We start from the raw sequence: 57,671 nt of genomic DNA, 5'->3' as shown, positions 1-57,671 counted from the left end.
TAATGGTTTATCATTCTTGAAGAATTCTTGCCCCCATTTACCTTTATATTCTTTCCCTGCATCTAACTGAACAACGTTTTTAAAAGTCGATACTTCCGCGAATTTTCTTAGTTTATCCTTACCCATAGCTGATAATTAAGTCGCAAAATTAACCTTATATTTGTATAAATAATACAATCAGGTGGAAAAACAAGCGAAAATTTACGTTGCAGGACATAGAGGCATGGTCGGATCGGCTATTTACCGCAAATTAAAAGAACAGGGATTCGAAAATATTGTGGTGAGAACCTCAAAAGAGTTGGACTTACGTGACCAACAAGCTGTTAAAGAATTTTTTGAAACTGAGAAACCTGAGTATGTTTTTCTGGCGGCAGCTAAAGTCGGAGGAATTATGGCAAATAACGTCTACCGTGCAGATTTTATTTATGAAAACCTCGCCATACAAAATAATGTAATCCACTATGCTCATGAAAATGACGCTAAGAAACTTATGTTCTTGGGATCAAGTTGTATCTACCCCAAAATGGCACCGCAGCCATTGAAGGAAGATTACCTTTTAACAGGTACCCTTGAACCAACAAATGAACCTTATGCAATCGCGAAAATTGCAGGTATAAAAATGGTCGAATCTTATAGGCTACAATATGACGATAATTATATTTCCGTCATGCCAACCAACCTTTATGGAATTAATGATAACTACCATCCCGAAAATTCACATGTGCTACCTGCATTAATTCGAAAATTCCACGAAGCAAAAATTAATAATAGCCCAACAGTGAATATTTGGGGCTCTGGAAATCCCTTGAGAGAATTTATGTATGCAGATGATTTAGCAGATGCCTGTGTCTTCTTAATGGAAAATTACAATGACCTCCAATTTGTAAACATTGGTGTAGGGGAAGATATTAGTATCCGTGATTTGGCTGAATTGATCAAAGAGGTCATAGGTTACCAAGGCGAATTAGAATTTGATAGCAGCAAACCTGATGGCACGCCAAGAAAATTAATGGATGTAAGCAAATTACATAGCTTGGGCTGGAAAGCAAAAACCTCCCTTAAAGATGGGATAAAACTCGCTTATGAAGATTTCTTGAGCAAAAATCAAGAATAATAACCCATAACTTGGAAATGAATCCTAATAGGCTTCGCTGTCTTTTGGAATACCATACATATTATCCTGAACACTTTCCTCTGCCGTGATCATCGGTGGATGATTCGGTGGAATCGGAGTGCCTTCAACAACGGCTTCTACTTCAGCGACCTTTTTCTTTTTCTTCTTTTTGGGCTTAATAAAAGAAGTCAACTTGTCAATTACGGCAGTAACCTTACTTTGATTTACCTGACTCGCAACTGTTTCAGAACCAAAAAGAACTAATCCTTTCTTCAACCAACCCGCATTTTTCAACAAAGTACGATTTAAGACCAGTGGAAGTCCCAATTGAAGGGCTTTTGTCAACCAATCAGCCTTATTATTCTTATTCGTAACCTGACCGATACCCGAAACCAATCCCTTTATAGTGGATACGCCCGGAACACGGTTAAAAATCATATTGGCAATACGCGCAGGGGCTTCAACCTTATGTTTCAGTAAATCATATTGATTCAACAGAAATGCTTCTTGCTCTTTCTTTTGGATTTTAAGGCGAGCAATCTCCGCTGTCAATTCATCAAAATTTGTAACCTTTGTTCTCATATCCTGATTAAACTCGTTCTTTTTCTTCTTTTAACTCTTCCTCAACTCTTTCTTCCGCATCACGGACTTCCTCCTTGATTTCCTCAACCTCAACATCATGATCATCAGCATCCCATTTTGACATAATCCGCTTTATCGTCATGTTCATGAATTTCGCCTCCAAACGTGGCTCAAAAATCCTAATCAAGAGCAATATCACAAAAAAGATCCCCCCAGTAGCCAAAAATCCTAGAGAATAACTCCCTAATAACTCCCCTAAATAAAAGCCTAAGGCTAGAGATATAAAAAACACAATCAGTAAGGCTAATAAAACCTTACTACCATCCACAATCAACGACCCGGCAATCCTTGAAGATCGTGATAACGCCTTCAACTTTGCCAATTCTATTTGTGTCTCTATGTATTCTTTAGATTTATCGAATACTTCAGAAAATGAAAATTTTTGTTCTTCCATGCACGTAATTCCATATCATAGATCCCAAGACTACCTAGCGATAGTCTTGGAACTATTATTTAAAAATTTTTAATAATCTAAGGTTTGGCTAATGCACTATGCATGCTCCTCAATTTCCTCATCGATCGCATCTTCTGCTCTGCCTATTTTAGACTTTACCGCCGCAACGATTTTATCTTTAAAATCACTCAACTGATCGAATTGCTCCTCAGCACGCTCCTTGATCGCATCCGTCAAATCAGCTAATGATTCATTCAACTTCTCTCTCGTCTCGCTCCCCTTCTCAGGTGCGAAAATAATTCCCAAAACTGCACCTGCGGCTAGTCCAGCCAACAGCGCTGTTACAATTTTACCGTTATCCTTCATATTTATTTTGCAATTATGTTGTTAAACCAATTTCTAATATTACTATTATAACAAAAAATAGACCGAATCGTTTTATTTATTAAAAAATTACCCAATACCGTCAACTTCAATCTACAAAGCACTTATTGTAATTCAGTAAAAGTTAAGAATTTCGAAGGATATTCCACAATTTCTTTCATTAATAATCTGCATTATTAACCCAAAAACGAAGTTTTATCCTACAAATTTAAACCCATTATCGCTTAGATGACATTCTCCATTTCCTGATCTGTTCTTCCTAAACTTTTTCAATTTCATAAACCAAGAAAATATTGTCATGTCAAGTATGTCAAGTTTTCTATTTATAGTAGGGTTAATGTTTTTAACCACCACAGATAATAAGCAATCATTACACCCGTTTCTAAATAAATTTATTTATTTTTAAAGAAACAATTTTTAGCATAAATGTTGGTAAAAACATATTGCAGTGCCGTATTTGGTATTAACGCAACTAGCATCACGGTAGAAGTTAATGTAACTGGAGGATTGCATTATTTTATAGTTGGACTTCCCGATAATGCCGTCAAAGAAAGTCTGCAGCGAATAGAAAGCGCCATTTTGTCCAACGGTTATTCCATGCCACGCCAAAAAATAATTATCAACTTAGCCCCCGCTGATATTCGAAAAGAAGGCTCATCTTATGATCTAGCTATCGCAATAGGGATTTTGGCAGCATCTCACCAAATTCCAACGGTATCCTTAAATAAATATATCATATTAGGCGAGCTGTCCCTTGATGGCAAAATTCAACCCATCAAAGGAGTCCTACCCATTGCCCTGCAAGCAAAAAAGGACGGATTTAAAGGCATTATTCTCCCTACGGAAAATGCGGAGGAAGCCGCCATTGTTTCCGGAATCGAGGTAATTGGAATAACAACCATGAGTGATGCTCTCCAATTCATCAATGGCAGCAAGGAAATTCAATCCAGCAAGGTCAATATCAACGAACGTTTTGAACAGCTGCTGAATAGTTACGACTTAGATTTTGCAGATGTAAAAGGTCAGGAAAATATTAAAAGAGCCTTGGAAATAGCTGCTGCAGGAGGACATAATTTAATCCTTATTGGCCCGCCAGGTTCCGGAAAAACAATGCTCGCCAAAAGATTGCCAACCATCCTCCCCCCATTGACCATTGATGAGTCTTTGGAAACCACAAAAATACACTCCGTTTCCGGAAAACTCCCCAACTCAACTTCGCTATTAACCATCCGACCTTTCCGATCTCCACACCATACTATTTCTGATGTAGCCCTCGTAGGCGGGGGAAATTACCCCCAACCAGGAGAAATATCGCTCGCTCATAATGGTGTGCTTTTCCTGGATGAACTCCCAGAGTTTAAAAGGTCAGTATTGGAAGTGATGCGCCAACCCTTAGAATCACGGTCTATTACGATTTCAAGATCGCGATTTACCGTAGATTATCCTGCAAGCTTTATGTTGATTGCCGCAATGAATCCTTGTCCCTGTGGTTTTTACAATCACCCCATGCGAACCTGTTTCTGCGGAACCCATAACGTTCAAAAATATATCAGTAAAATTTCAGGTCCGCTGTTGGATAGAATCGATATCCATATTGAGGTTACCCCTGTTGAGTTTAATGAATTGACCGAAAAGAAATCTTCTGAGAGAAGTGAAGCGGTCAGAAACCGAGTGATCCAAGCCCGAAAAATCCAGGAACAACGTTTCAAAAAATATCCAAACATCCACAATAACGCACAAATGAGGGCTCGAAACATCCAGGAAATCTGCATTATTGATGAAACTGGAAGAAAGTTGCTTAAAAGAGCAATGGAAAGATTAAATCTTTCCGCCCGAGCTTACGACCGTATTCTGAAAGTCGCCCGAACAATCGCCGACTTAGCCGATTGCCTTGAAATCAGCAATGAACACCTCGCGGAAGCCATACAACTCCGAAGTTTAGACCGAGAAAATTGGACCGGTTAAAGCTATTATTAAATTTCTGCTCAGATTAAACAATAACATGGAAAATACATCCAAGAATCCTGAATCTCTTCAAGAAGATAGTTATAATAGACATTCCAATTGGTATACAAATCTATTCCCTGAAAAAGAGCAAAAATTGGCCCTGTTGAATGGAATAAAAGCATACAAAGGATCAATAAACCACTGGTTACAAAATCATTTTTTTGATTGCGTCAAACCCATTACAAAATATAAAGATGCAACCTGGCTTACTATAGGAGATGCCTATGGTCATGATGCAAACTATTTATTGGAGAGAGGCGTTCAAAATGTCATTGCTTCCGATATTAATAATGAATTTCTTGCCGTATCTAAAGAAGTTGGCATTATTGAGAAATATTCAGCCGAAAATGCAGAAGAACTCTCATTCGAGAATAATAGCATAGATTATATTCTATGTAAAGAGTCCTACCATCATTTCCCAAGACCATATGCAGCACTATATGAAATGATCCGAGTAGCTAAAAAAGCTATTGTTATCATTGAACCACAGGACCCAATTTTGAAAATGCCATGCTTATTGTTAATTAATAATGTCCTAGAAAAAATTAAAAATGGTTTAATAAATAAAATTTGGAAGAATAGATTTTCATATGAACCAGTAGGCAATTTTGTTTACAAAGTATCAGAAAGAGAAATGGAAAAATTTGCAGCCGGACTAAACCTGCCAATGGTAGCAATCAAAAGTTTTAATCCAAACTATTGGTTCTCCGGAAGTGAAAAAATCCCCGCAGACAAATCTGAAAAAAGATTTAGAAAGATTCTCCTTAAGAAGGGATTACGGGATTTTCTATCAAAATGGGGAATTGTCCCTAGCCAAACTTTGAGTATTATTATATTCAAGATCGAACCTGAATTCGAATTACAAAATTCTTTAAAAAACGAAGGATATAAGCTTATTTCAATACCAAAAAACCCATATTTACATTAAAAAATTCAACATTTCTTAGTTCAATTATTAAATATAAGACCATGAATAAAATAGGTTTATGTTTTGTATGTCTTATTTGTCTATCTTCTTGTGTTGTCCAGAAGCTCAATCAGGATTTAAATAATCGATTTTATTCAACAGGCCACATGGGGATGCCTGGAGAATAGCCTACGAAATTGAACCGGTTAAATCCCTAAGTTTATCTTGAGCCAACATCTACTATTCTAATAGATATACTGAATCATCGATAATATAAGTTTTTAGGATATAAGATCCCTGATCCGTCATTACTTGACTTGCAGGACCCATGGGGCCGCGTTGATGTCGCTTAAGATTAAGATAATAATCATTTCTCCTAAATAACTGCTCTTTCCCATCTTCAAAGAGAATTTTAACTGAATCCAAACGGAGATGTTTAAAATGAGTATACTCATCCGTTTGTTCATCGAATCGAATAGATTCATTCTTGTTTAATCTATAGCTATATTCAACTACTTCCTTTTCATTAATAGCATAACTAGACAAATATCTTGTCACCTCTAAATTATAACTACTATAATTTTGGTATTCATATTTGTAATCTGGCTTGTCAGGATATGGGCCACAAGAAGCTACAACAAGGGAAACTAGGATATATTTTAAAAATTTTCTCATAAAAATGATCAGATAAACAAATCAAAATAGAATATAACCTCTACCTCGAGGTAAAATTAGTTAATTTTATTTCTTGTTTAGAAATTTTATTTTATTCTATACCTGCCCTTGAAACAAAAAAATATTGTAGTTTTATACTTAAGCCCTGGACTAATTATCCGAACTGACCAGCTAAAAAATAAACTCAAACAGTATCTATTATTATTTTTTCTTCGCTTGAAAACCATTACTACACATAGATGAAATTAAAAACGATTGACGCATCATCCTTAACATCATCGGAAATGCAAAGTTATTTGCACAGTATCATAGCCCCACGACCTATTTGTTTTGCCTCCACTATCGATAAAAATGGAAATGTAAATTTGAGTCCATTTAGTTTTTTTAATGTAGTTAGTATCGATCCTCCAATTTGCATTTTTTCTGTCACCACAAGGGCGTATGATAATAGCAAGAAACATACGCTCGAGAACATTCTTGAAGTACCAGAATGCGTGATAAATATTGTGAATTATAATATGGTTCAACAGACTTACCTCACTAGCAAGGAATATCCAAAGGACATAAACGAGTTCTTAAAATCTGGGTTGACAGAAATACCATCGGAAATTGTAAAACCACCAAGGGTAGCAGAATCATCGGTACAAATGGAATGCCTTGTAAAGGATGTCGTTACTTTAGGAAATAGTGCAGGTTCTGGCAATTTGATTATTGCTGAGGTAAAGAGACTCCATATCAATGAAGATATCATTAACGAAAATGGCAAAATAGAACCTCAAAGATTAGATCTTGTCGCGCGACTGGGTGGAGATTGGTATTGTAGAATTGTTCCAGAGAATTTATTTAAAATTGATAAACCAAAAAACAGTACTGGATTAGGTATTGGGTTTGATGCTATTCCCACAGAGATAAAAAACTCTTCCATTTTAACAGGGAATAATTTAGGATTATTGGCACTTGTAAATAATCTACCTTCAGATAAGGAGCTTAAAGAATTTAGCCAAACCGATGAAATGAGAGAGCTTCTTGACAATTCGATAGATATCCATACACGTACCTTAATAAAACATACAAAAGCAAAATCCTTATTAGAAACTGGCAATGTTGAAGATGCTTGGAAAGTACTCTTAGTTTAGAAAAAATCCTTACCTGCTTAACCCCTGAAATAGATACCAACTACTCTAACCATATTTTACCAACACAACCTAAAATTGATAAATTTATACTATTTTTGCGCCTTATTAAATTATTAGGAAATATTTAGCAATTCCAAAGATCTAAATATTCGAATAATTTTACCAAACACAATTAAAAATAAGGAGCAATACCCTATTGAGTTCTAACAAAATTATTCAGTAAGCAAGCTCTTTTGATGCATCCTGCATCAAATCGTCTTTTAAAAGGTGATTTACATTTTATAGTAGGCATGAAATTATACTTATTGACGCTTTTGACGCCATTAATGGCAAATATTAATCCCCAACCGAAAACTGATAAAAACAGCATTGCAGTTTTTATCGAAATCGGTCTTGAGGAGCAAAGTTCCACAGAAAATCCATTGCTTAATGAAATTGAATATTATTATGGATTGCAGTATGGAAGAAAGCTCACAAAGCATCAGCTATTTCAATCCTACATAGGATATTCGAATATCAAAAGTGCTTATATAGGTGCAGATTACTTATATCAGCTCCCAAGTTTTATGAAGCATTTATCATTCCTAGTGGGGACTGGAATTGTGTTTGAATACACTGCTGAATCTCCAATTAATATTAGGGAAAGATATTTTCTAATTCGTCCTCAAGCATCTCTGGATTATCACATTAATAATTCTCCTGTTGCTGTTTTTGCAGCCTACAAGCCTAAGTTTGACATGCAGAACTTCGGACCCTATGACCTGTCAACACTTCAATTAGGAATAAATTTTCAAATAAAATAATAAAACGAAAACCGCTTTACAGTCTATTTCAGGTTATTTCTACACAGGCTTTAAACTTATTCAATACAGCTTGGCAAAAGTCTTTTTGTAAAGTTAGCTCAGTATGCTCTTCCTGTTCAAATTGCTCGATGACTTCCACAGAATCTCCTTTTTTCTTAAATAGAATTACAGACCTTCTATGATCGTCCTGTAAAATCTCTATCCTTTCAAAAGGAACCACTAAAGTATATTTCCCTTTATAATTAAACCCTTCAGAACCATCTTTCTTTTCCATTCGAAAATCAAAGACACCTGAAGTCTTTACTTCATTAACAACTGTTGGACAATGCCAACCTGGAAAAGGAACATTCCATATTTTAATATATGCTGCCTTGGTCCAAACTTCCCAAACCTGCTCTATACTCGCCTCCACTATTATTCGTGCTTCTAATTGATTTTTCATAACGGTCTATTTACATCAAAAATAAAAGTTGTGGAACGGTTTCGACTTGCCCTAAGACAAGAAAAATAAAAATCTGGAAACGAAATCCTCTACCATTTGTTCCATAACAAATTAAAAATCAGCTTTATGAATCCAAAACTAATATGGGCGAATTACAGCGTTCAATCTGCGCAAAGGACAGATGAATTTTATAGTAAACTAGGTTTCAAATCCAATACCCCTCCACATAGCGACAAACTTCAATTGGCAAGTTTCTTTTTTGGGGAAAATAATTTTGTAATACACTTCTTTGAAAAAGGAACAGGTCAAATTGACAAATACTTACCCATGGGATCTAGAACGGATGGTATTATTTTTACACTATCCGCAGATACAGAAGAAGAAGTTCAGGAATTTGAAAACAGAGTTCGAGCAGCGGGCGGTACAATAACTCAACCCATTGGGAAAGACGAAAACAACTATTATGGCTTTGCTTTCTCAGATCCCGATGGACATCAATTCAATGTCCTGTTAATGAATAATATGTAAAAAGACTTTGTTAAAACTGGTCTATAAAATGCTTTATGACCCAAGGATAGGCAATGATGGTAAAAAGCAATCCTGACAGAGCTCCAAATAAATGGGCATCGTGGTTAATGCCATCATTCGAGTTTTTAGAAGCCCAGATACAGTATCCCAAATAAACAAAAGCAAAAATATAGGCAGGCATAGGAATAATCATAAAGATGCCCAACATCATTTTTGGATTAAAAAGAATATAACTGAAAAGCACGGCGCTGATCGCTCCCGAAGCTCCTAAACTGTGGTAGTGATAATTATTTTTCTGTTGCAATACGGTAGGAATATCGCTCAAAATCAAAGCAACAATGTACAATAATGCAAATAGAAGATGCCCTGATGGGCCGCTGATTTCTACAAAAATCTGCTCTAAACCAAATCCAAAATAATAGAAGGTAATCATATTAAAGATCAGGTGCATCCAATCTTTATGAATCAAACCACTACTCAACATAAGATACCATTTACTTTTATCACGATAAACGGAATATGGATGCAGCATTAGTTTGCCGAACCACTGTGGGTTTGAAAAAACATATATACTTAATCCGATGGTTAGTGCAAAAATAATACTGGCAACAGGGGTAGCAGTAAGATAGTATTGTATCATTAAAAACGGTCTTCTAGTAAAAACAAATAAAGTTCTTTGGGTCCATGTGCTCCCAATACCAATCTTTTTTCAATGTCAGCAGTACGGCTTGGGCCAGTTATGGTCGTAATCATGGTTGGCAGATCATCGCCATAACGTTCTTTGATCTGGGCCATGGCATGCTTTACATCCATCACTAATTGGGAAGCTCGGGCAATAACAATATGAACGGGAGGATACACACTTAATCGACGCCCAGATTCGGAAGCATTAGAAATCATTATACTTCCATTCCTCGCAATCAGGGATTCGCAAGTGGTGATACTTGCTTCAATTTCTTCTAAAGCTTGTTGGGATTGGCGAAAGGGAAAACCATATTGATCCAACATCTGTTGCAATGGTTTCTCCCAAACATATATTTTACTGATGTTGATTTTCTCAACTAGAATAATCAGGTTCTCAATAAGGTTAATTTCCCCATCGCAGTAAATAAACTTACCGGACATTTGGGTAAATTCCCTCGCAAAAGTAACATCCAATGAATCCTCTTCATCCTTATATAAAGCGCTTTCCTCAAACATAGGATGTGGATTCTCCCTCTTTTGAAGGAGTGCCTGCCGAATTTTCTTCAGCATCTTTTCTTTCGCCGTCGTATTCCTGATATTCATATTATAAAAACAAACAGGACCAAAGGTCCTGCCTGCTATTTTTATCTTAAAATTATTCTGAATCTAATTTTTTCTGTGCCTCTGAATTGGATTGCACATCTTCGCGATCAGTTGCAGGAATTGGAAGATCAGTTTGTGGTACTCCACCTCCATCTGCGCCACCATTCACAAACTCATCGTAAGTCGTCTTATTGGTAAATGGTCTTTTCCCTAAGATCTCTTCCAAATCAGTTTGGAATAAGATCTCTTTCTCCAATAATTTCTCAGCGATTTTAATTAAACCATCTTGTTTGTCTAACAACAATTGTTTGGTTCTATCATAAACTTCTGAAATCAATACCCTTACTTCATCATCAATTAATTCAGCTGTTTGATCAGAATAAGGTTTTTGGAATTGACTATCGCCAGAGCTATCTCTAAAGGATACATTACCAACTTTATGGTTCATACCATATACCGCAGTCATGGCATAAGCCAATTTGGTAATACGTTCCAGGTCATTTTGTGCACCTGTACTGATTCTACCAAAAGTGATATCCTCAGCAACACGTCCACCCATGGTCATACACATACTGTCAATAAGTTGCTCAGTAGTGTACAAGAATTGCTCTTTTGGAAGATATTGCGCATAACCTAAGGCTGCTACACCACGAGGTACAATCGATACCTTAACCAATGGATCCGCATGCTCCAAGAACCAACCTGCGATAGCATGTCCGGCTTCGTGGTATGCCACAATTTTCTTCTCTTCTGGAGAGATAATCTTATTCTTTTTCTCAAGTCCTCCAATGACACGGTCAATAGCATCTTGGAAATCTTGCATTTCAATAGCTTTTTTATTCTTCCGCGCTGCGATTAATGCCGCTTCGTTACATACGTTTGCAATCTCAGCACCGGCAAATCCTGGTGTTTGAGCTGATAACTTCTTAGCATCTACCTCTTCAGCTAATTTTAACGGTTTCAAGTGCACATTAAAAATTTGCTCACGACCGATTAAATCTGGCTTATCGATAGAAATCTGTCTATCAAAACGTCCTGGACGCAACAATGCTGAATCCAATACATCGAGACGGTTGGTTGCTGCCAGGATAATAACCCCAACGTTCGTACCGAAACCATCCATTTCAACCAATAATTGGTTTAATGTATTTTCGCGTTCGTCATTTCCACCCATAATAGAGTTTTTACCACGTGCACGTCCGATAGCATCAATCTCATCAATAAAGATGATACATGGCGCCTTTTCTTTTGCTTGTTTAAACAAGTCACGTACACGAGATGCACCTACTCCCACAAACATTTCGACAAAGTCTGAACCTGATAGGGAGAAGAATGGAACTTGCGCTTCCCCTGCCACAGCTTTCGCCAACAAGGTTTTACCAGTTCCCGGAGGGCCTACTAATAAGGCGCCTTTTGGAATCTTACCACCTAGGTCTGTATATTTTTTAGGGTTTTTCAAGAAGTCTACAATCTCCATCACTTCCTCTTTTGCCTCTTCTAATCCGGCAACATCATTAAAAGTGATATTAATTTGGGACTCTTTATCAAACAATTGCGCTTTGGATTTACCAATATTGAAAATGGCACCACCCCCTGCACCTGCTCCGCCGTTCATACGACGCATCAAGAAAATCCAAATCACCACAATAATCAACAATGGCAGCATAAAAGAAATAAACCATCCAGCCCATGGATTCGTTCTATCTTCATATGTTACGCCAATTCTTGGTTGACTTACTGCCAAACTGTCTTGAGATGCCTTTAATTTTTGTTCTAGGATCTCCGCTGATGGCTCCGTAAATCGGAATTGTGGACCAGTCGAATTGGAAAAAGAAAGACTATTCGGACTTGTGGAAATACCTTTGTATTTCTCTTGGTCCAATCGATCACTCTTAATATATACTTCGACGTCGATTAAATCATTGCTTTTGTAGGCAACTAATTTCTCAACATCCCCAGGGATAAGCATTGTTTGTTCAAACTCCTTGTAGGTAATTTTCTTGGATGACTCGCCACTAAATAAGTACTGAAGCCCAAAAAACCCTACGATCATCGCAATCCAAAGCCAGATCATATTAAATTTTGGTGGCATTGGCGTAATCTTCTTACTCGGAACTTTCTTCATTTATAAACTTAATCTACGTTTCACAACAATTATTATGCGCTTTGGTATTTGCTCATATGGGCATCTCCCCAAAGGTCTTCTATTCTATAATGCTCCCGCTTATCGGTCTTAAAAATATGGACTACCACATCAATAAAATCCAATAATATCCATTCGCCATTTCCCTGGCCTTCTTTATGCCATGGGTCCTGACCAAATGCTTTATATACTTCGTCCTCAACGCTCTTTGCTATAGCGTTCACTTGAACCGTAGAATCAGCATGGCAGATCACAAAATAGTCAGACAAGGTTCCATTTACCTCTCGCATATCCATCCTCACAATTTCGTTGCCTTTTTTCTCCTGCATACCTAGTATTACCACATCGGCTAGCTTCTCGGACAACGAACTTTTTTTATTTTTACTCATTCAGATTTATTATACTTTTGACTAATAAATTGTTTCAAAAATTATTTTAACACAATATCTTTTGCAAAATAACACATTTTCGGGAGAATCACTACGTCAAAAGCTAATTGTTTTAGACGAAATAGGCTCTACCAATGATTATTTAAAATCTCAATTGTCAAATTTCAAGCCACTCCCTGAGTGGTCTGCCATTATGGCAAAAAATCAAACCCATGGTCGCGGCCAAAGGGAAAACGTATGGTGCTCTGAACCCAATAGTAATATCACCTTTAGTTTTGTCCTCTATCCCACTCATTTGCCCCTATCGAACCACTTCAGCCTTAATATGTTGATTAGCCTCGGAATAATCGACTGGTTGGAGTCAATCCAAGTGAAAGCAACCATCAAATGGCCCAATGATATCCTTATCGGGAATAAAAAAATTGCTGGTATTTTAATTGAGAATAAAAGCGCCGGACAAAACATAAAACAATCCGTCATCGGCATCGGGATAAATGTCAACCAAAAGCAATTTTTTGAAGACATCGTAAATACGGCAAGTTCGATCCTCAATGAAACCGGAAAATATATTCATGACCTACCTGAAGCTTGCCTAAACCTCCTTACTCATCTCCATCGCAGATTTCAAGACCATAAGTCCAAAAAGCTGACTGACAGTATATTACTAAAGGAATACAATGATAATCTTTTCAGAAAAAGCATAATTTCTAGTTATTCTACAGGAAAAAGAAGCTTTGAAGCCTACTTGTTGAGAGTTGATAAAACCGGAGAATTGGTATTACTTGAAAACAATACCGAGAAAAAATATTATTTCAAAGAAGTTGTTTTTAATTTGCAATAAATTTAGTACTTCTGCATTATATTATTCAAGATAATCCTAACTTTGATTTTAAACTATATGAACAATAAGTAGTCATAAGTTAGAATAAAACGGTTTTTATGAAAAAAATAAATCTATTAATTGCATTTCTAATCTTCGCTGTATCCGGTGTTTTTGCGCAAGTAGAGACTCCTGTGAAATGGTCTGTAGGATTTAAGAAAGTTTCAGACACAGAAGCGGTAATTCTATTAAAAGCAAATGTTGATCAAGGTTGGCATATTTACGGGTTAAATGTACCTTCCGGTGGTCCTATTTCTACATCCTTTGCTTTCACTCCTGCAAACGGAGCTAAAGTTGTTGGAAAACCAGCTGCTAAAGAACCAAAGTCAAAATTTGAAGATGTCTTCAAGATGAATGTTCCTTATTACAATGGTGAAGTAGTTTTTCAACAAAAAGTAAAATTGGCAAACAATAAGCCAACTACTGTAAAAGGAGTAGCTACCTTTATGGCATGCGACAAAGAACGTTGTTTACCACCAGATGAGTACGAATTTGCCGTTACTATCAAGTAACCTCAATAAAATATAGAAAGAACCAAAAGGCAGGAACACCCTGCCTTTTTCTTAATTTTCCATATTCTCTTAAAATATGTTTAGCTTAAAAAACGTTTTGATAGCCTTTACGTGGCTATTTCTTATTACTGTAACTCCTTTAAAAGGATTTTCCCAAGACACTCTTATTAATTTTGATGACGTAGAATTCAGCTCTGGTCAGGAAGAAGCAAAAACCTCCGATACGCTGATTACAGATTTCGGGGATGTTGAATTCTCTGATGGTGCAGATACTGCAACATCAGATAGCACCGCAGCAGTTAGTCCAACAGTAGTTTCATCCGATAACCAAAAAGATAACTCCCTTTGGGGAATATTTATTCAAGGTCTAATAGGCGGATTTGTTGCCTTTTTAATGCCTTGTATTTTCCCAATGGTACCTCTGACCGTTAGCTTTTTTACTAAAAAATCCGCTAGCAAAGTTCAGGCTGTAACACAAGCATTAACTTATGGTTTGTTTATCGTCGTGATTTATGTAGCCTTAGGGATGTTGATTACCATGATATTTGGCCCACAAGCCATGCATGCTCTGTCAACAAATGGTATTTTCAACTTCTTCTTTTTCTTAATGCTCGTATTTTTTGCGGCATCGTTCTTTGGAGCATTTGAAATTACCTTACCAAGTTCCTTCGTAAATAAAATTGATGCAAAATCCGATAAAGGAGGCTTACTTGGTTACTTCTTTATGGCAGCGAGTTTAGCCGTGGTATCATTCTCTTGTACCGGACCTATTATCGGTACGGTATTGGTAAATGCAGCGGTTAAAGGTGACCGTTTGGCTCCTGCTATTGCCATGCTAGGATTTTCCATTGCTTTGGCGATTCCATTTGTCCTATTCGCTATGTTCCCGGCACTTTTAAAATCAATGCCTAAATCTGGTGGATGGTTAAATAGTGTGAAAGTCGTTCTAGGTTTCTTAGAACTTGCTTTAGCTTTGAAATTCTTATCAAATGTGGATTTGGCTTACAACTGGCAATTCCTCGACCGTGAAGTATTTCTTGCCCTATGGATTGCCATCTTCGGATTGATGGGACTTTACCTCATTGGTAAACTCAAGTTCGCCCATGACAGCGACCTGAAGTTTATGTCTGTCCCTCGAACCATCATTGCAGTTCTGGTATTCTCCTTTGTGGTCTATTTGGTCCCAGGAATGTGGGGAGCACCATTGAAAGCAGTTTCTGCTTTTCTTCCTCCAATAGGAACACAAGATTTTGATATCTCCGCAGGGGTGCAAGGCGGACATGCCACTTCTCCTGACGCAAATAACCGTAAGTACTTTAAGCACTTCCATGATCGCACGACCATCAAAGGAATGGACCCGTATTATGATTACGATGAGGCTTTGGCAGCAGCAAGAGCGCAAGACAAACCCCTGTTGGTGGACTTTACTGGTTGGAACTGTGTAAACTGTCGTGAAATGGAATCCAAGGTATGGTCTGACCCTGTGATCAAGCAAATGATAAACGAGCAATTTATCCTTGCAGAACTGTATGTGGATGATTATGATTTGGAATTACCGGAAGCAGAGCAATTTGTATCGAAAACAACAGGTAAAAAAATCAAAAACGTGGGTCGAAAAAATACCGATTTTCAAATTTCAAGATTCAATAGTAATTCACAGCCTTTATACGCGCTTTTGGATAATGATGAACAGCTTCTGGTTCCGACCAGCGGATCAAATACCAATATCGAAAGTTATAAAGCCTACTTGCAATCTGCTATTGATGCTTATAAAGCAAAGAAATAAGCTTTCTTAACATTTTATCCTCAAAAAATAAGTATTTCGGTATATTTGAACTATGAGCAACATTAATAACATCGCAGTATTGACGTCAGGAGGAGACTCTCCTGGCATGAATGCAGGCATTCGGGCAGTTATCAGAACAGGAATCTATCATGGCAAAAATATGTTTGGTATCCGTAGAGGATATGACGGTATGGTTCAAGGGGATATTACCCCGATGGACGCTAAATCGGTAGCCAATATTATCCAACGTGGTGGTACTATTCTTAAAACTGCAAGAAGCGATGAATTCCGCACTGTTGAAGGTCGGAAGCAAGCTTATGAGAATTTAAAAAAACACAATATCGATGCATTGGTCGTAATTGGTGGTGATGGTACATTTACTGGAGCTTCCAAATTTATCGAGGAGTTCGACATGCCAATTATCGGTATGCCAGGAACCATTGATAATGACCTGAACGGAACTGACTTTACGATTGGATATGATACAGCCATCAACACGGTTGTTGAAGCAGTTGATAAAATCAGGGACACCGCAGAATCTCATGACCGTCTATTCGTTGTGGAAGTGATGGGTAGAGACTCTGGGTTAATTGCTTTACGCTCCGGAATCAGTACAGGTGCTGAAGCGGTATTAATTCCCGAACTAGAAGTCGATTATGATGCGATCATGAAAAGACTGGATAAAACCAGAAAAAACAAATCATCTCGTATTATTATCGTTGCTGAAGGGGATAAAGAAGGTGGAATGGTAGTAGCGGAGAAAATTCAAGCGAATTTCCCTGCATACGATGTTCGTCTTTCAATATTAGGCCATATCCAACGTGGTGGATCACCTACCTGTATGGACCGTGTGCTAGCAAGTCGTTTAGGAGTTGCTGCAGTAGAAGGTCTTTTGGAAGGTCGTAAAGCTGAAATGGCAGGTCTAATCTGTGGAAATGTACAGTTTACTCCATTCAACAAAGCAATCAAGCATATCGATAAAGTAAACGAAAACCTGACTAGAATCGTTGAGATTCTGTCTTTATAAGAATTTACAATACCATAAACAGGGGCAATTGCAACAAAGCATTTGCCCCATTTTTATTTTTACCTGACCTAAACTCAATTCTTAAGAGCTAGAACTTCCAGCTCCTTCCTTAAATTTTTATTGGCTTTCCCTTTCCTAGTATTTTTCTACCCATCAAGGAGAAAAGCTTAGGAATATTCAGCTGTTTTACCAGACCTTCGTCGGACTTTCTCCGGACCTCCTTCGGATCTTCTTCGAAAAAATCCGAAGAAGGTCCGGAGGAGATGAGATGGAGATCCGGCAGTGATCCCCAGGAAAATTGAATTAGATTCGAATTGCGCTTGGATTAAAATAGAATGCTTTGCAATAATTTTCGTCAGCTTGCTTACCTTTGTTTAAATTTAAATACGATGCTAATAGATCAACTTTACCAGATTTATAAGGAATTCCCTAAAGTATGTACCGATACCCGTCAAATCAGCAAGGATTGTTTATTTTTTGCTTTAAAGGGTGACAACTTCAACGGTAATAGTTTTGCTGATCAGGCTTTGGAGGCTGGAGCAAAATATGTTGTCCTTGATGACCCGGAATTTTACAAGGAAGATCCAGCATATATTCTGGTGGAGGATGTGTTAAGCAGCTTGCAGGATTTGGCAAGGTTCCACAGGAAACATTTAAAAATGCCTTTCATTGGAATCACAGGAACCAATGGAAAAACCACCAGCAAGGAGTTATTAAACTCTGTGCTATCTCAGAAGTATCATACCTATGCCACCAAGGGCAACCTGAATAACCATATCGGGGTTCCTTTGACCATCTTATCCCTGACGGAAGACATCGAAATTGCTATTGTAGAAATGGGAGCCAATCATGTCCATGAAATTGAATTCTTATGTGGTATTTCCAATCCAACACATGGCTTTATTACCAATGTTGGGAAAGCCCATTTGGAAGGTTTTGGATCCTTTGAGGGTGTCATGCAAGCAAAAGGTGAACTTTATGACTATCTAAATGCCAATCAAGGCCAAATATATATTCAAGGTGATAATGAATATCTGCTACAGATGGCAGCAAATAGAAATTTAAAGGATGTGATCTACTATGGTTTTACAGAGAAAAACCAAATCCAAGGCGGTTTAGTCGTTGCAGATCCATTCCTGACTATTTTCTGGAAAAATAAAGATGATGCAGCGCGACAAGAAGTAAAAACTAATCTGACGGGTGCTTATAACATTGAGAATATGTTAGCGGCAGTTGCATTGGGAAAAACTTTTGGATTAAGTACAGAACAGATCAATGCTGGTTTGGGGAATTATGTTCCTCAGAACAACCGTTCACAGATTAGTAAAACGGATAAGAATACCATCATAGCGGATTACTACAATGCAAATGCCAGCAGTATGGCTGCAGCATTAGGAAACCTGGATGTCATTCAAGCGGATCGCAAGGTAGCAATCCTTGGGGATATGTTTGAAATGGGGGACCAAAGTGAGGTAGAGCATAGAAAAGTCATTGAAAAAGCAAAGAGTCTAAATTTGGATCGCTTGATCTTCGTTGGGAAAGCTTTTTATGCGCAACGTGATGATCAGGCAAGTTATTTTGAGAGTACTGATGCGCTCAAGGAGGATCTCGTAGAAAATCCATTAGATGATTATTTGATTCTATTGAAAGCCTCACGCGGGATGGCATTTGAAAAATTAATGGAAGTCTTGTAATGTTAAACCTCAAGGGCATACATCATATTGCTATAATCTGCAGTGATTATGCAGTTTCAAAGGCATTCTATGTGGAGAAGTTAGGGTTTCAGATCATCAAAGAAACCTATCGTACAGAGCGGGATTCATACAAGCTTGATCTCGGCTTAAACGACCGATATATTATTGAATTATTTTCATTTCCAGATCCGGCAGCTCGACCGAGTTATCCTGAGGCTAGGGGATTAAGACATCTAGCTTTTGAGGTTGAAAATATCCAGGAGCAAGTAGAAGCATTGCATGGGATGGGGATAAAAACAGAGCCCATCCGTATTGATGAAACAAGCAATAAGAGATTTACTTTTTTCAACGATCCAGATGGGCTTCCTTTGGAGCTTTATGAAATTTAATCTTTACCTACTTCGAGGTTCAATTCTTTTTCTTTATTAATTAAGTTGGAGATACTTGTATCATTCAAGATTTGCAACATGGCATTCCTTACTTCAATAAAAGTATCCCGAATGCCACAGGCATGTTCTTCTACACATTCTTCACAAGAACGATAGAAATTCAAGCTGACACAAGGTAACAAGGCAATAGGTCCATCAATTAAGCGCATTACCTGAGATAAATAAATATCTTCAGGTGCTTTATTCAGGCTATAGCCGCCACCAGCTCCTTTTTTAGAATATAGCATCCCAGCATTTCGCATTTCGAGAAGGATTTGTTCCAAGAATTTCTTTGGAATACGTTCTTCCTCGGCAATTTTTCCGATTTGCATAGGTTCTTTACCATAATTTCGGCCCAATACCATAAGGGCTTTTATCGCATATTTCGTTTTCTTCGATAGCATATCAAACCAGTCTGGTCTATTATCAAAAGTATAAAAAATAAAGTTATTTCTGCAAAACCTCAACAATCGGCTGTCCGATAGAACCATTTGGTTCCATTACATGGAGCAGTGACGATATTGTAGGGGCAATATCCGTGATATTTACCACCTTGTTAGTTTTGCCAGATTTAATACCCCAGCCCATAAATACCAATGGAATATGGGAATCATATGGTGTCCAGGTACCATGTGTTGTACCGGTAGAACGAGGTGTACCATCATACCATTGCGGTTCTGTAATGATCTGAATTGCACCGCTACGTTTACGGTTATAACCATTGATAATCTTTTCTCTGATTTCAGCAGGAACCATCATATTCTCGCCACCTTCCATATCAACAACATAAGCCACTCCATCTTCATGTCTTAACATCTTGATGATAGATTTCTTGATTTTTTCTTCATCAAGTTTCGATTTTTCAATTTCAGCATAATTCAAATGAACCTGATAGTTCATTAAACTGATAATCAAATTTTCAGAACCAAACTCTTCCTTTAATTCGTCATTCATGGTTCTTTGGAGTTGTCTAGCGAAGAAGTATCCGCCATTTCCACGCATATCCATAAAATAACGCGAGTTATAAGAAGCAGCATGGTCAGCAGTCAGGAAGAAGGTATAATTACCTTTACCTACAGTTTCATCCAGATACTTGAAGAAGTTTGCCAATTCCTGATCCAAACGAAGGTAGATATCTTCGATTTCCACGGAAGACAACGAATAACGGTGTCCTACATAATCGGTTGCAGAAAGGCTAACACAAAGGAAGTCGGTTGCTTTCGTAGGGTTATGTCCTAATTTTTCATTTTTGATGGCATCTTTGGCAAAATCCAGGGTAATGGAATTCCCATAAGGAGTGGTTTTGATCAACTCGTAACCTGCATCTTTCATCAACAAAGATGTTTTCCTTGGAAATCCAGTTGTTTCTTCGCCGGCCCATTTACCTTCATATACGTTATCATCATCGATGCTATTCGTTTTATAGGTATCGATAGGATAAAGGGTATTCCAGTCTTGCTTTAGGTATTTATCAGCCAGCTTTTGACCATTAAATTTCGTTACCCATTCAGGGAGTTTTTCCATGTAATAGGTGCTACTGATCCAATCGCCGGATTTCGCTTCAAACCAATAAGCTGCATTAGCAAAGTGACCAGCAGGTAGGATTCCGCCCCTATCTTTGATCGCAATACCGATAACTTTTGAGTTAAAATTTGTTGCCAGTTTCAATTGGTCAGTCACTGTGGAAGCCAATAGGTTTCTTGGAGACTGTTTACCTTCTTTTTCAGCGGTTCCAACGCCTTCAACAGCATCATCTTGCGTACAATACATGGAAGTTCCGGATTGTTGTTCAATCCAATCATTTCCAGCAATTCCATGAATTGAAGGAACACTTCCCGTATAGACCGAGCTATGACCGATAGCTGTAAAAGTAGGCACATAGTTGATCATTGCATTTTCGCAGGAGAAACCATCACGCAATAGACGTTTGAATCCATCATTGCCATAACGATCGGCAAAACGGTATAGATAATCCCAACGCATTTGATCGACCATCAATCCTACTACTAATTTAGGCCGCTCTACCTGTGCCGAAAGCAAGGTACAGAAGCATAAGAACAACATAGAAATACTTAACTTTCTATACATTATTAATAAAATTTAGGGTTTAAAATTTAGGTGACGTATTAAGAAATCACCAGTATAAGAGTCTTTACATTTCACTAAATCTTCCGGTGTTCCAGCAAATACCACATTTCCGCCTTTATCACCTCCTTCTGGACCAATATCAATTACCCAGTCAGCAGATTTAATCATATCTAAGTTATGTTCGATCACCAAAACAGTATTTCCTTGAGCAATTAGTGCATTAAAAGCTTTCAATAACTTACTAATATCATGAAAATGAAGGCCTGTTGTCGGTTCATCAAAGATGAACATGGTTTTCTTTTGGTTGTTACCTTTAATCAGGAAGGATGCCAATTTTATCCTTTGAGCTTCCCCTCCAGATAAAGTACTTGACGATTGTCCTAGCTTCACATAGCCCAATCCTACTTCCTGTAATGGCATCAGTTTATTAAGAATCTTAGGTTGATCCGCAAAAAACACAATGGCCTCATCCACACTGAGATCAAGGATATCGGAAACAGATTTCTCTTTGTATTGTACATCGAGAACATGTTGTTTAAAGCGTTTTCCATCACAAGCTTCACATGGAAGGATGATATCTGCCATAAATTGCATTTCAATTTTCACGACACCTTCACCTTGACAAACCTCACAACGTCCACCTTCCACATTAAAGGAGAAAGCTGAAGGTTTTAATCCATTTGCTTTCGCAGCAGGCAGCGAAGAATACAAAGCCCTGATTTCATCCCAGGCCTTTACATAGGTCACAGGATTCGACCTGGTGGAACGACCTATTGGGTTTTGATCGACCATTTCAACTTGTTCGATCTGATCGATTGCTCCTTCCAGACCATCATAGAGCCCGGTTTGTTCACCAGAATAAGAACCAATGGCCTTTTGTAATGCCGGATATAGAATTCTTTTTACCAAAGATGTTTTCCCCGATCCAGACACTCCTGATACCACAGTAAATACATTCAATGGGAAATCGACTGTAATTCCTTTTAAATTATTTTCACGTGCTCCATTAACACGAATGCTTTCATTCCATTTTTTACGTTTCTCCGGAACCTGAATAGATAAATCTCCATTTAAATATTCCCCGGTTAAACTTTTTTTATCCTTTAGGATTTCCTGATAAGTTCCAGCAAAAACTAATTCCCCACCATTTATACCTGCTTCAGGGCCAATATCGATTAGGTAATCAGCGGCTTCCATCATTTCTTGCTCATGCTCGACTACGATAACGGTATTTCCAGCATCACGTAATGATTTCAAAACACCGATCAACCTTTGAGTATCTCTTGGATGCAAACCTATACTTGGTTCATCCAATACATAAATGGAACCCACCAGGGAAGATCCCAATGAAGTTGCCAAATTGATACGTTGCGATTCACCACCCGAGAGGCTATTACTCAAGCGATTCAAGGTTAAATAACTCAAGCCGACATCACATAAAAATTGGAGCCTGTTTACAATTTCTGCCAACAAACGTTTTGCGATGATCGCCTCATTCTCGGTAAGTTCTAGGTTTTGGAATAACTCCAAAGCTTGGCTCAAGGGTAATAAAACTACGTCGGTTATAGAGTGCCCATTTACTTTAACATAAGAAGCATCTTTCCTTAACCTTGTTCCCTTACATTCTGGGCAATCTGTTTTCCCTCTATAACGGGATAGCATCACCCTATATTGAATTTTATAGGTTTGTTCTTCGAGTTCAGCAAAGAAATCGTTCAGTCCACGGAAATATTTATTCCCTGTCCAAAGCAATTCTTGTTGTTGCTTAGTAAGATCACTGTAAGCACGATGAATCGGGAAATCGAATTTGATAGCCGTTCTAACGAGTTTATCCAACCATGCACCCATTTTTTCACCACGCCAAGGTGCGATAGCACCATCGAATACAGATCGGCTTTTATCTGGAATTACTAAATCAGGGTCGATACCTATAATTTTCCCATAGCCTTCACAACGTTTACAAGCGCCATATGGATTATTGAAACTAAAAAAATTAGGGGTTGGTTCTTCAAAACTAATACCATCCAGTTCAAATTTGTCTGAGAAGTGAAATAACTCTTCATCTATTTGCAATTCACATTCTCCTTTCCCTTCAAAAAATGCCGTTTGAACAGAATCGGCAATCCGATTGATGGTATCATCTTCATGATCTAAACGAACCCGGTCAATCACGATAAAGATATCACCTTCTTTAAACGTTGCATTCGAAATGGACTTATCCTCAATAATACTCTCGATTTTTTGAATGGTATCATTAAACTTAACCCGCACAAAACCCTTTTGCAAAAGCAAGGATAGCTCTTCTTTCAGTTTTCTATTATTGCTAGGAATAAGAGGGCTATAAATAGTGATGGTTGTATCATCGGGATAGCTCACTACTTTATCGACGATGGAGCTCACTGAATCTTTGCTAACTACTTGTCCCGAAACCGGTGAAATGGTTTTACCGATACGTGCATAAAGTAATTTTAAGTAGTCGTAAATTTCAGTGGAAGTACCTACGGTTGACCTTGGGTTACTGGAAATAACTTTTTGTTCAATGGCAATTGCAGGAGCAATTCCTTTGATATAGTCAACGTCAGGTTTATTCATACGTCCCATAAACTGTCTGGCATAAGAGGATAAGCTTTCGACATATCTTCTTTGGCCTTCAGCATATAAGGTATCAAATGCCAGGGAGGATTTTCCGGATCCGGACATCCCAGTAATAACAACAAGCTGATTTTTAGGAATATCGACATCGATATTCTTCAGATTGTTGACACGTGCACCTTTAATTTGAATGTGGGTTTTGGGGGTATGAATAGCAGTCTTTTGCATAACCTTCAAAGTTAGGCAAAACTCATGAGAACCTATTCTTTAATCCAAAGAAAAACGTTTAGTTGACAACATAGTTACAAATTATCTGGGCAGGTTTTCTGGCCTCGGCATGCGGTATTTTGTCGCTGTAATTGCATCCAAAAAGGCGGCAACTTGCCTGATTTCTTCTCGGGTCAGGTCCAGTTTTTTCATCAACGGATCAATACGTGGATGCATTGGATCAGCTTCTTGTTCTGCATTCCTTGGATTATTCATCTGCATCCCGGAATTATACATATTGATAACCCCAATAATATTATCAAATAGCCCATTATGCATCCAAGGATTGGTATTCAATACATCCCGTAAGGAAGGAGTTCTAAATTTTCCAACATCTTTAGGATCCTTGGTCACCTTATAGCGACCCAGGTCTTCATATTTTCTTTTATAGTAAGTCAATCCGATATTATGGAAATCCTCATCGGTAAAGTATTGACCATTATGGCAATTCATACAGCGAGCCTTGGTACGAAAAAGGTGCAGACCTGCAATTTCATCATCATTCAAGGCATCATATTTTCCATCGAGGAATTCATCGAATCGACTTCTTCTGCTTGTCAAGGTGCGTTGAAAAGTCGCTAAAGCACTCATAATTTCCGGCATGGAGAAATCATCGTCGCCAAAAGCTTCTTTGAAAAGTTTTGTATAGCCAGGAATAGCTTTAAGCTTAGGTACCAACTTGGTGATATCCATTGCCATTTCATTATGGGCTTCAATAGGACTTAGAGCTTGTTCTTCCAAGGAATGTGCTCTTCCATCCCAGAACATACTTTTACGGGCAGCAACATTCAATAAAGAAATGGTGTTGCGATCCCCGACAAGATGGTCATGACCTACCGGAACTGTGGAATGATCACCAAAGGAAGTTTGAGGGTTATGGCAAGTACTACAAGATATCTGATTGGAGCCAGAAAGGATAGGATCAAAAAAGAGCATTTTTCCTAATTTCACCTTTGGCTGCTCCATCAAGGAAAAATAACTGGTATCAATCTTTGGAAGGGATTTAAATTCTTCATAGACTACTCCAGAGTCGATGTTAGGTTTCGGCCAATCCTGAATAGGTTTACTATAAAGACTACGTAAATCCTGTAAGTCTTTATCGCTTAGAAACGCGGTACTCAATACTGTTATTCCTAAAATAAACCCTATAATTAATACTTTTTTCATTTCATTCGTTAAAACATCAACCCAAGGGTCAATGAATAATACTTTTGTTTTATCTCAGTTGCTGAACTCGCATTGGCGATGACAAATGGTTTAATCTGTTTAGAAACCGTAAAGTCATACCGCAGATTACCTTCAATCAAGAAAGGTTCAGCAGTCAGGTAGTTGTAATTCTGTTGTAGCATTTCCGCAATGCCCGAACCTTGTCTTAAGCCATTAAACTTATAACGGCTATTCAACAGCATTCGCTTCTGCAAATTTAAACTAATTCCAAATAATCCGTCCTTGAAATCCCATAAATACTGTCCTTTAAGTCCAATATCTAGATTATCAGCCAATTGCTCCCGAAAGGGACTGATATATTGCTCCTTAAATTGGGCATAACTGGCATGAGGACTTATGGTCCAGTTCTTTTGTCCGACAAAAGCATCCAGCTTATACCTGAAGTTATAGTACCTATAGGAAGAGATTTCTGCAATTTTGGTGTAACCCAAATTAGAACCATCGTTATTGAACAGGCTTTCTGTTCCTTTTCTGGTTTGAAGGTCTATTTTGGCCAATGCCCCATATCTCCTGTTGAGTTTATTTTTAAAATAGCCTATTTTTCCAGACCATATTTGATCAGTCCATTCATTCGCCGTACTTATAGAGTGAGGCACGGTTCTGAAGCCCATATTTTGGTTAATTCCAACTTCAACAAAAAGGCCGTTTTTATCTATCGGGGCCACACTCAAATGAGCTTGAACTCCAGAGGCTTCATAGAGCATTGCTCCTTTATTCTCTGAGGATCCAGAAATCAGACTATTATAGGCTGCTAGTCCATTGAAAAGATAAATGGAAGGTCTTCCCAGTCCAGAGACAAAAGCCAAATCATTTCTTTGCTTGTAATAGCGGACCCCAAGATCTGCAGCAATCGCATATCGGTTAGAAAGCAAATAAGCAGCAGCAATTTTTGCATCAATATCTGAGGAGTTATTCTTGGGTCTAGGATCCACTTGACGATGAGCTAAATTAGCCTTATATCCTGCCTGTCCAGCAATGGACCATTTACCTATAGTCTTGGCAAGACCACCTGCAAAATAATAGGTTTCAGTATTGAGATCTCCACCAATGGAATCAGCAGTTACGAATGGAAAAACAACATCAAAATCAGAGGTTTCATTGAATCTTAGATTTTTCTGCTTATAATTCTCATAGGTAGCTTTACCCCACAGGGTAATATCGGGGTAAATGTTTTTCTGATAAGATTCTGTATTGAAACGAAATCCCTGGTTACCACTACCTTTCTGATAATTATATAGTTCTTTCGATTCAGAAAAATAAGAGATGTCCACAGGAGTTAGGGATTGTTGATATTGAAAGGGTTTCAAAGAAGGATTTGCATACAAATCATTGATGAAAGCTTGTGAAAGTTCAATACGCTCCCTGATTCCCTTATAATCTACTTTCAAGGAATCCTGTGCCTGCAACGATAAATTCGAGAGGCATAATAGAACTATTATGGACAAATTTCTAAACATTCTATTTCAATAAAGAAGCTTTAGTTGCCGGTTCAAAATCCTCGGTAGAGTTATTAGAATCTTTAAGGAAAGGTTTTCCGTTGTCTAATGCCCCTAGTGTTTTACGAGTTACCGACTTGCCATATCTTTCTTTGTCTGCTTTTACTAATCCTGCATAGGTCCAACCCATATCCAATGCATCTGCAGTTACCAGCCATTCAAATCCAGTTTTTACTGAAATATTTACCGCATCGATGACATATGAATTTGGAATTTTAAAAGAATTAAAGCTCATTATAGTACCATTTGCAGAAGTATAGCTGAACTTATAAGCGGTCTCTGCTTTAAATTTCGCAGCATCTACACCTTCAGGTAATCTTCCCATCACATAGCCCGTATAGCCTTGATTGTGCATCAACATATTTCCATTGATATTAATGGCATTTGGAACATTAGGATTGTCAATATTAATTGTTCCGATAAGTTCGATTTCAAAATCAGCATGGCTCAGGTCAAAGGAATTAGCATTATTTTCAGTGTGATTGATGGCATTGTTGGCAATAATAAAATCATCACCAGGGGCAACTGGGTATTGACGACCTGTGCCAGGGATCATAAAAATCTGATCGGAGGTAAAAGCTTCTTTCATCACATCTGGAGAATAATCTCTTTTCGTAATCGTTAAGAAATCTGATTGTGCAAAGAATAATCCATCCGCGTATAAGGTGTCCGAAGAGTTATTGTGGATTAGGAAATATTTATCTCCATTATATTGTTTTCCTTCAGGCGTCAGGGTACCGGCAAAGAATATTTCTTTAAAAACGAAATTTGCTGTAGGATCGGAAATAAAAGTTTGCAAGGCAAGTTTTGTTGTTTCAGAATTTACAACGATTCCAGATTTCCTTGCATTGATCTGCATGGACTTATCTTGACCATTTATTTTCATCAGAATTTCTCCGGTTAAAGTTGCGGTATAAGTACCATAAGTCAAATTTGTTACGGCGGTATCCGCACCGGTCGCAATGTTAACTGCGGTTTTTACCTGAGAGTTTACTTCTTCTAAAGTAATTAGGACGTTTTTAATCGTGTATTCACCTTGTAAAGAAGATTTATCCACTTCAATTACGACATTGGATCTTGATTCAATAAAATCATCCTTCATGCATGAGGTTAAAGTAAAGACCATTAGGCAATAAAGAAACCAGTTTAGAATTGTTGATCTGTTCATTATGAGTATATATTAATTAAATTTTTATATTTATTTCCATTCCAAAATAAGGGCTATCCTCCGGTTGATTTTTTCGGATGAAAAGGTTTCCATATTCTATATAATTCGGCTTGTAAATCAGTAACCTATTGACAAACATGGCCACACGGATTTTTTCCTTAATCAGTTTTGTTGCTTTCAGGTTGACAGCAAGGTCTATAGGTCTTGTAAACTTATAATATGTATAAGGGTCTCGATCACGATCAAAGTTTCTTAAGACAGGATCATTTCGGTCCGCTTCGGTATAAGGGAAATAATTCTGCTGAATATCGTAATATCCAATTGGTAAATTATCTCTAAATAAGGTTTGAGAAGAGGTAAACCAAAAACTCTGCAAAGTCATAGAAAGGTTCATCCCCAATTTTGGCAAGTAAGAATCTGCAGTCAGGTTCGTATTGAAACTTTCATAATCGCCGCCAGTACTTCCGTTTTGATATGCGGCGATGTATTGCCTAACCTTTCCGTCAGCAACAATGTTGGGGCTAATCACTTCCAATTCAGGTTGTATATTTCTATTTGAGGTTTTGTACCAAGCACCGTTTATAGTGAACCTAGTATTAATGCCAGGCAATCTTTTTGAGCTAAAATTATATTCCAACCCTGATTTTTCAGTTAGACTACCATTTTGAGTTTGAGAATAAGCATGATATTCAGCCTGATCCAGGTATTCAAAATCAGTGATCTGAGGTCTTGCTGTTAAAGTATTAGGATCGACAGAGGATACATTATATTTTCGGAGCGCAATGGTATTGAATAGTCGGACATCCCGAAAACCATTATTCATTTTTTCCTGAAAATAATTCAGGGAGAAGGAATTTCCTTCTAAATCCATCTGCAGTCCTATTTCCCATTTTTTATTTTTTGCTGGCTGAAGGTTAAAATTTACGGGGTCTGTGATATGGGTATTCGCCCATGCCAAACGGTATTGTGGATTATTATGGTAGTAGACTAATTCTGATAGATCATTATAATAAAGTGCTGGGTAAAGTAAGTTTTGCGTAGGCGTTAAGGTTTGGATGCCATAACCAGCAAATACATTGGATTTAAATTTCTTGCCAAATACCGTTCCTTGCGGAAGGTGCAATCTTCCGTTATAACGAGGTTCCACAAAAACTTTCCCATTCAGGTCATATTTTTTATCCAAATTGCTTAGTGTAAAGGCACGTAGTCCAAGGCTGTTTTCAAACAGGAAATTTCCAAGATTAATAAAGAATCGGTCCTCAGCAAATAGAGCAAGATTACTCATTGCGGGGATTTCACGAAAAGATCGTGGTCGAGCACTGATACTAGCAGATATAGGTTGGTCAAGGTCATATTGCTGACCTAGTCCAATATTTTTACTGTAATTATATTCTGCTCCGGCTTTCAACTGATGAGTGAATAAGGCTTTGATATGCCAATTCCCGATTAATTTAATACCTAAATCAACAGGTCTGCTATCGGATTTAAAATGGGCAACATAGCTTGGTTTAAGAAATTGGGCTTCATGGCTTCCTGCAACCAAGGAATTCATTAATATGAATGTAGTTTGAGCCTGGACCAACTTTTCCATATCAATTTGATTGGAGGATAATCTTGCTGCAATAGCTAAACTAGCATTTCTAAAACGAGACTTAGGGTTGGAAGAGAATAGCTTAAGGGTATTATTTACGCCGAAAAATTGGACATTATTTTTGTATCGATCCGTCAATGCATAATCATTGTCAGGATCCAATCTCTCATTGTCAATAGTAGTATTAAAATCAACACTATGGTTCCATGATAATCGATATCTTGAAAGAGCCCAAGCTTTTTCACCTCGGAAAGAAGTATTCACTCGTTTGAAGGTATTATAAATATCGGTGATATTATTTCTAGAATTCAGATAGCCTGCATCGATATTCAAAAGATAGCCATCCAGGTCAAAGCCTTTTCCGAGCCCGATTAATTTACTAAATCCATCTGCTTTTATCCTTGCAGACCAAGGTTCTTCGCCTTTAATCCTGTCAATGAGGACAGCCCCTGAGGTTAAATTCCCGTATTCTACTGAGGGAATCCCCCTAATGATTTCGACTTTTTCAATATTATCAGTTGCAATGGTTCGCATATCGACACCGATGTTCGAACTAATTCTACCATCGTTCATTGTTCCCTGTCCCAGACCGAATCCTGCAGTTGGGTTGATCATGGATTGAGAATTTAGGAGCATGCCATCGACGGAAAACATGGTGCCCAAGGAACCTGTAGAGTAAGCCGACATGGGTGCAGAATTTGCTGTTCTCAGGTTGATCCCATTGACTGTATTCAAATGGGGGTTTGTTGTTTTGCCTCCGGGCAATAATTCCAATATATCTGTGAAACTAGATGGTTGAAGATGTTGCATCGCCTCCCTACTGATGATCGAGCTAGTTCCAATGTTCTTGGACTCCTTAGCTGTTACATATACCTCATCAATATTTACCTCGTCTTGATTGAAGACAATATTAGTTTCACGATTATTATCGAGTTTTATGGTTCTGAATATGGGTTTAAAGCCAATGTGAGAAAATTTCAGCTGATAGGTTCCTTGTGGGAGGCCTTGGATAATGAATAAGCCTTGCTCATCGCTCAATGTATTGAAAACTGGCTTCTCCCTAATTTCAATATTGACATTAGGCAATGACTGTCCTTTGCCATCTTTTATTGAGCCTGAAATAGAGAATTTCTGGGCAATTGAAAGAAAGGGCAACATGACACACAAGAGAATTATGTATATGTTTTTCACTAAAGATGATTAAGACTAATTCTAAACAGTGCAAAATAACGCAAAAATATCTAGTTAAGGAAATCGTCTTAACAAAATTCAGATGTTGGATAAAATATTAATAAAAAGAAAGGTATAGTTATTAGATAAGATCAATTAATCATTTTGATCCGGATTGATGCTATTTTCATTTTCCAGTTTTTGCAAGAGTTTTTCAACCTCCGCTTCAGAGGCCGTCAATTTAGCTTTGCATATTGAGAGTAATTCAGATGCGCGGTTAATCTTTGCAGTAAGTTCATCTACGGCAATATCCCCTGATTCGATATCAGAAACGATAGCTTGAAGTTCTTCAAAAGCGTCCTTATAAGTGTACTTATTTGTCATGATTTGATTCTTTATTGATAACTTGAGAGATGATTTTTCCGTCTTCTAGTTGGATTTCTAATTTGGATCCAATTTCAACCTGATCTAATTTGTGGACCGATTTACCATTTATCCTAACGATTGAGAAACCTCTTTTGATTAAATGTATGGGGTTGACAATACCCAAGAGCCGTTCTAGATGTACGAGATGAGCATAATTTTCTTTAATATTTTGTCGACTAAACCTAATCAGGTGGGCTTGAAGACTATTTATTTCAGCTTTATTTTTAAGCAATAAGGTTTTACTATTCCATGAAACGGAAGATACTAAATGTTTTAACTTCAGATTTTCCTCCTCGAAATTTCTGCGAATTGCACGGACCATTCTTTCCAGAGCGGCATCAACTGGTATGGCGAAATTATGGAACTTCTGAAGCAGGAAGTCTGCCAGCTCACTTGGGGTAATAGCATTTTTATAGGCCACCATTTCACTGACTGTTTCATTGGTTGAGTGTCCAATACCTGTTAACACAGGAATTGGGAAAATAGCGATTGCCTTGGCTAGGAAGAAATTATTGTAGGAACTTAAGCCAACCTCACCACCACCACCACGGATAATAGCAACAGCATCGAATTCCTCCAATTTATTGGCGATTACTTCCAGTTGATTGATGATGGAAGAGATGGATTTATCTCCTTGCAAGAGTGCAGGGAACAAGGTGCATTCCATTTTATAGCCCCAAGGGTTTCCATTGATAATCTTAAAAAAATCAGAAAGTCCTTTACTCGTTTCTACGGAAATGATAGCCAGTCGTTTCGGGATAAGCGGGAAGTCTAACCGTTTGTTAGCATCGAAGATGCCTTCATCGTTAAGCTTTTTGATACTCTCCCGTTTTTCCTTTTCCAGTTCACCGAGAACAAAAGTGGGGTCGATATCGACTATTTTGAGGCTGAATCCATAAAGTGGATCATAGGAAATTCCAGCTTGAAAGAGCATCGTGATTCCTTCACGAAGGGGTTCACCGAGCACTTCCATAAACTGCCTGTTTATGCGTTGGTAATCCATTTTCCATAAGATGGAACGCATTTCTGCGACGACCTTACCTTCTTTTTTCTCGAGTAATTCAGGGTAGCAATGTCCAGAATGGGAATAATGATTAAGCTTATTCATTTCAGCTTTAATCCAATAAAGGCTTTTATACCGCTCAGCAATGGTCTTTTGGATGCTCCGAGAGACCTCCAGCAGAGTAAAAACCGTTTTATTGTCCATCAATTCAGGCATTTTCAAATATACATAATTATTACAGGGACATCATGCGTGTTTGTGCGTTTTATTAGTACATTTACATTAATAAATCCAAAAAACAATTATGATTCGTTTTTTAAACCTAGTCTCTATTTTGCTATTATTGGGAGTAAGTACTGCTCAATCACAATACAAGCAAGTTATCAATAACCAAACCGTTCTTTTGAACAATCAAAAGCATACTATTCCCTTTACCCGATTAGATGAGCGCCGTATTGCTGTCATCAGTTCTGACAGTGTCAAATACGCCCCTTTTATCCAGCAATTACAACGCTATGGGGATGTGAAAAGTTTTGGTTTTGATCAATATGATGAACATACTAAATATTACAACACGATTATCGTTGCGGGAACAGAGGAAGAATTTAGGCCAGATCATCTTGCCATGGTTCTACAATCAGCCGTAAACCGCAAGGATGTTATCTTATGTAAGTTTGGTCAGGATATTAACTATATTAATATTGGTTTAAATTCAACAAACCTAGGTCGATTTGCCAGTATATTAACGGCACCATCTTTAGAGGAAGAATCACAAGCGAATGCTGCGATGTCCATATTTGGCGGACTGGGGATTACCTCAGGTAGTAATAAAACCGTTCAAACCAGATTACAATATTCCAAAGGCAAACAATCAGGATTTGACCTTGCCAAGATGACCAACCAGATTGACGCCATTGCCAAAGATGCGATCGAGCAACATGCAGCACCGGGAATGATGGTGATGGCCATTAAAGATGGGCAAGTCATTTTCGAAAAAGCATATGGCTACCATACTTATGAGAAGAAACAGGCAAATAGGATTGATGATATTTACGATTTAGCTTCCATCAGTAAAATAGCAGGCACTACTCCTGTGGTGATGCACTTACAAGAAACCAACATCATCAACCTGGACAGCACCATGGGCCACTATCTGTGGCAAGCGAAGCAAAGTAATAAAGCAAATATTACTTTAAGGACAGTTCTATTACATGAGGCCGGTTTCACTCCTTTTATTCCATTCTACCGAAATCTAAAACCAGGGGATCTACAAACAACGAAAGATGATGCTCACCAAGTTAAGGTTGCTGATAATGCTTATTTAAAAAACAATTATTACCGCGATGTTATGTGGCCGGAAATGTTGAATTCAGCGGTAAAACCTATAGGGAATTATGTGTATTCAGATATCAGTATGTATGTCATGAAGGAAGTTTCGGAGCATGAGACTTCTACCCCCATGCAAGACTATGTTCAGAAAATTCTCTATAAGCCTATTGGGATGAAGACGGCAGGTTATTTACCAAGAGATAGATTTAAAAAAGAGCAGATTGTTCCAACACAACAGGACACAGCATTCAGAAAGGTCTTGCTTCAGGGTTATGTCCATGATGAAGGCGCAGCCATGGCGGGTGGTGTTGCAGGACATGCAGGCTTATTTGCCTCAGCTAATGACCTCGCAATTTATGGTCAAATGTTATTGAATCGTGGTGAGTATGGTGGTGTTCAATACTACAGACCTCAAACCATCGATTTATTTACTTCCAAACAGTCAAAAACAAGTCGAAGAGGATTAGGATTTGACCGATATGACCCTAAGAAAGGCGCTGATTATCCTTCTAAATTAGCAAACCCTTCTGTATATGGACATACAGGGTATACTGGTACTTGTATATGGATAGACCCCACTAATCAGTTGATTTACATATTTTTATCAAATAGGGTTCACCCGCAGGTATCTACAAAAATCTACGACCTAAATGTTCGTAGCCGGATTCAAGACATTATCTATGAGACCATCTTTAACGCTAAATAATGAAAAAGCACTTATTATTAACCATGTTATTTGGGGGTTCTATCCTAGCCAGCATGGGCCAAGATTATAAAAAAATTCACGAAGACCTCCTTGTTGTGGATGGTCATAATGATGTGATCGTTGAGAGCATCCTACCTGGAAAAGATATCGGGAAGCGGATGAAAACTGGACATACGGATCTACCTAGATTGAAAGAAGGGGGTGTTGATGTACAGGTTTTTGCGGTTTGGTCTGATGATAAAAAATGGAGCAAGAATGCATATAAGCATGCGAATGATCAAATTGATGCTTTAGAGAAACTGATTTCACAAAATAAGGACAAAATTGAATTAGCAAAAAGTTCTGCGGATATTGAGCGCATCAATAAGGAAGGGAAAATCGTTGCATTGATAGGGATTGAGGGTGGAAATATGATCGAACAACGTTTGGATTATTTAGAGAACCTTTATAATCGCGGAGCTAGATATCTTACTCTTACCTGGAATTACAATCTCCCTTGGGTGACAGCTGCAGCCATGGAGGTAAAAACAAAAGATAAAAAGGGCAAGGGCTTAACAGAACATGGCAAGGATATTATCCGTAAAATGAATGAATTGGGGATGATGGTCGACTTATCGCATGCCGGAGAACAAACATTTTATGATGTTTTGGCAACCAGCAGCAAACCAATTCTCGTTTCCCATAGCAATGCTGCTGCTTTGACTCCCCATTACCGGAATCTTAAAGATGCGCAACTTGAAGCCTTAAAGAAAAATGGTGGTGTTGTCGGGGTTAATTTCTATTCTGAATTCTTAGACTCTGACTACCCAAAACGGGTTAGAAAATTATATTATAAAACTCATAAAAAGGACAGTACAACGAAAGAATTGTCAATTGGTAAAATGTATGCTGCCTTATCAGCGAAGCAGAAGCATCTGGCCAATGCTCCTTTTGAGTCTGTCTTAAAACATATTGATTATTTAGTGAGCAAAGTAGGTGTAGACCACGTTGCAATCGGTTCGGATTTTGACGGGATTGAATCACCTCCGCAAGAATTGGAAGATGTATCAAAATTCCCAGTTCTAACCAAAGCGCTTCTTGAAAAGGGATACAGCCAAGAAGATGTTGCCAAAATTATGGGGAGGAACTTTTTGAGGTTGTTGAAGGAGAATGAGGGTTAGATATAAGATTTGAGATGTGAGTATTGAGAGAGTGGAAGTGTTATTGAAAGATAGATTTGGGATGTGAAAATTGAGAGGATTGAAAGGGATGGATGGACATAAAACAGGAGCGGGTGGATTTTGAAGATCCACCCGCTCTTGTTTTTATATTTTTTATCTGGAGTAACGGAATTGTTGTTTATCCATTAGGCCCATTTGCGATTTCATCATTTTGATTTGTTCTTCAAGCAGTTTGTTTTTGTCTGCTTTTTTGGCTTCAGCCAGTAATTTTTCGGCTTCGCGTTTATTACGCTTTGCCATGGCAATTCCTGCAAGGCTCAATTTAGCCAATGCAACATTGTGATCCATATGTAAGCCCATTGATAAGGCTTTTTTGAAATATTTTTCTGATTGTAAAGGTGCGCGTTGTGATTCGATCAATCCCAACAGCATATGATAATAACCGTGTTGTGCAGAGATTAATTCTTTTTCATAGTTTTTGATTTTACTCAACCATACTTCAGCCTTATCCATACGTTCTTTACGTAAGAACCATTGTGCAATAAGCATTTTCTCATTGAAGAAAACGGTTACCCAAGCTAAAATCGTAATTAGGATTGCTAAAATCCCCCAGCCCCATTGACCAATCCAGAACAATGCAACCGTTCCGACTACCAATAAACTACAAATTATAATGCGAACTATATTTGACATAATTATGCTTAATACTGTAAGTTTGCAAATATCCGTTAAATTGCTGTAGTATACAACTTGTTTACGGCAAAATAATGTAAAATTTTATTAAAGCATATGTCAGATCGTTTTGATACCTCATGGGACCCCATCATTAAGCCTTTATTTCAAACTCCTGAAATTCAGAAATTATCAGATTTTGTAATCCAAGAGCGGAGTTTGTATCAGGTATTTCCGGAGAAAGATTTAGTTTTCAATGCATTTCGGTTGACTTCATTTCCGAAACTGAAGGTTGTTATCTTGGGTCAAGACCCTTACCACAATGACGGTCAGGCACATGGACTATCCTTTTCTGTACCACAGGGCATTGCTATTCCACCAAGCCTAAGAAATATATATACGGAATTAGTGACGGATATCCCGGGATTCCGCTATCCTACTCATGGTGATTTAACAAAATGGGCAGAACAAGGGGTATTATTATTAAATGCCACGTTGACTGTTCGTGCTCATGAGGCTGGTTCACATCAGAAAAAGGGTTGGGAATATTTCACGGATGAAGTCATAAAATCCATTTCCGACCAAAGCGAACATGTTGTTTTTATGCTTTGGGGAAGTTATGCCATCAAAAAATCAGGATTGATTGACCACTCCAAACATCTTATCCTCACTGCAGTGCATCCTTCGCCATTATCGGTATATAGAGGTTTTTTTGGGAGTGCGCATTTTTCGCAAGCCAATTCCTATTTATCAGCACATGGAAAATCAGCCATAGATTGGCAGGTTTAGCCGATAAGATTAAGCATATTTTTCAATCAGGTTTTTATATTTATAATCCTCCACAGGGAGCACTTCAATATGACTGATTTTAATTTTCTGGTTATTCTGAATAATATGGGTGAACATCAGGTGACTGTCATAGGTAATTTCCCAATTTTCATGAAAATCCACAGGTTGATCAGCTTCCCCTAATACGACATATTCCAAATTTCCCTGGGAAGAGTATCTACTGATTTCAATATGCGCATCAGGTCTTTCATTTAGGTAGTACCAGGCTCCATCACCTACTCCACCGAGATATTTAGCGAGTTTGGGAACCGAAATAGGTTTGGATCCGAAGTTGACCGCACCGATTATCAAGTCATTGGGCAAGAGATTGGCTTTGTTTTTAAAGACATTGTCGCCCAATTGTTTGACCAGGAAGAAGAAAGATTTCCATCGGTTCATTTTAAAGGATTTGAAACCATCTTCGGGGCTATAGCTATTGACGACTCGGCTATTGCAAACATTGACGATATTGCTAATTGGGCTTGCCTTGATTGTTTCAGGGAGGTTTATTCCATGCCAGAAATGGTATTTCTGGGAGGCTTTCATGAGCATTCTGGTAATAAATCGGGAGCAGTTATTATTATTTTTGGCGACTGCACCGTAGGGGTAAGTCCCTTCTTCCACACATTTATCGCCATAGGCTTTGGCAGTAGCAAAGTTGATATCCCTCGCCACGCTAAAGAAGAGCCTTCCTTCGCCATACATTACCCCTTTTAGGGATTCTATATCGGCAATAATTTCTTGAATATTCAGGATTTCCCCATTCTTGATCTTTGCTTTGACCTTGATTTCCAGAAGGGGGTCAGAGTTTTTGGACCGAGCTCGGCCATAGCCTCTCGGGGTAATATAGCGTCCAAAATCATAGAAAAGCAGTTCCCCGGACTGATGATTGACCAATACGACACCGGTATGTCCGACCTTGAAGTTCAGGTTTTTGACCACACCAATTTTCTTGAAAAACATCATCCATTTTTCATCTCCCCGAATGGTGGCATCTGGCCAAGTCAATATGATTGCAGAATCTTGATAAGCCATCCTAATAGATTAATATTCTAGGGGTACAATTGGTTCCTTTTTACTGGTGGACATGATCATCATGGTCTGGAAAGTTTTCACAAAGGGGATTTTGGAAATCTTCTCCATGATAACAGCTTCATAAGCTTTAATATCTTTGACATAGACTTTCAACATAAAGTCACAATTACCAGTTACGTGGTGGCATTCGGTCACTTCAGGGATTGCACGCACGGCTTCCACAAATTCGGGGATGGCATTATGGGTATGAAAGTCCAGTGAAATTTGGATAAAAGATTTGATGCCCAGTCCTAATTTTTCTTCATCGACGAATGCGTGATAGCTTTTAATAAAACCAGAGTTTTCGAGTTTACGGACTCTTTCCAAGGTTGGAGCGGGAGAAAGACCGATATTGGTTGCTAATTGCAAATTAGTGATCCGACCGTTCTCTTGGAGCAGTTTCAAGATTTTCAAGTCCGTTTTATCTGGTTGGTAAGACATAGGCTTTTCAATAAAATTAAAGAAAGATAAATATACAAAATAAAATTTGGTTTAGCACAAAATGTATTTCCAATTTATTGGCGTGGGGTAATATAGTTATCCTTGATTATTTATCGCTTTTCCTATAAATTTTAATTATATCAATCATTCTATTGTCATAATATAATGATTCTAAATAGCCTATAATGGGTAATAAATGACTTTTGTCATTTTTTTTATGATGCTAGGTGTATGATAAACACAAAACAAGCTATTTTCTGCATTATAAGTCGTAACTTTGCAATTCAAAACCAATGGGCGAGAACCCATAATTAAAGTGAAAGAGACATGAGCACGAAAGACGACGATTTACTTAAAGAGTTAGAGCTCGAAGAATATAAGTACGGTTTTACGACCGACATTGAGATGGAGATTGCTCCGAAAGGTCTTAATGAGGACACTATCCGTATGATTTCCAAGAAGAAGAACGAGCCGGAGTGGTTATTGGAATGGAGATTAAAAGCGTTTCAGCATTTCTTAAAGATGAGCATGCCGACCTGGCAAAATTTCAAGAATCCGGAGGTTGATTTTCAGGATATTTCATACTATGCAGCACCTAAGCCGAAGAAACAATTAGACAGTTTAGACGAGGTTGATCCGGAGTTACTAGCTACGTTTGCGAAGTTAGGGATTCCATTGGATGAGCAGAAGGTATTGGCTGGTGTGGTAGCTGTTGATGCAGTTTTTGATTCGGTATCCGTAAAAACTACTTTCCGTGAGAAATTAAAGGAGCAAGGGGTCATCTTTTGTTCATTTGGTGAGGCGGTTCAAGAGCATCCAGAATTAGTTAAACAATATTTGGGAACGGTTGTTCCACAGACTGACAATATTTATGCGGCCTTAAATTCGGCTGTATTTTCGGACGGTTCATTTGTTTACATTCCGAAGGGCGTACGTTGTCCGATGGAGTTATCCACTTATTTCCGTATCAACGCAGAAAACACGGGTCAATTTGAGCGTACATTGATCGTTGCGGATGATGATTCATATGTATCGTATCTAGAAGGATGTACAGCACCGATGCGTGATGAAAACCAATTGCACGCTGCAGTTGTTGAACTAGTAGCGATGCGCAATGCGGAGATTAAATATTCTACGGTTCAGAACTGGTATCCAGGTGATAAAGACGGAAAAGGTGGTATTTACAATTTCGTAACGAAACGCGGAATCTGTAAAGGCGATCATTCAAAAATATCATGGACTCAGGTTGAGACCGGATCGGCAATTACCTGGAAATATCCGGGGGTGATCTTGAAAGGAGATCATTCAGTTGGTGAGTTCTACTCTGTAGCAATGACTCGTAATATGCAGTTAGCTGATACAGGTACCAAGATGATTCATTTGGGCAAGAATACACGTTCAAAAATCATTTCAAAGGGTATTTCAGCGGGCAAGAGTCATAACAGCTACCGTGGATTGGTAAAGATTGGTCCTAATGCGGACAATTCGAGAAACTTTACCCAATGTGATAGTTTATTGATTGGGGATCGTTGTGGGGCACATACTTTCCCATATATCGAGAGCAAGAATAAGACGGCGACTTTGGAACATGAAGCGACTACGTCGAAGATTGGTGAGGACCAAGTTTTCTACTTAAACCAACGCGGAATTGATTCTGAGAAGGCGGTAGGATTAATTGTGAACGGGTATGCGAAAGAAGTATTGAATCAATTACCAATGGAATTTGCTGTTGAGGCACAGAAATTATTAGCGATCTCGTTAGAAGGATCGGTAGGATAGAAATATAGAATAGAATATGTTAAGCATTAAGAATTTGCATGCGTCGATTGACGACAAACAAATATTAAAGGGACTGAATTTAGAGGTTAAAGCTGGAGAAGTTCATGCGATTATGGGTCCTAACGGAGCAGGAAAGAGCACATTAGGCAATGTATTAGCGGGACGTGATGCATATGAAGTTACTGAGGGTGAAGCTTTCTTGGATGGCGTTGATTTATTGGAGTTATCTCCGGAGGATCGTGCTCGTGAGGGTTTATTCTTGGCTTTTCAATATCCTGTTGAAATCCCGGGAGTATCGAACATTAACTTTTTAAAGACGGCTGTTAACGACATCCGTGAATACAAAGGATTGCCAGCGATGGAGGCGAAAGACTTCTTGAAGATGGTAAAAGAGAAACAACAATTGGTAGAGTTTTCGGCGAATTTGGCGAACCGTTCATTGAACGAAGGTTTTTCGGGTGGTGAGAAAAAACGTAATGAGATTTTCCAATTGGCAATGTTGAACCCTAAGCTTTCCATCTTGGATGAGACGGATTCAGGATTAGACATTGATGCGTTGAGAATTGTTGCAAATGGGGTTAACCAATTGCGTTCCAAAGACAATGCATTTATTGTGATTACACACTACCAACGTTTGTTGGATTATATTGTGCCGGATTTTGTGCATGTATTGCATAATGGTCGTATTGTAAAATCAGGACCAAAAGAATTGGCATTAGAATTAGAAGAAAAAGGTTACGACTGGTTAAAAGAATTAGATACGCAAAATGCCTAATCAGTTGTATTAAGAAACGAGGTAATGAGCGGATTGACAACAAATAACATGAGTACATTAGTAGCAAACTCCTTATTCCAACAGTTGACTTCAACATTTCAGGAATTGGAAACAAGCAATGATACGTCTGCGGTAAAAGCACTTCGCGAGGAGGCTTTCACGCGTTTTCATGATCTTGGTTTTCCTACTGTAAAGAATGAGGACTGGAAATATACAAATATCCATTCTTTGGTAAATAGAAACTATCTATTGAACGAGGATGTGGATGTTTCGAATTTAGATCTGAGCGCTGCGGACATTCCGGGATTGGATGCACATCGTATTGTTTTAATTAACGGGCAATATGTATTGGCATTTTCATCTTTGGAAGATGAGATTGGATTGATTGTAAAGCCAATTGAGGAAGCGCAAAATGAGCCTAAGTTTCAGCAGCATTTTGGAAAACATGCTGACAAAACAGAAAGCACGACGGTTGCGTTGAATACTGCTTTTCACACTTCTGGGATTTTCTTACAAGTAAACCGTAATAAGGTTGTTTCAAAGCCGATTCAGATTGTACATGTGGCGGCAGGAAATCAAGATTTCTTTGCGCAGACCCGTAATTTGTATATTCTTGAGCAAAATGCAGAGGTTGAGATCATTGAGTCCTTTATTACATTGGATGGTTCAGCTTTCAACTTGAACAACAAGGTGACGGAGATTGTGGTTGAGGAGAACGCGAAAATGCAACATTATTATTTGCAACAAGCGTCAAATAACAGCCATTATATCAACCATACAGAGGTTTACCAAACGAAACACAGTTTGTATAACAATTACAACTGTAATTTCCCAGGTGTTGCTTTTGTTCGTAATGATTTAAATGTAAGATTGGATGCAGAAGAAGTTGAATCGCATTTATATGGAATCAACCTATTAGCTGACAATCAATTTGTAGATAACCACACTATCGTAGACCACATGAAACCACATTGTGAGTCCTACGAATGGTATAAAAATATTCCTCAAGACGAATCTACTGCCGTATTCAATGGTAAGATTTTCGTTCGTGAGGATGCTCAAAAGACCAATGCTTTTCAACAGAACAACAATATGTTGATTGGTGATAAAGCGAGTATTTATACTAAACCGCAGCTTGAGATTTTTGCTGATGATGTTAAGTGTTCACATGGATGTACCATGGGACAATTTGACGATGAGGCATTATTCTATTTAAGATCACGTGGTATTGGCGAAGAGAGTGCCCGTATTTTATTAGTACATGCCTTTGCATTTGATGTAACTTCAAGATTTTCAGACGAGAATGTTCGTAATCATGTTGAAGCATTAGTTGCCAAAGGATTAGAAAGATAATAATAGTAGTGTAGTTTTAGTATAAAGGCGTTTTAGCGAAAGTTAGAACGCTTTTTTTATGGAATCATGTTCAGGGAGGTTTAATAGAAAAATAACTTTAGAAACATTTGAAATTCAATGACATTGAATTATATTTGTGTTATGAGCACTTGCCAATTTGCATCTTTTATCAAAAGCCCTTGGATATACTGAGTTAGCGAAAGCTACTCCGACTCAAAGGAATCAGTTGTAGGCACAACTGGCAGTATATTATTCAATTCAATTTTATTTCATGGAAAAGAAACATTGGTTTAAAACCTATATCTATATATGGGTGGGGCAATTTGTCTCCTTGATAAGTAGCTCTGCTGTAAATTTTGCGATTATCATTTGGCTGAGCCTAGAATTCAAATCTGCGGAGGTTTTGGCATTGGCCGCCATCGCGGGTTTATTGCCCCAAGCTTTGGTAGGCCCATTTGCGGGCGTCTATATTGATCGCTGGGACCGGAAAAAAGTTATGATTTTTGCGGATGCCTTCATTGCCTGCTGTACCTTATTGATGACATTTGCATTAAAGGATGATCATGTGAATCTGAATTTAATGTATCTCTTGATGGTTTGTCGATCTGTAGGTTCAGCATTTCATCAACCGGCGATGCAGGCGATTGCTCCTATGATAGTTCCGGAAGACCAGTTATTAAGGGTTTCCGGAGTCAATCAGATATTACATTCCATAAGTTCGATTGCAGGACCAGCATTGGGCGCATTGGCTATTGCGAACCTTCCAATTAACAAGGTGCTATATTTGGATGTGATTGGGGCAGCCTTTGCCATTAGCAGCTTATTATTTATCAGCATCCCCTATCTAAAAGTAGAGAGCAAAGCCTCGTTTAGGCAAGTTTGGCGAGATCTAAAATTAGGCTTCCTAGCCATACATCAAAATAAAGGGCTAAATAGGATGTTTATGTATTCTATTTTAGCTACGATGGGCATTCTACCGGTTGCTATCATGTTTCCCTTATTAACGATCGATCATTTTAAGGGCGACAAATTTGAGATGAGTGTCATCGAGGTGATTTGGGGAGTAGGGATGTTGATTGGCGGATCCGCATTAAGTGCATTCAAGGTTTCTTATCGAAAGGTATTGATGGTTAACTGCATGCATATTCTTTTAGGATTAACCTTTGTATTTTCTGGGATTTTACCGGCCAATATGTTTATCATATTTGTGATATTAACAGGTTTTGGCGGAGCAGCGATGTCTATCTTCAATGCGGCCTTTATGACGATAATTCAGGAAGAAATAGCACCAGATATGTTGGGACGAGTATTCTCCTTATATTTTAGTTTTGCTATCATCCCAAGTTTAATTGGGTTATTGTTTGCAGGGAATATTGCAGATAACATTGGGGTTGCCAACGCATTTATTATCGCTGGTGCGCTATGTATATTATTGGGAATTATTTCATTTTTGACACCTAGTTTAATGCGATTAGGATTAAAAGAGGATTAGGTACTTAGCAAGTAACAGCCATATCTTAAAATAACAAAAGCTTCCAATAATTGGAAGCTTTTTATTTGGAGCGAAAGACGAGATTCGAACTCGCGACCCCAACCTTGGCAAGGTTGTGCTCTACCAACTGAGCTACTTTCGCTTAAAGTGATACAAAAATACAATAATACTTGATTCTTGTCAACCTTAGAGGCCATATTTTTGCAAATAAACTGATTTACAGGGCCAATTTTATAGCATCAACACAATTCATTCCATCAATAGCTGCTGACACAATTCCACCGGCATATCCAGCACCTTCAGCACAAGGGTATAAACCAGCGATTTGCGGGTGTTGCAAGCTATCTTTATCTCTAGGAATACGAATTGGTGAGGAAGTTCTAGATTCCACCCCTACCAAGATTGCTTCATTGCTATAATAGCCTTTCATCTTCTTTCCAAAAATCGGCAATGCCCCTTGTAATGCAGAATAAACGAATTTCGGCAACACTTCGCGTAGATCAACCGAACGAGTTCCGGGTTTATAGGAATTTTCTGGTAAATCTAGGGATACTTTATTTTGAACGAAATCAACCATTCGTTGAGCAGGAGCAACTAAATTGCCGCCACCTAATTGAAAGGCCTTTTGTTCGATCTGTCTCTGAAATTCCAATAGTGCGAATGGATCTTGGTCCGAACCCACTACATCTTCGAGATTAATTTGAATTACTGTTCCAGAGTTCGCGTGGGGATTATTTCTTTTCGAAGGCGACCATCCATTGACCACGATTTCATTTTCGTCGGTTGCACATGGGGCGATAATACCACCGGGGCACATACAGAATGAGAATACCCCACGACCATCGACTTGCTCAACCAGACTATAATAAGCCGGAGGAAGATTTTCAGGACGTATAGAACAGTGATATTGTGCAGAGTCGATTACATTTTGCGGATGCTCAATGCGAACCCCTAATGCGAATGGCTTTGCTTCCAGCAACCAGTTTTTAGATCTAAATAATTCAAATATATCCCTGGCAGAATGTCCGGTTGCAACAATGACATGGTCAGCCAGAATGGTTCCTGCACTTTCTGTTTTGACCCCTTGCACTTTTCCGAATTGTTCCAAGATGTCTATGACCTTACAATCAAAATGCACTTCACCCCCCATTTCAATTATCCGTTCGCGGATGCTTTCAATGATATGAGGCAATTTATTGGTACCGATATGGGGTCTGGCATCCACTAATATATCTTCAGTGGCACCATGTTCCACAAAAATGGAAAGGACCTGCTGTACATCTCCCCTTTTATTCGAGCGCGTATATAATTTTCCATCTGAATAAGTTCCAGCTCCCCCTTCACCGAAGCAGTAATTTGATTCAGGATTCACAAAACCTTCCCTATTGATCTTTGCGAGATCTCTTCTTCGATCCTGAACTTTCTTTCCGCGCTCCAGAACAATAGGTTTTAATCCTAGCTCCAGACATCTATAGGCAGCAAACAATCCTGCAGGCCCAGCCCCTATTATTATGACAGGTTTTGCGTCATGAACAGTTTTTAATTTAGTATGATAGTCAGGAAGTTGAACGGGTTCATCGATAAAAAATACGACACGCATCCGGAAAAGGACCTGTTTACCACGAGCATCGATGGATCGTTTTCGGATATGGAAACCATTAATTTTATGGGTTGGAACGCGTAATTTCTTAGCTCCCTCGTTAAGGATACGGTTTTCGTCCTGTACAAATTCAGGACTGATGGCTATTTCAATTTCTTTTTGCATAATGTTGTTGGGGTTTTATCCCAAAAATCAAGGCAAAGGTACCAAAAACTGACAGAATTTCGTGAATATAAAGGATTGGTATGTCATTTGATATTGCTTTTTTGTGAAAACAAATTATTACTTTTAACTATTACTTGTAAAAACATTACACATGAAAAGATTATTAATCGTATTTGTAGGTTTATTAACTGCTCTATCTTTTAGTTCATGTGGGTACAACACGATGGTATCCAAGGACGAAAATGTAAAAGGGAAATGGGCGCAAGTTGAAAACGCCTACCAACGTAGAGCGGACTTGATCCCTAACTTAGTAAACACTGTAAAAGGAGCTGCACAGCATGAAGAAGGTACATTAACTGCTGTAACTGAAGCACGTGCTAAAGCGACTTCTATACAAGTAGATCCAAACAATTTGAGCGAGGAAGCGATTGCTAATTTCCAACAGAACCAAGATGGACTTTCACAAGCCATTGGTCGTTTATTGGTTAGCGTAGAGTCTTATCCTGACCTAAAGGCAAATGCGAATTTTCAAGAGTTACAGGCACAGTTGGAGGGGACAGAGAACCGCATTTCAGTAGAGCGCAGAGCCTACAACGAGGCAGTTCAGGACTACAACACTACTGTACGTAGCTTCCCGAATAACATTATGGCAGGAATCTTCGGATTCAAAGCAAAAGGTACATTTAAAGCTACTGAAGGTTCTGATAAAGCGCCTACAGTTCAGTTTTAATGAATTTTTATTGTTGTTGACATAACGTAAAGATGAATGTTGGGGGCTTTCACTTCTGCATTCATCTTTTCTATTTTGATACCTCATGGAAATATTCAATCAAGAAGAACAAGAAAAAGTAGAACATGCGATCAGTCTCGCGGAGAATTTAACTTCCGGTGAGATCCGATTGGTGGTGGAGCGTAGGGTTCATGACATGGCGGCATTGGAGCAGGCAAAATATTATTTTGAAAAGCTTAACATGCATAAGACAGCTTTGCGGAATGGGGTATTAATTTATCTAGCTACGGATGACCATCAATTCGCGATTATCGGCGATGCGGGGATTGACAAAAAGGTTCCTGAGGATTTTTGGGAATCTACGAAGGAATTGATGCTCAGCTATTTTAAGAAGGAAGATTATGTAGGCGGGTTGATTGCTGGCATTGAGAAAGCTGGCGAGCAATTAGGCACCTATTTTCCACGGAGAGCTGACGATGTGAATGAACTTCCGAATGATATTTATTTCGGTAAATCTTAATTTTATGCAGAAAACATCACAAATTGTGAAATTTTCAACCCGAATATTATTAAGCGTATTTATAGGCTTAATTTTTCATTTACAATCATTTGGACAGGATTTTCCGCCTGTTTCAAATACGTTGGTCACAGATTATACCAACACCTTAAGTGCAAGCCAAAAGCAGGAGTTGGAACGGAAGCTATTATCCTATGAAGATACGACCAGTATTCAAATTGCGGTCGTGATCATGAATAGCACTGGCGACTATGATATTGCAGATTATGGGGACCGATTAGCTCAGAAATGGGGAGTCGGGAACAAGAAATACAATAATGGTATTTTATTTTTGGTAGCCCTTGGAGACCGTGCTATGACGATTCGTACAGGATATGGTCTAGAGGGAGCTGTTCCAGATGTCATCGCCTACAGGATCATTGAGAATGAGGTAAAGCCTGCATTTCGCCAAGGGAATTATTATAAGGGAATCGATGATGGCACGAGTGCCATTATTTCTTATAACAAGGGCGAATACACAGCAGATCCTAAGGAAGGTTATTCCACTCAAGGTGGCGGCGGTATTCCGATTATTTTTATTGTCATTGTCATTATCGTTATTATCTCAATAATTTCAAAATCTGGTGGTGGCGGCAAAAATGGCGGTGGAAAAGTGATGGGCGGACGTGGTTCTTCAGATTTATTCTGGTGGACATTGCTGAATTCCTTGGGTCGCGGTGGGGGTGATAATGATGGCGGTGGATTTGGTGGCGGCTTCGGTGGCGGCGGAGGCGGTGGCTTCGGCGGATTTGGCGGAGGAAGCTTCGGTGGTGGTGGAGCCAGCGGAAGATGGTAATTGGAACGATATATGTATTAGTTAGTAAATAATAAAAAACGAGATATGAAAAAAACAATGTTAGCTGTACTGGCAGCAGTCCCAACGTTGCTATTTGCACAAGAAGATTTCTCTATTAAGGGAAATTTAAAGAATGTGAATGCGCCAGCGAAAGTGTATTTGATGTATGTAGAGGGCGGTCAGCGTCATATTGATTCTGCTAATGTTGATAAAGGACAATTCAGTTATAATGGTATTGTTGCAGAACCGACTCAAGCTCAATTGATATTATCCGCTGAAGGAAAACCATTAAATGAATTGAGAAATGTAGACATGACTACCTTATATCTTGCAAAAGGTGTAATCAACGTCAATGGAGAGACTTTAGAAGCTGCGGAGATTTCAGGAAATGAAATCAACAAAGATTATTCAAAGTATAAAGATGCCATCAAAGAAAGTTCACTTCAATTTGCGGCATTAAACAAGGAGTTTGAAGCTGCTACACCAGAGCAACAACAAGATGAAGAGTTTCTAAATGGTCTAAGATCAAAGGCTGAGGCTATTTTTTCTGAGCAAGCGAAGATCAATGAGGACTATGTAAAATCGAATTCAAACTATGTTACTTTAGGTCTTTTAGAAGAGATGCTAAGTGCGCAGACTGTAAATGGCACTGTTGCTCCTGCTTATGAAAAACTACCTGCAGCCCTAAAAAACACGAGCAAAGGAAAAGCATTAGCGGCGAAAATCGATAAATTAAAGAAAGTAGCCATAGGTTCAGTAGCTCCTGAGATTGCATTACCTGATACATCTGGTAATGTGGTAAAATTATCTTCATTACGTGGTAAATACGTATTGATTGATTTCTGGGCAAGCTGGTGTGGACCATGTCGTCATGAGAACCCGAATGTAGTTGCTGCCTTTAATAAATTCAAGGACAAGAACTTTACCGTATTTGGGGTTTCTTTAGACCGTGAAAATGGAAAAGAGGATTGGATGAAAGCAATCAAAGATGATAACCTATCTGCTTGGCCACAGGTATCAGACCTTAAATTCTGGCATTCACCAGTGGTAGAACTTTACGGAATCGAAGGTATTCCTCAGAACTTCCTATTGGATCCAGAAGGCAAAATCATTGCTGTAAATTTACGCGGTGAGGCTTTAGAAGCTAAATTGGCCGAGGTAATCAAGTAAAGAAAATTCATACAGTAAAAAGCTCCATGAGGTAATCATGGAGCTTTTTTATTATCCGAATAGGATTCGAAAGACATCTTCCAGGGTTGCAACTGGTCTTACCAATATCTGGTATCTTTTAACATCGAGTCCTTTGGTATTATATTTAGAGATAAAGATCTGTTCAAAGCCTAGTTTCTCGGCTTCTTGAATTCGTTGTTCAATTCGATTTACAGCACGTATCTCACCTGAAAGGCCTACTTCGCCTGCAAAAGTAATATTAGAAGGGAGGGCGATATCTTGTTGGGAGGAGATTAGGGCTGCAATGACCGCGAGGTCAATGGCAGGATCTTCCACTCTCAATCCACCGGCTATATTTAAGAATACATCCTGAGCACTTAAGCGGAATCCAAAGCGTTTCTCTAATACGGCAAGGAGCATATTTAATCTTTTGGTATCAAAACCTGTAGAGCTCCGCTGAGGGGTTCCGTAAGCAGAATTGGACACCAATGCCTGAACCTCAATCATCAGCGGCCTCAAGCCTTCCAACATAGCTGCAACGGCAATTCCACTCACCTGTTCTTCCCTTTGGGAGAGCATGATTTCTGAAGGGTTGGAAACCTCCCGTAAACCTGAGCCTTGCATTTCATATATTCCCAATTCAGAAGAAGAGCCGAATCTGTTTTTTACAGAACGCAAGATTCTGTAAACATGGTTTCGATCGCCTTCAAATTGCAGGACAGTATCCACCATATGTTCCAATACTTTTGGCCCCGCAATAGAACCATCTTTTGTGATATGGCCTACAATAAATACCGGAGTGTTGGTTTCCTTAGCAAATCGTAATAATTCAGCGGTACACTCTCTAACTTGAGATACAGATCCGGGTGCAGATTCGATTTGAGCAGAATGAAGGGTTTGAATGGAGTCAATCACCACCACATTTGGTTCCACCTGATCAATCTGTTTGAAGATATTCTGCATGGAAGTTTCAGTCAGGATATAGCAGTTTGCATTGGAGTTCTGTTGCAAACGTTCTGCACGCATTTTAATCTGCTGTTCACTTTCCTCTCCTGAAATATAGAGTGTTTTAACTTTTGGAATCGACAGGGCTAATTGCAGCATCAAGGTTGATTTCCCGATACCAGGTTCACCACCTATAAGTACCAAAGATCCCGGAACTATACCTCCTCCAAGCACTCTATTGAATTCCTTATCCGGGGATAACATGCGTTGTTCTTCGGAATAGACAATTTCGTGGATGACGGCTGCTTTATTGGTTCTTTTTTGTACTCCAGGGCTCGTATTTGTGCTACGCCATTCAGGTACTCTGCTGGAAGCTTTTTCCACCACTTCTTCTACAAAGGTATTCCATTGTTTACATGAAGGACATTGTCCTAACCATTTAGGAGATTCATATCCACAGGATTGACAGAAATATGCTGATTTTGATTTTGCCATTGAGCGAATTTAAAAAAATGTATCAAGATGTTGTAACAATACCTTACTATTGTCGACAAATACCAATAAATGACCCAGAATCTTGAGCTTGAGTTTGTAACCCTTTTGGAGGATAATCAGAATATCCTGCACAAGATCTGTAAGCTCTATTCTTCGGATCTGGCCTCTCATCAGGATTTATTTCAGGAGATGGTCATTCAATTGTGGAAATCCTATCCCAAATTCAAGGGAGATTCTAAGTTTTCCACTTGGGCTTATAGAGTTTCCTTAAACACAGCAATATCACTATACAGAGGTAAGAAGACGAAAATCACGACAGTCGACTGGGATCAATCCTTATCCAATATACGGTATGAGGAATATAATTCAGACACTGAGGATCAGCTCAAATACTTATATGATGCTGTTCGACAATTGAATGATATTGATAAGGCCCTGGTCTACATGTATCTTGAGGAAAAGGACTATGCGGAGATTGCAGAAACCTTGGGGATAAGTGAAGTAAATGCACGGGTAAAAATGAACAGAATTAAAGGTAGGTTAAAAGAAATGTTAACAAAGAAAGGAGTGGTTTAATGGATGAATTAGATTTCCTGAAACAACATTGGCAGAAGGACCAGGATTTCCCCAAGGTAAATCAGGAGGAAATCAGGAGCATGTTGCATAAAAGTTCATCCTCACTTGTGAAATGGATTTTTATCATCAGTCTCATTGAATTATTCTTAGGAATATTGGTCAATGTTGCTGTATTTATTTACGATAAGAATGCGGAGGCGCTTCCATTAGGTATGGATATCTTGACCGGAATTATCGATGTAGGTTCTTACATTGTAATCCTCTATTTTATTTATGCCTTTTTCAACTCTTATCGGAAGATTAAGAACACGAACAATACCAAAGAGCTGTTATCAAATATTTTAGTGACCCGGAAAACTGTAGGCTACTATATCAAATTCAATATTTACTTGATCATTGTAGGTATAGGATTATCTGCGATGAGCCTAATTTGGGAAGAGGATGTACTCCATAAGACAGTTGGCCATAATATCATGTTTATTACCATGTTGGTCATTGTTTTATTTCTATTTGGCTGGTTATCCATTGCCATTGTCAAAATGGTCTATAAATTTATTTACATCCGATTAGTCAAGAAACTAGAAAAGAATTATGAGGAATTGGAGCGGTTAGAAAATGAAATGAATTAAATCAATAACGAAAAAGAGGAGCTTTAAAGCTCCTCTTTTTCGTTAAGATCTATAAATGCTTCCAGGAACTGACCTTCGTCATCCAGGGCATTGAAAACAATTTTGACCATTTTAGCATTTTTGACCTCCTCCGTCATAGGAGACAATTTCAATTTGATATTAACTGGTTTATCCTGATGAAGTAAATAGTTCAGGTAATTCTCCCGGTCGGAAAGCTGTACTATTACTCTATCAATCTGCACGGATGTCAACATATGAGATTGTTCTTCTGCATCAATTAATGCTGTTGCAAAAACATTTAACCTAAATTCTCTAGGTTTAATATCATATGAAATAGCAAAAAGGTCTACGACCAGCGTGTCACCTGAAGCTGTAATTGATTTTAAGTCAAATTGAATATCGTCTACGACATTTAAGGTTGTATCTTCTTGGGCTTGGCTATACTTTGGAAAAGCCAAAGCACAGATGAATCCAAGAAGGATTAATAGTTGTTTCATATTATTAAATTAACGAAGCCTATCGGCAGATTTAATTAATTTATTATCATTTCTTATACCACGGATGGCGAATGATAAACATAGAATGGATACTGGTAGCAGGAAGAATCCTATTCCAATATTATTTGCACCAATATGTTGATTGATCAAATCCAAGATATTATTTGCGGTAATAAACATCCAAACGGCGAACAAACAGATTAAGATGACCTGAACCAAGATCATATTTAATTGGAGTTTTCGGTTCTTATACAGGAATATGATAAAGATTGGGATCAATGCAAGAATGACCGTTGCAATGGTCATCAATAAAAATCCTGTTTCTTTTGTTGCTACATTGTTTGCTGAGGAATAAACGCCAGTAACATAAATATTTTTTCCCAAGCCAACCAAATCGATGTATCCTACAAAGGGGAACATAAATAGTGCGAACAAAACTAGGCTGGAAAGCAGTAACCAAACGGTTTGAATACGTTGTATCATATTTATAGATATTTATATCGCAAATATAATACAAACAACTTAAATAGGATTTGGTTTCTGACTGGTATAATTGACCAAAAGTGGAATAATTCAATGAATTTTATACATAAAGTTCAATTTCCACGCTGGTCCCTTTTCCTACTTCCGAATTGATATCCAATTTACCATGCAGGTAATTTACGCGGAGATTGACATTTTTCAATCCAACGCCTGCCTTTGAATTCGCCTTTAAAAGATTAGTTTGAAATCCAACCCCATCGTCTTCCACAGTAATAAAAACAACTTTATCCTCCATGCTGCATTGTACCAAGATATGTTTGGCCTCTGAATGTTTTATGGAATTATATAATAGTTCCTGGATAATCCTATAGATATGGGTTTGATTTTCAAGCGAAAGGGATTCAAATGTACCGTAAAGCTGAAGTTCTATTTTGGTATGGAGGTTTTGAAGGCTTTTACAAAGGTCACTCAACGATACTTCAAGGCCAAATCGGCGTAAGGATTCAGGCATCAGGTTATGAGAAATCCTACGCATTTCTGTGATTGCGTAATCCATATCATGAAGCACAGAATCAACTTTATGGTTGGGGTTTGAAAGTTGTAAGTCCAATACTTTGTATTTAATAGATGCCAGGATACTTCCTAGGCCATCATGGAGGTCACGCGAAAGCCGATTTCTTTCCTTCTCTTCACCTTGCAACATGGCATCCAAGGACATTAATTTCTGTTTATGTTTTTCCTCCAGTAGTTTTTGATTGTTGTTAATCTCCTGTTGTTGTAACAATCGTTTATTCTTTTGATGGTTTTTAAACAGGAAATACCCTAATAAAATCAATAACAACGCGATTAAGGCTGATATTATTCGAGCATTTTTGATGTCACTTTCTGCTTTTTCACGTTCGGCTTTAAGATGATGGATTTCAGATTCCTTTTCTAAACTTTGATATTTGACCTCATAATCCATAATTGACTCTCGAATTCTTCGGCTATACATGGTATCCTGGAGAGTTTCCTTTTTCCGAACCCATTCCATCGCTTTTTTATAATCTTTCAGACCTTCATAAATCTTTACATAGGCTATCGCCACATTTAAACTGTCTTGAAAAAAAGCATTTTTTAAACTCAGTTGTTTTTCAACTTTACTCTGCAAATCCACAATAGCGGATTTGTAATCACCTTTAGCAATATTAATGAGAACTTTTTGATAAAGAATGGAACTAATAACACGTAAATTGGTGACATTTTCAATTTTTAAAAACTCAAGGGCCTTATCTAAATGGATTAATGCGATATCGTATTTCTTTAAAAAGCGAAAGTTTATGGCATGAACCAAATGGTAATCACTCATAGGGAGCATTCCATTATGCTTCTTAAAGAATCTTTCGAAATCCGCAATCAGTTCCTTTGCTTTTTCATGCTCATCCATGGCATGAAGTGAAAGAATCAGGAGTTTATAATCCTCCAAAAGCATAAAAGGATCATATTTTCCTTTTTTCAGAAGACTAATGGATTCAATTAAATATCGATTTGCCTCCACATACTGCACGTTATTCCAAAAATTCAGACCTATTTTATAGAGGATATTCCCGGTAACCACATTATCATCAGTTTGGCGGGCCGTAGGTAGAGCGCGATTAATCAGGATATCCAACATTTTGACATGTTTATCCTCCCATTGGTAGGCTGAGGCTAGATTATTTAGGGTTCGTGCTTGTAAAATCTTTGCTTGAGGGGTATCAAATTTCTCAAATTCTGAATCGGCCTCTTCAAATAATTTGATTGCTTTGGGAATATCATAATCCATAAAGAACATTCCAGCATACATTTTTCCCATTCCTAGGAAAATTGGGTTATCAGTTTTTATGGAGAGAGCTTGGTTAAGGTATTGATGGGCCTTGGTAGAATCTGAAAATGAACAATAAAAGGACAGTTCATAAATGGAAATAATCTTTTGTTCTAGCCCTATCTTAGTTTTTATTAATGATTCAAGGCTGTCAATATCATGTTGATAGGGAATTTTAGGAATTACCTTGGCCGAGGCAGTGGCATAGCCAACACACAAAAGCATAAGCAATTGAAATACTTTTCCCCAAGCATTCATAGGTAAAACAATCTACAGGTTTCATTAAATAGAAATAGGCAGTGAAAATCACTGCCTATGCATGATACGTATAAAGATAAACTATTTTTCTATTTTAATTGCTATTCCATCATCTTCAATTGCTTGAACAGTTTCATCTGTAATTTTGGGGGTAGTTTTCTTTAATGCTTCGAAAAGGTCTTCTGAGTCACCATTGAACATGACTGTTAAAGAAGATCCTGCAGCATTGTACTTCATTTTCACCTCACTAACTTTTTTGTTCGTCTCTAAACCAGTTGAAATCTTCTTCAAATCTGCCAGATTCACGCCTTCAATCAATACCGTGAATACAGCGGCATCTCCGGCTTTTTCGCCTTTCTTGCCTAGGAGATTTCCTAATTTTCCTCCAATTCTACCTGCTTTTTCAGAGGTATTATCCACCTTATTGGAGGTGTTCTCTACTTTATTTAATGCTCTATCAATTTTATCCAAAAATCCTTGAGCAGAAACGGCATAGTTACCGCCTAGAAATAGTGCTAGTATGATTAATATCTTTTTCATAACCAATGAATTAAGTGTATATCAAAGTTAGAGGATCAGGGCTTCGGAAAATATACCTAGATCGGTGGTTTCTTTTGTACAAATTTTCAAGTACAGAGGAATCATTTAAAACAGGTAATTCTGTAGCAGTGATATTTTTTACCTGTTCCTTACTAAATACAATAGGAGCTAAAATGATATTATTTACCTTTGCAAAGTGGAAGAACAAATACCGAAATACTTTTTGGAAATAGCCTATAATGGAACTGCCTACCATGGTTGGCAGATTCAGGACAATGCCGTTTCTGTTCAGGAGAAATTAAATGATGCATTAGCAATTTTGCTTCGTGAGCCTGTGGAAACGGTTGGGGCCGGACGTACCGATACTGGGGTGCATGCGAAAAAGTTATTTGTGCATTTTTCAAGTTCTGCCAAGGTTTTGGAGAATTCGGATCGCTTTGTTCATTCCTTGAATGCCCTGATGCCTTTTGATATTTCGGCGAATAGGTTAATTCCGGTTGGTCCGGAGGCACACGCGCGATTTGATGCTACGGATCGGAGCTATGAGTATCATGTCCACTTCCATAAAGATCCATTCATACATAATTTTTCATGGCTATTGCGTGATAAACCGGATGTGGAAAAAATGAACATTGCGGCTTTAGAATTGTTAGGTAGGCAAGATTTTTCTTGTTTCAGCAAATCTAACACGCAAGTATTCAGCAATTTTTGCGATATTAAACGGGCAGAATGGATTTGGGAAGGTGATAAGTTGGTTTTCCATATTTCAGCGGATCGTTTTCTTCGGAATATGGTTCGCGCAATTGTTGGGACCTTGATGGAAATTGGCCTAGGCAAGAAACCTATAGAACATATAAAAGGGGTAATTCAAAGTATGGACCGCTCAAAAGCTGGAACCTCAGTTCCTGCCTGTGGGCTTTACCTAACGGAAGTTATTTATCCATATATTGATTAATAATTAGATTTTGGAAAAAGATAAGATTTCAGGGAATGCATATGACAGTAAATTATTAGGGCGATTAGCAAAATATATCCGGCCTTATAAAACTGTTTTTTGGATTTCTGTCATACTCACTATTTTATTAGCTGCCGTTGCGCCAGCACTTCCCTTATTGGTTGAATATACCTTGGACCATTATATCCTTTCTGGAAATGGCGAAGGACTTACAGGGATGCTGTTTTTGATGTTTGCCCTCCTGATTGGACAAACCATTATCCGTTATTTTCATACCCTGATGACCAATACTCTGGGACAATCAGTAATTCGCGATATCCGAATTCAGGTTTTCAACCATATTACCAATCTTCGGTTGAAATACTTTGATAATACCCCAATCGGGCGATTGATTACCCGGACTATCTCCGACTTGGAAACTATTGCCAACATCTTTTCGGAAGGTTTAATTCAGATTATTGGAGACCTATTGCAACTGGTGGTGATTTTAGGGGTTATGTTCTATACCGATTGGAAATTGACTCTGGTGGTCTTGGTGCCCATGCCATTGATGATTGCAGCGACCTATATTTTTAAGGAAGCCATGAAATCAGCCTTTCAAAGCGTACGGCTTTGGGTTTCCAATTTAAACACCTTTTTACAGGAGCATATTTCAGGAATGAATGTGATCCAATATTTTGCCCGAGAGGACCAAGAGATGCGGAAGTTTAAAGCTATCAATGCGGAACACCGAAATGCGCATATCCGTGCGAACTGGTATTTCTCCATATTCTTCCCTGTCTTAGAAATTATCGTGGCCATAGCGACTGGTTTGCTGGTTTGGTATGGGTCAAAACAAATCCTAGCGGATGTGATATCTCCCGGTGTGGTCGTGGCATTTATCATGTATATCAACATGATTTTTAGACCTATCCGAGAATTGATTGATAAGTTCAATACCCTTCAAATGGGAATGGTATCGGCAGAGCGTATTTTTGATGTTTTGGATACTGATGAATTCACGCCAAATGAAGGAAAGTATAAACCAGAAAATGTTAAAGGGGAAATTACCTTTAAGAATGTATGGTTTGCCTATAATGATGAAAAGTGGGTTTTAAAAGATGTGAGCTTCCATGTTAAACAAGGCGAAACATTAGCTCTTGTAGGTGCAACGGGAGCCGGAAAATCATCCATCATCAATATATTGAGCCGTTTTTACGAGATTCAGAAGGGAGAAATCCTACTTGATGGGGTAAATATCAAAGAATATGATCTAACCTTTCTGCGTCAGACGATTGCTACTGTATTACAAGATGTATTCTTGTTTTCGGATAGTGTATTGCACAATATCAATCTTCATAATCCGAATATTAGTTTTGAATCAATTGAAGATGCTGCTAAAAAGGTTGGAGCTTATGACTTTATCATGCGTCTTCCAGGTAATTTCAATTATCAGGTTCAGGAGCGTGGCTCTACTTTATCCGCAGGACAAGCCCAATTGATTTCCTTTATTCGCGCCTTGGTACATGATCCTAAGATTTTAATTCTGGATGAAGCAACATCATCGATTGATACTGAAACAGAGGAGTTGATTCAAAATGCCATCGAAAACCTGATGGATGGAAGAACATCCATTGTG

General features: G+C 38.3%; 55 protein-coding genes and 1 tRNA gene (2 of these 56 only partly in view). 27 read left to right on the top strand and 29 right to left on the bottom strand.

The features are described from left to right. A protein-coding gene (gene trmB, locus PZ892_RS01010) for a tRNA (guanosine(46)-N7)-methyltransferase TrmB (RefSeq protein ID WP_094257624.1) crosses the window boundary here: on the bottom strand, positions 1-126 show its 5' end (the start). It extends 528 nt beyond the left edge of the window; 126 of the gene's 654 nt are visible here — the first part of the coding sequence; its start codon is at positions 124-126; its stop codon lies beyond the left edge, outside the window. Between the two features lie 55 nt (positions 127-181). On the opposite strand from trmB, the gene PZ892_RS01005 reads away from it, so the two are divergent. Continuing rightward, complete coding sequence (locus PZ892_RS01005; protein ID WP_182497873.1) at positions 182-1,114, top strand: GDP-L-fucose synthase; 933 nt, start codon at positions 182-184, stop codon at positions 1,112-1,114. A gap of 24 nt (positions 1,115-1,138) precedes the next feature. Here the strand turns inward: PZ892_RS01005 and PZ892_RS01000 are convergent, their stop codons facing one another. From PZ892_RS01000 to PZ892_RS00990, 3 genes are all read right to left on the bottom strand, one after another. Then, positions 1,139-1,696, bottom strand: a complete 558-nt coding sequence (locus PZ892_RS01000) for a hypothetical protein (RefSeq protein WP_094257622.1) — start codon at positions 1,694-1,696, stop codon at positions 1,139-1,141. A 7-nt stretch (positions 1,697-1,703) separates the two neighbouring features. Continuing rightward, positions 1,704-2,150 (bottom strand): hypothetical protein, encoded by a 447-nt coding sequence (locus PZ892_RS00995; RefSeq protein ID WP_182497872.1) that lies wholly within the window; start codon positions 2,148-2,150, stop codon positions 1,704-1,706. Between the two features lie 96 nt (positions 2,151-2,246). Then, positions 2,247-2,516: a YtxH domain-containing protein gene (locus tag PZ892_RS00990; RefSeq protein ID WP_094257621.1), complete on the bottom strand. Its 270-nt coding sequence runs from the start codon at positions 2,514-2,516 to the stop codon at positions 2,247-2,249. Between the two features lie 444 nt (positions 2,517-2,960). On the opposite strand from PZ892_RS00990, the gene PZ892_RS00985 reads away from it, so the two are divergent. Together PZ892_RS00985 and PZ892_RS00980 are read left to right on the top strand one after the other, a co-directional pair. Next, positions 2,961-4,499: a YifB family Mg chelatase-like AAA ATPase gene (locus tag PZ892_RS00985; protein ID WP_182497871.1), complete on the top strand. Its 1,539-nt coding sequence runs from the start codon at positions 2,961-2,963 to the stop codon at positions 4,497-4,499. Between the two features lie 37 nt (positions 4,500-4,536). After that, positions 4,537-5,469, top strand: coding sequence for a class I SAM-dependent methyltransferase (locus PZ892_RS00980; RefSeq protein WP_182497870.1), 933 nt, complete (start codon positions 4,537-4,539; stop codon positions 5,467-5,469). A gap of 219 nt (positions 5,470-5,688) precedes the next feature. Here PZ892_RS00980 and PZ892_RS00975 read toward each other — a convergent pair whose 3' ends face one another. Next, positions 5,689-6,006, bottom strand: a complete 318-nt coding sequence (locus tag PZ892_RS00975) for a hypothetical protein (RefSeq protein ID WP_188713397.1) — start codon at positions 6,004-6,006, stop codon at positions 5,689-5,691. Between the two features lie 356 nt (positions 6,007-6,362). Between PZ892_RS00975 and PZ892_RS00970 the strand changes: the two genes are divergently transcribed. Beyond that, positions 6,363-7,259 (top strand): flavin reductase family protein, encoded by an 897-nt coding sequence (locus PZ892_RS00970; protein WP_182497868.1) that lies wholly within the window; start codon positions 6,363-6,365, stop codon positions 7,257-7,259. 290 nt (positions 7,260-7,549) lie between these two features. Further along, complete coding sequence (locus PZ892_RS00965) at positions 7,550-8,062, top strand: hypothetical protein (RefSeq protein WP_182497867.1); 513 nt, start codon at positions 7,550-7,552, stop codon at positions 8,060-8,062. A 28-nt stretch (positions 8,063-8,090) separates the two neighbouring features. Here PZ892_RS00965 and PZ892_RS00960 read toward each other — a convergent pair whose 3' ends face one another. Further along, a complete protein-coding gene (locus PZ892_RS00960) occupies positions 8,091-8,504 on the bottom strand; it encodes an SRPBCC domain-containing protein (RefSeq protein ID WP_277711977.1) in 414 nt (137 codons plus the stop codon). A gap of 126 nt (positions 8,505-8,630) precedes the next feature. Between PZ892_RS00960 and PZ892_RS00955 the strand changes: the two genes are divergently transcribed. Continuing rightward, positions 8,631-9,032, top strand: a complete 402-nt coding sequence (locus PZ892_RS00955; RefSeq protein WP_182497865.1) for a VOC family protein — start codon at positions 8,631-8,633, stop codon at positions 9,030-9,032. 10 nt (positions 9,033-9,042) lie between these two features. Here the strand turns inward: PZ892_RS00955 and PZ892_RS00950 are convergent, their stop codons facing one another. From PZ892_RS00950 to rsfS, 4 genes are read right to left on the bottom strand one after another with little or no spacing between them, the layout of a single operon-like run. Further along, the gene (locus PZ892_RS00950) at positions 9,043-9,672 is read right to left on the bottom strand and encodes a rhomboid family intramembrane serine protease (protein ID WP_182497864.1); all 630 of its coding nucleotides are present in this window, start codon (positions 9,670-9,672) and stop codon (positions 9,043-9,045) included. Then, on the bottom strand, positions 9,672-10,319 hold the full coding sequence (locus tag PZ892_RS00945) for an LUD domain-containing protein (protein ID WP_094280994.1): 648 nt from the start codon (positions 10,317-10,319) through the stop codon (positions 9,672-9,674). The genes PZ892_RS00950 and PZ892_RS00945 overlap by 1 nt, the downstream gene beginning before the upstream one ends. Before the next feature lie 52 nt (positions 10,320-10,371). After that, on the bottom strand, positions 10,372-12,444 hold the full coding sequence (gene ftsH, locus PZ892_RS00940; protein ID WP_094257611.1) for an ATP-dependent zinc metalloprotease FtsH: 2,073 nt from the start codon (positions 12,442-12,444) through the stop codon (positions 10,372-10,374). A 32-nt stretch (positions 12,445-12,476) separates the two neighbouring features. Then, positions 12,477-12,851, bottom strand: coding sequence for a ribosome silencing factor (gene rsfS, locus PZ892_RS00935; RefSeq protein ID WP_094257610.1), 375 nt, complete (start codon positions 12,849-12,851; stop codon positions 12,477-12,479). 61 nt (positions 12,852-12,912) lie between these two features. Between rsfS and PZ892_RS00930 the strand changes: the two genes are divergently transcribed. The 6 genes from PZ892_RS00930 to PZ892_RS00905 all read left to right on the top strand — a co-directional run bounded on the left by PZ892_RS00930 (position 12,913) and on the right by PZ892_RS00905 (position 19,139). Then, a complete protein-coding gene (locus tag PZ892_RS00930) occupies positions 12,913-13,692 on the top strand; it encodes a biotin--[acetyl-CoA-carboxylase] ligase (RefSeq protein ID WP_182497863.1) in 780 nt (259 codons plus the stop codon). Positions 13,693-13,790: 98 nt separating this feature from the next. Next, positions 13,791-14,243, top strand: a complete 453-nt coding sequence (locus PZ892_RS00925) for a protein-disulfide reductase DsbD domain-containing protein (RefSeq protein ID WP_094257608.1) — start codon at positions 13,791-13,793, stop codon at positions 14,241-14,243. Between the two features lie 76 nt (positions 14,244-14,319). After that, positions 14,320-16,029 carry a cytochrome c biogenesis protein CcdA gene (locus PZ892_RS00920; RefSeq protein WP_182497862.1) on the top strand — a complete coding sequence of 570 codons (1,710 nt, stop codon included), beginning with the start codon at positions 14,320-14,322 and terminating at the stop codon, positions 16,027-16,029. Between the two features lie 52 nt (positions 16,030-16,081). After that, entirely contained in the window at positions 16,082-17,056 is a 975-nt protein-coding gene (gene pfkA / locus PZ892_RS00915) for a 6-phosphofructokinase (RefSeq protein WP_094257606.1), read from the top strand. A gap of 389 nt (positions 17,057-17,445) precedes the next feature. Next, positions 17,446-18,750, top strand: a complete 1,305-nt coding sequence (murF, locus tag PZ892_RS00910; protein WP_182497861.1) for a UDP-N-acetylmuramoyl-tripeptide--D-alanyl-D-alanine ligase — start codon at positions 17,446-17,448, stop codon at positions 18,748-18,750. After that, a complete protein-coding gene (locus PZ892_RS00905) occupies positions 18,750-19,139 on the top strand; it encodes a VOC family protein (RefSeq protein ID WP_182497860.1) in 390 nt (129 codons plus the stop codon). Before murF ends, PZ892_RS00905 begins: the two co-directional genes overlap by 1 nt. On the opposite strand, the gene PZ892_RS00900 is transcribed toward PZ892_RS00905, so the two are convergent. From PZ892_RS00900 to xseA, 9 genes are all read right to left on the bottom strand, one after another. Beyond that, the gene (locus PZ892_RS00900) at positions 19,136-19,582 is read right to left on the bottom strand and encodes an Rrf2 family transcriptional regulator (protein ID WP_094257603.1); all 447 of its coding nucleotides are present in this window, start codon (positions 19,580-19,582) and stop codon (positions 19,136-19,138) included. The genes PZ892_RS00905 and PZ892_RS00900 overlap by 4 nt on opposite strands. A gap of 43 nt (positions 19,583-19,625) precedes the next feature. Beyond that, a complete protein-coding gene (gene pafA / locus PZ892_RS00895; protein ID WP_182497859.1) occupies positions 19,626-21,266 on the bottom strand; it encodes an alkaline phosphatase PafA in 1,641 nt (546 codons plus the stop codon). A 12-nt stretch (positions 21,267-21,278) separates the two neighbouring features. Continuing rightward, positions 21,279-24,086: an excinuclease ABC subunit UvrA gene (uvrA, locus tag PZ892_RS00890; RefSeq protein ID WP_182497858.1), complete on the bottom strand. Its 2,808-nt coding sequence runs from the start codon at positions 24,084-24,086 to the stop codon at positions 21,279-21,281. Between the two features lie 81 nt (positions 24,087-24,167). Next, entirely contained in the window at positions 24,168-25,292 is a 1,125-nt protein-coding gene (locus PZ892_RS00885) for a cytochrome c peroxidase (RefSeq protein ID WP_277711974.1), read from the bottom strand. Between the two features lie 8 nt (positions 25,293-25,300). Next, positions 25,301-26,809 (bottom strand): DUF6850 family outer membrane beta-barrel protein, encoded by a 1,509-nt coding sequence (locus PZ892_RS00880; protein ID WP_182497856.1) that lies wholly within the window; start codon positions 26,807-26,809, stop codon positions 25,301-25,303. A 1-nt stretch (position 26,810) separates the two neighbouring features. Further along, a complete protein-coding gene (locus tag PZ892_RS00875; RefSeq protein WP_182497855.1) occupies positions 26,811-28,016 on the bottom strand; it encodes a DUF4876 domain-containing protein in 1,206 nt (401 codons plus the stop codon). A gap of 16 nt (positions 28,017-28,032) precedes the next feature. After that, complete coding sequence (locus tag PZ892_RS00870) at positions 28,033-30,798, bottom strand: TonB-dependent receptor (protein WP_277711973.1); 2,766 nt, start codon at positions 30,796-30,798, stop codon at positions 28,033-28,035. A gap of 135 nt (positions 30,799-30,933) precedes the next feature. Beyond that, complete coding sequence (gene xseB / locus PZ892_RS00865) at positions 30,934-31,161, bottom strand: exodeoxyribonuclease VII small subunit (protein ID WP_094257596.1); 228 nt, start codon at positions 31,159-31,161, stop codon at positions 30,934-30,936. Continuing rightward, positions 31,151-32,410, bottom strand: a complete 1,260-nt coding sequence (gene xseA, locus PZ892_RS00860; protein WP_229678246.1) for an exodeoxyribonuclease VII large subunit — start codon at positions 32,408-32,410, stop codon at positions 31,151-31,153. Before xseA ends, xseB begins: the two co-directional genes overlap by 11 nt. 100 nt (positions 32,411-32,510) lie before the next feature. Here xseA and PZ892_RS00855 point away from each other — a divergent pair, with 100 nt between their 5' ends. Both PZ892_RS00855 and PZ892_RS00850 read left to right on the top strand, forming a co-directional pair. After that, positions 32,511-34,241: a serine hydrolase domain-containing protein gene (locus tag PZ892_RS00855; RefSeq protein WP_182497852.1), complete on the top strand. Its 1,731-nt coding sequence runs from the start codon at positions 32,511-32,513 to the stop codon at positions 34,239-34,241. Continuing rightward, positions 34,241-35,401, top strand: a complete 1,161-nt coding sequence (locus PZ892_RS00850) for a dipeptidase (RefSeq protein WP_182497851.1) — start codon at positions 34,241-34,243, stop codon at positions 35,399-35,401. Before PZ892_RS00855 ends, PZ892_RS00850 begins: the two co-directional genes overlap by 1 nt. A gap of 153 nt (positions 35,402-35,554) precedes the next feature. On the opposite strand, the gene PZ892_RS00845 is transcribed toward PZ892_RS00850, so the two are convergent. Beyond that, positions 35,555-36,094 carry a hypothetical protein gene (locus tag PZ892_RS00845; RefSeq protein WP_094257592.1) on the bottom strand — a complete coding sequence of 180 codons (540 nt, stop codon included), beginning with the start codon at positions 36,092-36,094 and terminating at the stop codon, positions 35,555-35,557. A gap of 96 nt (positions 36,095-36,190) precedes the next feature. Between PZ892_RS00845 and ung the strand changes: the two genes are divergently transcribed. After that, positions 36,191-36,862, top strand: a complete 672-nt coding sequence (gene ung, locus PZ892_RS00840) for a uracil-DNA glycosylase (RefSeq protein ID WP_182497850.1) — start codon at positions 36,191-36,193, stop codon at positions 36,860-36,862. Positions 36,863-36,871: 9 nt separating this feature from the next. On the opposite strand, the gene PZ892_RS00835 is transcribed toward ung, so the two are convergent. Together PZ892_RS00835 and PZ892_RS00830 are read right to left on the bottom strand one after the other, a co-directional pair. Next, positions 36,872-37,936 carry a DUF6695 family protein gene (locus PZ892_RS00835; protein ID WP_182497849.1) on the bottom strand — a complete coding sequence of 355 codons (1,065 nt, stop codon included), beginning with the start codon at positions 37,934-37,936 and terminating at the stop codon, positions 36,872-36,874. Positions 37,937-37,945: 9 nt separating this feature from the next. Then, positions 37,946-38,416 (bottom strand): Lrp/AsnC family transcriptional regulator, encoded by a 471-nt coding sequence (locus tag PZ892_RS00830; protein WP_093101265.1) that lies wholly within the window; start codon positions 38,414-38,416, stop codon positions 37,946-37,948. A gap of 327 nt (positions 38,417-38,743) precedes the next feature. On the opposite strand from PZ892_RS00830, the gene sufB reads away from it, so the two are divergent. The 4 genes from sufB to PZ892_RS00810 all read left to right on the top strand — a co-directional run bounded on the left by sufB (position 38,744) and on the right by PZ892_RS00810 (position 43,815). Then, positions 38,744-40,195, top strand: coding sequence for a Fe-S cluster assembly protein SufB (gene sufB, locus PZ892_RS00825; RefSeq protein WP_094257734.1), 1,452 nt, complete (start codon positions 38,744-38,746; stop codon positions 40,193-40,195). Between the two features lie 16 nt (positions 40,196-40,211). After that, positions 40,212-40,970, top strand: a complete 759-nt coding sequence (gene sufC, locus PZ892_RS00820; RefSeq protein WP_182497848.1) for a Fe-S cluster assembly ATPase SufC — start codon at positions 40,212-40,214, stop codon at positions 40,968-40,970. 48 nt (positions 40,971-41,018) lie between these two features. Next, on the top strand, positions 41,019-42,323 hold the full coding sequence (sufD, locus tag PZ892_RS00815; protein WP_094281082.1) for a Fe-S cluster assembly protein SufD: 1,305 nt from the start codon (positions 41,019-41,021) through the stop codon (positions 42,321-42,323). 271 nt (positions 42,324-42,594) lie between these two features. Next, the gene (locus PZ892_RS00810) at positions 42,595-43,815 is read left to right on the top strand and encodes an MFS transporter (protein WP_182497847.1); all 1,221 of its coding nucleotides are present in this window, start codon (positions 42,595-42,597) and stop codon (positions 43,813-43,815) included. 66 nt (positions 43,816-43,881) lie between these two features. Here the strand turns inward: PZ892_RS00810 and PZ892_RS00805 are convergent. Together PZ892_RS00805 and PZ892_RS00800 are read right to left on the bottom strand one after the other, a co-directional pair. After that, positions 43,882-43,957, bottom strand: a tRNA-Gly gene (locus PZ892_RS00805). Positions 43,958-44,032: 75 nt separating this feature from the next. Continuing rightward, complete coding sequence (locus PZ892_RS00800; RefSeq protein ID WP_182497846.1) at positions 44,033-45,580, bottom strand: FAD-dependent oxidoreductase; 1,548 nt, start codon at positions 45,578-45,580, stop codon at positions 44,033-44,035. A 151-nt stretch (positions 45,581-45,731) separates the two neighbouring features. On the opposite strand from PZ892_RS00800, the gene PZ892_RS00795 reads away from it, so the two are divergent. The 4 genes from PZ892_RS00795 (at position 45,732) to PZ892_RS00780 (ending at position 48,832) form a co-directional block, all read left to right on the top strand. Then, a complete protein-coding gene (locus tag PZ892_RS00795) occupies positions 45,732-46,310 on the top strand; it encodes a LemA family protein (protein ID WP_094257586.1) in 579 nt (192 codons plus the stop codon). Between the two features lie 85 nt (positions 46,311-46,395). Next, complete coding sequence (locus tag PZ892_RS00790) at positions 46,396-46,830, top strand: TPM domain-containing protein (protein WP_182497845.1); 435 nt, start codon at positions 46,396-46,398, stop codon at positions 46,828-46,830. A gap of 4 nt (positions 46,831-46,834) precedes the next feature. Next, entirely contained in the window at positions 46,835-47,662 is an 828-nt protein-coding gene (locus tag PZ892_RS00785) for a TPM domain-containing protein (RefSeq protein WP_182497844.1), read from the top strand. A 45-nt stretch (positions 47,663-47,707) separates the two neighbouring features. Beyond that, positions 47,708-48,832 carry a TlpA disulfide reductase family protein gene (locus PZ892_RS00780; RefSeq protein WP_094257584.1) on the top strand — a complete coding sequence of 375 codons (1,125 nt, stop codon included), beginning with the start codon at positions 47,708-47,710 and terminating at the stop codon, positions 48,830-48,832. 51 nt (positions 48,833-48,883) lie between these two features. Here PZ892_RS00780 and radA read toward each other — a convergent pair whose 3' ends face one another. Beyond that, entirely contained in the window at positions 48,884-50,272 is a 1,389-nt protein-coding gene (gene radA / locus PZ892_RS00775) for a DNA repair protein RadA (protein ID WP_094257583.1), read from the bottom strand. 69 nt (positions 50,273-50,341) lie between these two features. Here radA and PZ892_RS00770 point away from each other — a divergent pair, with 69 nt between their 5' ends. Both PZ892_RS00770 and PZ892_RS00765 read left to right on the top strand, forming a co-directional pair. Next, the gene (locus tag PZ892_RS00770; protein WP_182497843.1) at positions 50,342-50,848 is read left to right on the top strand and encodes a sigma-70 family RNA polymerase sigma factor; all 507 of its coding nucleotides are present in this window, start codon (positions 50,342-50,344) and stop codon (positions 50,846-50,848) included. After that, positions 50,848-51,477: a hypothetical protein gene (locus tag PZ892_RS00765; RefSeq protein ID WP_182497842.1), complete on the top strand. Its 630-nt coding sequence runs from the start codon at positions 50,848-50,850 to the stop codon at positions 51,475-51,477. The genes PZ892_RS00770 and PZ892_RS00765 overlap by 1 nt, the downstream gene beginning before the upstream one ends. A 23-nt stretch (positions 51,478-51,500) precedes the next feature. On the opposite strand, the gene PZ892_RS00760 is transcribed toward PZ892_RS00765, so the two are convergent. The 4 genes from PZ892_RS00760 to PZ892_RS00745 all read right to left on the bottom strand — a co-directional run bounded on the left by PZ892_RS00760 (position 51,501) and on the right by PZ892_RS00745 (position 55,098). Continuing rightward, on the bottom strand, positions 51,501-51,974 hold the full coding sequence (locus tag PZ892_RS00760; RefSeq protein WP_094257580.1) for a hypothetical protein: 474 nt from the start codon (positions 51,972-51,974) through the stop codon (positions 51,501-51,503). A 9-nt stretch (positions 51,975-51,983) separates the two neighbouring features. After that, the gene (locus PZ892_RS00755; RefSeq protein ID WP_094257579.1) at positions 51,984-52,457 is read right to left on the bottom strand and encodes a DUF4293 domain-containing protein; all 474 of its coding nucleotides are present in this window, start codon (positions 52,455-52,457) and stop codon (positions 51,984-51,986) included. Between the two features lie 100 nt (positions 52,458-52,557). Continuing rightward, positions 52,558-54,558, bottom strand: a complete 2,001-nt coding sequence (locus PZ892_RS00750) for an ATP-binding protein (protein ID WP_277711960.1) — start codon at positions 54,556-54,558, stop codon at positions 52,558-52,560. Between the two features lie 81 nt (positions 54,559-54,639). Continuing rightward, a complete protein-coding gene (locus tag PZ892_RS00745) occupies positions 54,640-55,098 on the bottom strand; it encodes a hypothetical protein (RefSeq protein ID WP_094257577.1) in 459 nt (152 codons plus the stop codon). Positions 55,099-55,294: 196 nt separating this feature from the next. Here PZ892_RS00745 and truA point away from each other — a divergent pair, with 196 nt between their 5' ends. After that, positions 55,295-56,053 (top strand): tRNA pseudouridine(38-40) synthase TruA, encoded by a 759-nt coding sequence (truA, locus tag PZ892_RS00740; protein WP_277711958.1) that lies wholly within the window; start codon positions 55,295-55,297, stop codon positions 56,051-56,053. A 10-nt stretch (positions 56,054-56,063) separates the two neighbouring features. Next, a protein-coding gene (locus PZ892_RS00735; RefSeq protein WP_277711957.1) for an ABC transporter ATP-binding protein crosses the window boundary here: on the top strand, positions 56,064-57,671 show its 5' portion. The gene runs 156 nt beyond the window's last position; only the first 1,608 of its 1,764 coding nucleotides appear in the window; the start codon lies at positions 56,064-56,066; its stop codon lies off the right edge, out of view.

Origin of the sequence: Sphingobacterium sp. WM, from assembly GCF_029542465.1 — a bacterium.
In the GTDB taxonomy this organism is placed as follows: Bacteria; Bacteroidota; Bacteroidia; order Sphingobacteriales; family Sphingobacteriaceae; genus Sphingobacterium; species Sphingobacterium cellulitidis.
Note: the sequence above shows the minus strand (reverse complement) of the source record. Positions and strands in the feature narration are given on the sequence as shown.

What these genes read in the sequence shown, in the direction of transcription:
- sufB (WP_094257734.1), top strand. Translation starts at nt 38,744, where the DNA reads ATGAGCACGAAAGACGACGATTTACTTAAAGAGTTAGAGCTCGAAGAA.
- PZ892_RS00990 (WP_094257621.1), bottom strand. Translation starts at nt 2,516, where the DNA reads ATGAAGGATAACGGTAAAATTGTAACAGCGCTGTTGGCTGGACTAGCC.
- PZ892_RS00950 (WP_182497864.1), bottom strand. Translation starts at nt 9,672, where the DNA reads ATGATACAATACTATCTTACTGCTACCCCTGTTGCCAGTATTATTTTT.
- PZ892_RS00845 (WP_094257592.1), bottom strand. Translation starts at nt 36,094, where the DNA reads ATGTCAAATATAGTTCGCATTATAATTTGTAGTTTATTGGTAGTCGGA.
- xseA (WP_229678246.1), bottom strand. Translation starts at nt 32,410, where the DNA reads ATGGACAATAAAACGGTTTTTACTCTGCTGGAGGTCTCTCGGAGCATC.
- PZ892_RS00810 (WP_182497847.1), top strand. Translation starts at nt 42,595, where the DNA reads ATGGAAAAGAAACATTGGTTTAAAACCTATATCTATATATGGGTGGGG.
- ung (WP_182497850.1), top strand. Translation starts at nt 36,191, where the DNA reads ATGTCAGATCGTTTTGATACCTCATGGGACCCCATCATTAAGCCTTTA.
- pfkA (WP_094257606.1), top strand. Translation starts at nt 16,082, where the DNA reads ATGAGCAACATTAATAACATCGCAGTATTGACGTCAGGAGGAGACTCT.
- PZ892_RS00755 (WP_094257579.1), bottom strand. Translation starts at nt 52,457, where the DNA reads ATGATACAACGTATTCAAACCGTTTGGTTACTGCTTTCCAGCCTAGTT.
- PZ892_RS00945 (WP_094280994.1), bottom strand. Translation starts at nt 10,319, where the DNA reads ATGAATATCAGGAATACGACGGCGAAAGAAAAGATGCTGAAGAAAATT.
- PZ892_RS01000 (WP_094257622.1), bottom strand. Translation starts at nt 1,696, where the DNA reads ATGAGAACAAAGGTTACAAATTTTGATGAATTGACAGCGGAGATTGCT.
- PZ892_RS00795 (WP_094257586.1), top strand. Translation starts at nt 45,732, where the DNA reads ATGAAAAGATTATTAATCGTATTTGTAGGTTTATTAACTGCTCTATCT.
- PZ892_RS00875 (WP_182497855.1), bottom strand. Translation starts at nt 28,016, where the DNA reads ATGAACAGATCAACAATTCTAAACTGGTTTCTTTATTGCCTAATGGTC.
- ftsH (WP_094257611.1), bottom strand. Translation starts at nt 12,444, where the DNA reads ATGAAGAAAGTTCCGAGTAAGAAGATTACGCCAATGCCACCAAAATTT.
- PZ892_RS00790 (WP_182497845.1), top strand. Translation starts at nt 46,396, where the DNA reads ATGGAAATATTCAATCAAGAAGAACAAGAAAAAGTAGAACATGCGATC.
- radA (WP_094257583.1), bottom strand. Translation starts at nt 50,272, where the DNA reads ATGGCAAAATCAAAATCAGCATATTTCTGTCAATCCTGTGGATATGAA.
- PZ892_RS00995 (WP_182497872.1), bottom strand. Translation starts at nt 2,150, where the DNA reads ATGGAAGAACAAAAATTTTCATTTTCTGAAGTATTCGATAAATCTAAA.
- sufD (WP_094281082.1), top strand. Translation starts at nt 41,019, where the DNA reads ATGAGTACATTAGTAGCAAACTCCTTATTCCAACAGTTGACTTCAACA.
- PZ892_RS00765 (WP_182497842.1), top strand. Translation starts at nt 50,848, where the DNA reads ATGGATGAATTAGATTTCCTGAAACAACATTGGCAGAAGGACCAGGAT.
- PZ892_RS00960 (WP_277711977.1), bottom strand. Translation starts at nt 8,504, where the DNA reads ATGAAAAATCAATTAGAAGCACGAATAATAGTGGAGGCGAGTATAGAG.
- PZ892_RS00770 (WP_182497843.1), top strand. Translation starts at nt 50,342, where the DNA reads ATGACCCAGAATCTTGAGCTTGAGTTTGTAACCCTTTTGGAGGATAAT.
- PZ892_RS00785 (WP_182497844.1), top strand. Translation starts at nt 46,835, where the DNA reads ATGCAGAAAACATCACAAATTGTGAAATTTTCAACCCGAATATTATTA.
- PZ892_RS00855 (WP_182497852.1), top strand. Translation starts at nt 32,511, where the DNA reads ATGATTCGTTTTTTAAACCTAGTCTCTATTTTGCTATTATTGGGAGTA.
- PZ892_RS00925 (WP_094257608.1), top strand. Translation starts at nt 13,791, where the DNA reads ATGAAAAAAATAAATCTATTAATTGCATTTCTAATCTTCGCTGTATCC.
- PZ892_RS00985 (WP_182497871.1), top strand. Translation starts at nt 2,961, where the DNA reads ATGTTGGTAAAAACATATTGCAGTGCCGTATTTGGTATTAACGCAACT.
- PZ892_RS00965 (WP_182497867.1), top strand. Translation starts at nt 7,550, where the DNA reads ATGAAATTATACTTATTGACGCTTTTGACGCCATTAATGGCAAATATT.
- PZ892_RS00780 (WP_094257584.1), top strand. Translation starts at nt 47,708, where the DNA reads ATGAAAAAAACAATGTTAGCTGTACTGGCAGCAGTCCCAACGTTGCTA.
- PZ892_RS00970 (WP_182497868.1), top strand. Translation starts at nt 6,363, where the DNA reads ATGAAATTAAAAACGATTGACGCATCATCCTTAACATCATCGGAAATG.
- PZ892_RS00830 (WP_093101265.1), bottom strand. Translation starts at nt 38,416, where the DNA reads ATGTCTTACCAACCAGATAAAACGGACTTGAAAATCTTGAAACTGCTC.
- xseB (WP_094257596.1), bottom strand. Translation starts at nt 31,161, where the DNA reads ATGACAAATAAGTACACTTATAAGGACGCTTTTGAAGAACTTCAAGCT.
- PZ892_RS00920 (WP_182497862.1), top strand. Translation starts at nt 14,320, where the DNA reads ATGTTTAGCTTAAAAAACGTTTTGATAGCCTTTACGTGGCTATTTCTT.
- PZ892_RS00835 (WP_182497849.1), bottom strand. Translation starts at nt 37,936, where the DNA reads ATGGCTTATCAAGATTCTGCAATCATATTGACTTGGCCAGATGCCACC.
- PZ892_RS00745 (WP_094257577.1), bottom strand. Translation starts at nt 55,098, where the DNA reads ATGAAAAAGATATTAATCATACTAGCACTATTTCTAGGCGGTAACTAT.
- sufC (WP_182497848.1), top strand. Translation starts at nt 40,212, where the DNA reads ATGTTAAGCATTAAGAATTTGCATGCGTCGATTGACGACAAACAAATA.
- PZ892_RS00850 (WP_182497851.1), top strand. Translation starts at nt 34,241, where the DNA reads ATGAAAAAGCACTTATTATTAACCATGTTATTTGGGGGTTCTATCCTA.
- PZ892_RS00980 (WP_182497870.1), top strand. Translation starts at nt 4,537, where the DNA reads ATGGAAAATACATCCAAGAATCCTGAATCTCTTCAAGAAGATAGTTAT.
- pafA (WP_182497859.1), bottom strand. Translation starts at nt 21,266, where the DNA reads ATGTATAGAAAGTTAAGTATTTCTATGTTGTTCTTATGCTTCTGTACC.
- PZ892_RS00885 (WP_277711974.1), bottom strand. Translation starts at nt 25,292, where the DNA reads ATGAAAAAAGTATTAATTATAGGGTTTATTTTAGGAATAACAGTATTG.
- PZ892_RS00900 (WP_094257603.1), bottom strand. Translation starts at nt 19,582, where the DNA reads ATGCTATCGAAGAAAACGAAATATGCGATAAAAGCCCTTATGGTATTG.
- uvrA (WP_182497858.1), bottom strand. Translation starts at nt 24,086, where the DNA reads ATGCAAAAGACTGCTATTCATACCCCCAAAACCCACATTCAAATTAAA.
- murF (WP_182497861.1), top strand. Translation starts at nt 17,446, where the DNA reads ATGCTAATAGATCAACTTTACCAGATTTATAAGGAATTCCCTAAAGTA.
- PZ892_RS00905 (WP_182497860.1), top strand. Translation starts at nt 18,750, where the DNA reads ATGTTAAACCTCAAGGGCATACATCATATTGCTATAATCTGCAGTGAT.
- PZ892_RS00880 (WP_182497856.1), bottom strand. Translation starts at nt 26,809, where the DNA reads ATGTTTAGAAATTTGTCCATAATAGTTCTATTATGCCTCTCGAATTTA.
- PZ892_RS00750 (WP_277711960.1), bottom strand. Translation starts at nt 54,558, where the DNA reads ATGAATGCTTGGGGAAAAGTATTTCAATTGCTTATGCTTTTGTGTGTT.
- rsfS (WP_094257610.1), bottom strand. Translation starts at nt 12,851, where the DNA reads ATGAGTAAAAATAAAAAAAGTTCGTTGTCCGAGAAGCTAGCCGATGTG.
- PZ892_RS00760 (WP_094257580.1), bottom strand. Translation starts at nt 51,974, where the DNA reads ATGAAACAACTATTAATCCTTCTTGGATTCATCTGTGCTTTGGCTTTT.
- PZ892_RS00800 (WP_182497846.1), bottom strand. Translation starts at nt 45,580, where the DNA reads ATGCAAAAAGAAATTGAAATAGCCATCAGTCCTGAATTTGTACAGGAC.
- PZ892_RS00955 (WP_182497865.1), top strand. Translation starts at nt 8,631, where the DNA reads ATGAATCCAAAACTAATATGGGCGAATTACAGCGTTCAATCTGCGCAA.